The sequence below is a fragment of the Pseudomonas sp. NBRC 111132 genome (assembly GCF_001320565.1).
Classification (GTDB): domain Bacteria; phylum Pseudomonadota; class Gammaproteobacteria; order Pseudomonadales; family Pseudomonadaceae; genus Aquipseudomonas; species Aquipseudomonas putida_P.
The window spans coordinates 1-57,671 of sequence record NZ_BCBI01000028.1 but is presented as its reverse complement, the minus strand read 5'-3'; the positions used below and the strand labels follow the sequence as shown (position 1 = coordinate 57,671).

Genomic DNA, 57,671 nt, shown 5'->3' with positions numbered 1-57,671 from the left:
TCAACGGCTACCACGACCATAACTTCCTGACCATTCACGAGCGCCTCACCGACCACCTCGGCGACCGCGCCCCGATCGGCCAGGTTCGCCACCGCGTGCACCGTGTGCGTGCCAAGCGTGTGGTACTGGCGCCTGGCGCCCATGAGCGCCCGTTGGTGTATGGCAACAACGACGTGCCGGGCAACATGCTGGCCGGTGCCGTGTCCACCTACGTTCGCCGCTACGGTGTGGCCCCTGGCCGCAAGCTGGTGCTGTCGACCAACAACGACCATGCCTACCGCGCCGCGCTGGACTGGCACGACGCCGGCCTGCAGGTGGTCGCCATCGCTGATGCCCGCCACAACCCACGTGGCTCGCTGGTTGAAGAGGCCCGTGCAAAAGGCATTCGCATCCTCACTTCCAGCGCCGTGGTCGAGGCCAAAGGCAGCAAGCACGTCACCGGCGCCCGCGTGGCGGCCATCGATGTGCAGGCGCACAAAGTCACCAGCCCAGGCGAAACCCTCGAGTGTGACCTGATCGCGTCCTCGGGCGGTTACAGCCCGATCGTCCACCTCGCCTCGCACTTGGGCGGTCGCCCGGTATGGCGTGACGACATTCTCGGCTTCGTGCCGGGCGATGCACCGCAGAAACGCGAATGCGTCGGGGGCATCAACGGTGTCTACGCCCTTGGCGATGTGATTGCCGATGGTTTCGAAGGCGGTGTGCGCGCAGCTACCGAAGCGGGCTTCAAGGCAACCGTTGGCACCCTGCCAAAAACCGTAGCGCGCAAGGAAGAGGCCACCGTGGCATTGTTCCAGGTGCCGCACGACAAAGGCACCAAAGGGCCGAAGCAGTTCGTCGACCAGCAGAACGACGTGACTGCAGCGGGTATCGAGCTGGCCACCCGTGAAGGCTTCGAGTCGGTCGAGCACGTCAAGCGCTACACCGCGCTGGGCTTCGGTACCGACCAGGGCAAACTGGGCAACATCAACGGCCTGGCCATCGCCGCCCGTTCGATCGGCATCACCATCCCGGAAATGGGCACCACCATGTTCCGCCCCAACTACACGCCGGTCACCTTCGGCGCGGTAGCGGGCCGTCACTGTGGTCACCTGTTCGAGCCCGTGCGCTTCACTGCCTTGCATGCCTGGCACGTGAAGAACGGCGCCGAGTTCGAAGACGTCGGCCAGTGGAAGCGCCCGTGGTACTTCCCGAAAGCCGGCGAAGACATCCATGCCGCCGTGGCCCGTGAATGCAAGGCCGTACGCGACAGCGTGGGCCTGCTGGACGCCTCGACCCTGGGCAAGATCGACATCCAGGGCCCGGACGCCCGTGAGTTCCTCAACCGCATCTACACCAACGCCTGGACCAAGCTCGACGTGGGCAAGGCCCGCTACGGCCTGATGTGCAAGGAAGACGGTATGGTCTTCGACGACGGCGTAACCGCCTGCGTCGGCGACAACCACTTCATCATGACCACCACCACCGGCGGCGCCGCGCGCGTGCTGCAGTGGATGGAGCTGTACCACCAGACTGAATGGCCGGAGCTGAAGGTGTACTTCACCTCGGTCACCGACCACTGGGCCACCATGACCCTGTCCGGCCCCAACAGCCGCAAGCTGCTGAGCGAGCTGACCGACATCGACATGGACAAGGAAGCCTTCCCGTTCATGACCTGGAAGGAAGGCAACGTTGGCGGCGTACCGGCCCGTGTGTTCCGTATCTCGTTCACCGGCGAGCTGTCGTACGAAGTCAACGTGCAGGCCAACTACGCCATGGGCGTGCTGGAACAGATCATCGAGGCCGGCAAGAAGTACAACCTGACCCCGTATGGCACCGAGACCATGCACGTACTGCGTGCCGAGAAGGGCTTCATCATCGTTGGCCAGGACACCGACGGTTCGATGAACCCGGACGACCTGAACATGAGCTGGTGCGTTGGCCGCAACAAACCGTTCTCGTGGATCGGCCTGCGTGGCATGAACCGCGAAGACTGCGTGCGTGAGAACCGCAAGCAGCTGGTAGGCCTGAAGCCGGTCGACCCGACCAAGTGGCTGCCGGAAGGCGCTCAGTTGGTATTCGACCCGAAACAGCCGATCCCGATGGACATGGTTGGCCACGTCACCTCCAGCTATGCCTCCAACTCCCTGGGCTACTCGTTTGCCATGGGTGTGGTCAAAGGCGGCCTCAAGCGCATGGGCGAGCGAGTCTACTCGCCGCAGGCGGATGGCAGCGTGATCGAGGCGGAGATCGTGTCTTCGGTGTTCTTCGATCCGAAGGGTGAGCGGCAGAACGTCTAAAGGCCCCCGGATGGCAAACGGTGCCGGGCTGGTAATGAGGGCCCTGTGGGAGCGGGTTCACCCGCGAAGAGGGCGGTGAATCCACCCTCGCATTCGCGGGTAAACCCGCTCCCACAGGATGCACCACCCGCCATGGCACCGCATGCGACCTACAGAATTCAAGGCAGGTAAGAAATGAGCGCTATCAACGTCTTCCAGCAAAACCCCGGCGCCGAGGCCAAGGCCCAGTCGCCACTGCACCACGCCGACCTGGCCAGCCTGGTTGGCAAAGGCCGCAAGAACGCAGGCGTGACCCTGCGTGAACGCAAGTTCCTCGGCCACCTCACCCTTCGCGGTGATGGCCACAACCCGGAATTCGCCGCCGGCGTGCACAAGGCCCTGGGCCTGGAGCTGCCCGTGGCGCTGACCGTGGTCGCCAACAACGACATGTCGCTGCAATGGGTTGGCCCCGACGAGTGGCTGCTGATCGTGCCCGGCGGCCAGGAACTGGCGGTCGAGCAAAAGCTGCGCGCGGCCCTCGACGGCCAGCATATCCAGGTGGTCAACGTCAGCGGCGGGCAAAGCCTGCTGGAGCTGCGCGGCCCGAACGTGCGCGAAGTGCTGATGAAGTCCACCAGCTATGATGTTCACCCGAACAACTTCCCGGTGGGCAAGGCTGTCGGCACTGTGTTCGCCAAGTCGCAACTGGTGATCCGCCGCACCGCCGAAGACACCTGGGAGCTGGTGATTCGCCGCAGCTTCGCCGACTACTGGTGGCTGTGGCTGCAGGACGCTTCGGCCGAGTACGGCCTGAGCATCGAGGCTTAAGGAGAGCAGAACATGAGTCGGGCACCGGATACCTGGATTCTCACCGCCGACTGCCCGAGCATGCTCGGCACCGTCGACGTGGTGACGCGTTACCTCTTCGAGCAGCGCTGCTACGTGACGGAGCACCACTCCTTCGATGACCGGCAGTCTGGACGGTTCTTCATTCGCGTGGAGTTCCGTGCCCCTGATGGCTTCGACGAGGACGGCTTTCGCGCCGGCCTCGCCGAGCGCAGCGAAGCGTTCGGCATGGCTTTCGAGCTGACCGCCCCGAACCACCGCCCCAAGGTGGTGATCATGGTGTCCAAGGCCGACCACTGCCTGAACGACTTGCTGTATCGCCAGCGCATCGGCCAGCTGGGCATGGACGTGGTCGCGGTGGTGTCCAACCACCCCGACCTCGAACCCCTGGCCCAGTGGCACAAGATTCCCTACTACCACTTTGCCCTCGACCCCAAGGACAAGCCTGGGCAAGAGCGCAAAGTGCTGCAGGTGATTGAGGAGACCGGCGCCGAGCTGGTCATCCTTGCCCGCTACATGCAGGTGTTGTCGCCCGAGCTGTGCCGGCGCCTGGATGGCTGGGCGATCAACATTCACCATTCGTTGTTGCCTGGGTTCAAGGGTGCCAAACCTTATCACCAGGCGTACAACAAGGGCGTGAAGATGGTTGGGGCCACGGCGCACTACATCAATAACGACCTGGACGAAGGGCCGATCATTGCCCAGGGCGTGGAGGTGGTGGACCACAGCCACTACCCGGAAGACCTGATTGCCAAAGGGCGCGATATCGAATGCCTGACACTGGCGCGGGCGGTCGGTTACCACATTGAACGGCGGGTGTTCCTGAACGCTAATCGGACCGTGGTGCTTTGAGCAAATAAACAGAGTTAATGACCCCATGATATGGGGTAATGGCTGGCAGCCTGAGCGTTAGGGTAACTGTCCATCCATTTCCGTATCTCTGCATTTTTTATATCTATACGTTGTATGGTTTGCAAATATTCATCCACGTCATCAGTGTACCAAAGCTTCATATCAAGTTTCCGTACAAGGAATTCATCAAACTCAATAAATCCTTGTGCTTTAATATTTTTTCTCATGTCACGTACTGGTTCGGCTCTGCCAAAGTGGATATCTAAATCGGAGTAGGCATCGTAGCCCGAACTGGGGGCAGCACTGATTTTTCTTTGAAGAGAATACCTAGGACCGCCTATACTACTCACGCCGCTACTACTACGGCTCATCGCTGGTCTCATTGCAATAAAATTGGCACCAGCACCAGCACCAGCACCAGCACCAGCACCAGCACCAGCATTGCTCGAACTGCTCGAACTGCTCGAACTGCTCGAACTGCTCCAACTTCTATGGCGACTGTTTAGTTCCATGGAGGGTTGCTGTATGACATGAGAACTGTTCAGTCGCTTTGACACCCACCTATAGAGTTTGACAAAAGGCCGGAAAATTATTGGCGCGTGTCCTGATGGGTCGGTTTTGTTTACGGGGTCACCGGCACAATAACCGTAGGAATTTATCCCTCCGCCTCCAAAAGGGCTTGATCTGTCGCTACTCAAAAAGCGCATGAGCTGTGGGTAGTACAGTCTATATCCGTTACCCAGGAGGTAACCGGCGGGTAGAGGGCTCAATCGCTCGCCGTTAAAGCCGAGAGGGGGCTCAAGCCCTTGTTGTGATGTGCTGAATCCGTAGACGGTATACGCAATAGGTTTCTTGCTCTTTGATGTGGGGTTGAGCGTCGAGATGTGGCGGCTTTTATTAGGTGGTGGTGTATTGTTGCCTTTTTCGATCGACATTTTAATCTTCCCATTTGTAGTGTGCAAACAGCTGTTGCAAGCGTATTCCATAACATGTGGTTCCACACCTATCAAAAATGCTAGTTTTTGCGATTTCAGGCTAGTGCTTGCAATGGATTTCCGACGGCCACCTGAGCCGAAGAGCTTCTGTATGCGTCGGCGCAAACAGGTATCTCTCTGTCGCTTCCAGTCAGCGCATCTTGGCCCATCAGGCCCACAATTCCCCTCATTCCAGAAACACATGCCGCCCATGGATGGCGGCGCGTTCAACCACCGCTGCATAAATAAAAATCAAGCGAGGTAAGAGCATGTCTGGCAATCGTGGAGTGGTATATCTCGGCGCCGGCAAGGTCGAAGTGCAGAAGATCGACTACCCGAAAATGCAGGACCCGCGCGGCAAGAAGATCGAACACGGCGTCATCCTCAAGGTGGTCTCCACCAACATCTGCGGCTCCGACCAGCACATGGTCCGTGGCCGTACCACTGCCCAGGTCGGCCTGGTTCTGGGCCATGAAATCACTGGTGAAATCGTCGAGAAGGGCAGCGACGTCGAGCGCATGCAGATCGGCGACCTGGTATCGGTACCGTTCAACGTCGCCTGTGGCCGCTGCCGCTCGTGCAAAGAGATGCACACCGGTGTTTGCCTCACCGTTAACCCAGCCCGTGCTGGTGGTGCCTACGGCTATGTCGACATGGGCGACTGGACCGGCGGCCAGGCTGAATACGTGCTGGTGCCTTACGCCGACTTCAACCTGCTGAAACTGCCAGAGCGCGACAAGGCCATGGAAAAGATCCGTGACCTGACTTGCCTCTCCGACATCCTGCCAACCGGCTACCACGGTGCCGTGACTGCTGGCGTAGGCCCAGGCAGCACCGTTTACGTCGCGGGCGCTGGGCCAGTCGGCCTGGCCGCCGCTGCCTCGGCCCGCCTGCTGGGCGCTGCCTGCGTGATCGTGGGCGACCTGAACCCTGCCCGCCTGGCCCACGCCAAGTCCCAGGGCTTCGAGGTGGTCGACCTGTCCAAAGACACCCCGCTGCATGAGCAGATCGTCGACATCCTCGGTGAGCCGGAAGTGGACTGCGCCGTTGACGCCGTTGGCTTCGAAGCCCGTGGCCATGGTCACGAAGGTGCCAAGCATGAAGCCCCGGCCACTGTACTGAACTCGCTGATGCAAGTGACCCGCGTTGCCGGCAGCATCGGTATCCCAGGTCTGTACGTGACCGAAGACCCGGGTGCGGTGGATGCCGCTGCCAAAGTCGGCGCGCTGAGCATCCGCTTCGGCCTGGGCTGGGCGAAGTCGCACAGCTTCCACACTGGCCAGACCCCGACCATGAAGTACAACCGCCAGCTGATGCAGGCGATCATGTGGGACCGCATCAACATCGCTGAAGTGGTGGGTGTGCAGGTGATCAACCTGGATCAGGCGCCAGAAGGGTATGGCGAGTTTGATGCGGGTGTGCCGAAGAAGTTTGTAATTGACCCGCACAAGATGTGGGGTGCGGCTTAAGGCCAAATAAAGATGCCCTCTTTTGAGGGCATCTTTACACTATCAAGAGTTCGACTTTCTGATCTCGCGCCTGGCATCAGCAGGTAGTGTGGTAGTCGGCCAATTTGGCGTAATGCCTTTGCGCCAAAGCGCTTCGCCAATCTGGGACAATTTCTTATTTTTTGTTCATGAGCGCTGCGGCCCTAGCCAGATAATTCAAGGCTGGGGCTCTGTCGCCTTCGTCATGCAGTCTGGTTAACACGCCAATCTCCGCGCGATTGCGCTTGAATGTCTGCATATCCATTGCCCGGACGTGAGCTACTTCAGTACTGCTGCCTGGGTTTTGGAATAGCTCAAACACCCTGATGTGGGTACGCCCTTCAGTGACCGAGTTGTCGGCTTTTACCCTGCGAGGCATCTGCAATTTTGTGTCAATAAGTGCCTTTCGATGAGCTGTTCTGTTGAAATCTAACGGCTTCAACCAGGAACCAGCGGAAATCGCTGCATTCTTGCTAGTCCTCATTATCTGACCATTAGCTAGGTAAACACGCATGTGGCCGCTTTGGTCGCTGCTGTTTACTGGGTCGCCCTCACAATAGCAGTAAGCGTTCAGGCCCCCCTGACCAAAAGGGCTCCAGTTATCTGCAGCAACAAAGCGTCCGAGACGTGGTGAGTAGGCGCGGTATCCAAGCCCAAGCAGATAGCAGTTCGAACCAATGTCGAAAACCTCACCATTGAAGCCAGTCGTAGTCCTTAACGAGGGCAGAGATGGGTCGTGCCCATAGGCTGAGTAAGGGTGGTCCTCCTTATCACCTTCGCTCTCAACACTGAGAACCGAACCCTTATCGTTGGTGGCCAGCAATGCAATGCTGCGGTCTCCATTCGTCTGCTGCTCAGCCAGCGGTTGTTCCGCATTGCGGAAGATGGCGCGATGCTTATCGACTTGTTTCACGGTGATCAGCTTGTCGCCCTGGTAGAAGAAAAGCGAACAATTCGACGCTTTGCTCATGATTCAAGTCTCTGCCGTGCTGGATAAATGGAGGCTGCATGATGCCCATTCTGAACAGTCGCAGGGATTTTGATACTGGTAGAAATATCAGGTGTTGGCCGAATGCGGCGCGCTGAGCGTCTGCTTTGGCCAGGGTTGGGCGAAGTCGCACAGCTTCCACACTGGCCAGCCACTGACCATGAGGTACAACTGCCAGCTGATGCAGGCGATCATGTGGGGCCGGATCAATATTGCTTGAAGTGGTGGACGTGCAGGTGATCAACCTGGAACAGGCGCTGGAAGGGTATGGCGAGTTTGATGCGGGTGTGCCGAAGAAGTTTGTGATTGATCCGCATAAGATGTGGGGTGCGGCTTGATCTCGTGATCTAACATAAAGCCCCTCAAATCGAGGGGTTTTTTAAGGGGTATCCGGAAAGCTGAAAATATGATCAATGACAACTAGGCATTTCGAAGTTCGCTGTTCAGATTAATAGGCAGTGAGTCTGTCGGCGGCGCTTTAGCTACGCCTGATCTGCCTATTTGGCTGCGATGGGGGTGCGGCTTCGATTATCGCAGTTGAATAATGTGGCGAGAAACTGATCGGTTGCGTGAGATCGCTGGCTGATCGACTGCGTAGGCGCAACGATCGATTGGCGAGCTTTGCTAGTTCGCTCCTCATAAGCTCAGGGACCTCGTCGGGACGGTATTTCAGAGTTTTTATGTCGGCATAAATTATTCTTCTTCGTTCTCGGATTTCGCCAAGGCGTTGCTGTTGCCGTGGCAACAATTTGTCTTCAACGAGTTGATAGCTCGGAAGTAGTAAATTCTCCGAGTTGGCTTGATCATAGGATGGTGGGATTGTACCTTCTAGTCGAGCCGAGTGTAGCGCTTGGGCAGTGGGTGCTCTTTGAGGTACTGGAACTCGATCTCGACCTCTTTTCCGCCCGAATAAGTTGGCGATACCTTTAAATAAACTCATCCAGCTTCTTCCTGATGGATCCGTGCGATTGATGGGGTCTCCACCGCAGTAGGCATATGCATTGATACCGCCTGTGTCAAACGGGCTTAACATGTCAGCTGATTGAAATCGCTGTAGGACGGGGTTGTAACTGCGATGACCATTGCCAAGGGCATAGAGACCTGTCAATGCATCTCGGAGCTGACCATTAAATGCCAAAAAGCATTGCTCTTCGGGTGCATTAATTGCGTAGCCATATAACGTGTATGCAGAAAAATGAGGTGCGCGGTCGGAATCGGGGGGCTTCTTCATCACCTTGGCCTGTTTGATGTGACTTGTTGTTAGCAGTATTCCGATGTCCAGTGCATGGCGCTACTGGCAAAAATAACAGGCTGGTGCCACTGACCTGATCCGCTTGAAGTCTCGACAACCGGTCCGGAACAAACACCGGAGCGCTGAGTCAAATTTGTCGTTTCCCCGGCCATCCCGGCCCACGAGGTCCTCTCCAATGAAAGCATTCACCCTGGCAACCCTGATGACCCTGGCCGCAAGCCCGGTGTTCGCCTTCAATCTCAACGATGCCGCCAACGCTGTGTCGGCCATGCAAAACCCGAAGCAGAGCCAGCAAACCCAGGTGCAGGCGCCCGAGGCACAGGCCAATTTGCTCAACACCCTGGGCAGCGAATTGAAGATCACCCCCGAACAGGCTGTCGGCGGCGCAGGCGCAATGCTGGGCTTGGCGCGCAACAACCTGAGCAGCGATGACTATGGGCAACTGACCAAGGCCGTACCGGGGCTGGACCTGCTGGCCGGGGCCAATGCGCTGGGTGGCTTGAGTGGCCTGGGCGATTTGCTGGGCAAGAACAGCGAAAACCAGTCAGCCTTGAGCAATGCGCTGGGCAGCAACGTGGAAAACCGCAGCGACCTGGACACTGCGTTCAAGGCGCTGGGGATGGATACCGGGATGATCGGGCAGTTTGCGCCGTTGATTCTGCAGTACCTGGGGCAGCAGGGGATTGCTGGGTCGTTGTTGCAGAACCTGGGTAGCCTATGGACAACCCCGGCGCCGTTGACCCAGCCTTCGGTCTGAGGTTTTTGGGTTGCCAGCGGCGGCTCTATCGCCGGCAAGTTAACGCCCACAGGTTTTTCGCAGACTTCAAGCCTGGCGCTGTACCTGTGGGAGCGGCCTTGTGTTGCGAAAGGGCCGCAAAGCGGCCCCGGCAATCTTCGAGGTGAAGCGGAAATCCCTGGGGCCGCTGCGCGGCCCTTTCGCGACACAAGGCCGCTCCTACAAGAAAAAGCGGTTTTGCGTCGTCTCGGCAGGTCAGGCCGCTTCGGTGAAATCCACCAGGCGCACCGGGCGGCGGAAGCCTGCGGTCAGTACGGCAAGGTACACAAGGCCTAGCGCAAACCAGCACAGGCCAATCACCAGCGTCAGCGCCGACAGGCTGGTCCACAGCCACAAGGTCAGCCCCAACCCCACCAATGGCACCACACCGTAGCGCAGCAGGTTCTTGGCATTGCGCTGGCTGGTGTCGTCCATCAGATGAGTTTTCACCACCGCCAGGTTCACCGCCGAGAACGCCACCAGTGCGCCAAAGCTGATCAGCGAGGCGAGGGTGGACAGGTCGATCACCAGCGCCAGCAGCGAGAACGCCGACACCAACGCAATGGCGAACACCGGCGTGCCAAAGCGCGGCGACAGGTAACCGAAGCTACGCCGTGGCAGCACGTTGTCACGGCCCATGGTGAACAGAATGCGCGACACCGCTGCCTGCGAAGCCAGCGCCGAACCCAGGCTGCCCGCCACATAAGCGGCAGTGAAGAAGTTGGTGAGGAACTGCCCGCCCGCCTTGAACATCACTTCATTGGCCGCCGCATCGGCATTGGCGAAGCTGCTACCCGGCAACACCAGCTGGCTGACATAGGCCAGCACGGTGAACAGCAAACCGGCAAACAGGGTGGTGAGGATGATCGCCCGTGGCACGTCGCGGCGGGCGTCGCGGCATTCTTCGGCCAAGGTCGAGACGGCGTCGAAGCCCAAAAACGACAAGCACAACACCGCTGCGCCAGCCATCAGGTGGCCGAAGCCCGGTTTGCTGCCGTCACCCAGCAGCGGCGACAGCAGGTCGAGCGGCTGGCCAGCCAATGTCTGGCAGGACAGCGCGACAAACACGCCGATGAACACGATCTGCGCGCCAACGATCAGGTTGCTGGTCTTGGCCACCGAGTTGATGCCGACCACGTTCAGCACTGTCACTAGGGCAATGCAGGCGAGCACGAAGGCCCAGGCGGGCACTGCGGGGAACGCGATGTTGAGGAACAGCCCGATCAGCAAGTAGTTGATCATCGGCAGGAACAGGTAGTCGAGCAGCAGCGACCAACCGGCGAGGAAGCCGACGTTGGGCCCGAACGCCATGTTGGTGTAGGAGTACGCCGAGCCCGCGACCGGGAAGCGCTTGACCATGAAGCTGTAGGACGCGGCGGTGAACAGCATGGCCAGCAGGGTGACCAGGTAGGCGCCGGCAGTGCGGCCCCCCGTGAGTTCGGTGACGATGCCGTAGGTGGTGAAGATGGTCAGTGGGACCATATAGACCAGGCCGAAAAATACCAGGGCGGGCAGGCCGAGGACACGGCGAAGCTGGGCGGGGGCGGAGCGGGGTGGGTTGGCCATTGATCGATCCAAGCTTTTTTGTAGTTGTGCTTTGATCGATTTTTATCCACTTAGGTAGGGTGTGACAAAGAAGTAATCCTAATGCTGATTATTAGCCAGGGTTTTAATTGGATATTTGCACTGCCTGTTCCGGCCAATTCGCGGGTAAACCCGCTCCTACAGGGACCGCACAGTTTTCAAAGGCAATGCAGTACCTGTGGGAGCGGGTTTACCCGCGAATTGGCCGGTCCAGAAAACAAAAATCTCAACGCATTTCCTGGCGCAGTTGCTCAATCCGCTGGTCCTTCTCCACCCAAAGCTGATTCACCCAAGCCTGTACCGTCTGCCGAAACTCCGGGTCATTCTCGTAATCACCCGCCCACAATGCCGGGTCCAGTTCGCGCACCTGAATGTCGATAATCACCCGGCTAATGCTGCCATTGAGCAACGCCCAGAACCCCGGTGCCTTGTTGCCGGGGTAGACGATGGTCACGTCCAGCAAGGCATCCAGTTGCTCGCCCAGTGCCGCCAGCACGAACGCTACGCCACCGGCCTTGGGCTTGAGCAGGTAACGATACGGCGACTGCTGTTCCTGGCGTTTGGCTTCGGTAAAGCGCGTGCCTTCCAGATAGTTCACCACCGTCACTGGCTGGCGCTTGAACAGCTCACAGGCCGCCTTGGTGATCTCCAGGTCCTTGCCCTTGAGCTCGGGGTGCTTTTCCAGAAACGCCTTGCTGTAGCGCTTCATGAATGGGTAATCCAGCCCCCACCAGGCCAGACCCAGCAGCGGGACCCAGATCAGCTCTTTTTTCAGGAAGAACTTGAAGAACGGTGTGCGGCGGTTGAGGCTTTCGATCAGCGCGGGGATATCGACCCAGGTCTGGTGGTTGCTCACGGCCAGGTACGAGGTGTCCTTGCGCAGGTTCTCGACGCCGCGAATGTCCCACTGGGTCGGGATGCACAGGGCGAAGATGGCCTTGTCGATCTCCGACCAGGTTTCCGCCACCCACATCACCGCCCATGATGCGTAATCACGCCCACGGCCCGGCAACACCAGTTTGAGCAGGGCGAAGACCAGCAGCGGGCAGATCAACACCACAGTATTGAGCAGCAGCAGGGTGGTTGTGAGAATGCCGGTCAGCAGGCGACGCATAAAGAAACTCTTGTTGTGGGAGATGAACGATTGGCAATGATAAGCAGCGCAATGGCCTACGCCAAATGTCCAATGCCCGTCGGCAGGGACAAATGTTTCACATTATGTTGGTTAGGCTTGTCACAGCGAACCTATTCAGCCATTGCAGTCTAAGCACTGACCCTTCTCAAGGAAGCCTGCCTGTGAAACCTCTGCTTGCTCTGTTGTCATTGTTGGCCATGCCGGTAATGGCTGCCGAGCCCACGATCTACGGCCGTTACGAGAACATCGCCCTGCCTGAGCTTGGCGAAACCCTGAAAGCCAAGATGGACACCGGTGCGTTCACCGCCTCGTTGTCGGCCAAGGATATCGAACTGTTCAACCGCGATGGCGAGGAGTGGGTGCGCTTCCGCCTGGCGACCAAGGACTCGGACGGCAAGGTGTACGAGCACAAGGTCTCGCGCATCAGCAAGATCAAGGGCCGTGCCGATGAAGAGGAGGAGGGCGATGCGCCGGAAATCTCCAAGCGCCCGGTGGTCGACCTGGAGCTGTGTCTGGGTGATGTGAAGCGCACCGTGGAAGTGAACCTGGTGGATCGCAGCAGCTTCAACTACCCGCTGCTGGTGGGTTCCAAGGCATTGCGCGAGTTCAAGGCCGCAGTCAACCCGGCCAAGAAATTCACCGCTGGCAAGCCTGACTGCTGACCTGAAGCCAGACCGGTCCCCTTGTAGGAGCGGCCTTGTGTCGCGATAGGGCCGCAAAGCGGCCCCTCGATCCAAGCGTTGATGCAGATATTGCCGGGGCCGCTCTGCGGCCCTTTCGCGACACAAGGCCGCTCCTACACAATAGTGCGTCGCCATCGACATTTACACAGGCCGCGCACTATGCCCCATATCCTCATTGTCGAAGACGAAGCCGCCATCGCCGACACCCTGCTCTACGCCCTGCAGGCCGATGGCCACAGCACCGAATGGGTGACCCTCGGTAGTGCCGCCCTCGACCAGCAACGCCAGCGCCCGGCCGACCTGATCATCCTCGACATCGGCCTGCCCGACATCAGTGGCTTTGAAACCTGCCGCCAATTGCGCCGCTTCAGCGAAGTGCCGGTGATGTTCCTCAGCGCCCGCGACGGCGAGATCGACCGGGTGGTAGGCCTGGAAATCGGTGCCGACGACTATGTGGTCAAACCCTTCAGCCCGCGTGAAGTGGCCGCACGGGTGCGGGCGATTCTCAAGCGCATGGCCCCCAGGGCCGAGCCCGCGACCGATGCCGCGCTGTTCCAGCTCGACACCCTGCGCATGCAGATCACCTACCGCAGCCAGCCCCTCACACTGACGCGCCACGAATTCCGACTGCTGCAATGCCTGTTGGAGCAACCACAGCGCGTATTCAGCCGCGAACAACTGCTCGATGCCCTGGGCGTGGCCAGCGACGTGGGCTACGAGCGCACCATCGACAGCCATATCAAGAGCCTGCGCGCCAAGCTGCGCCAGGTGGCCAGTGGCGGCGAGCCAATCCAGACCCACCGTGGCCTCGGCTACAGCTACAGCCCGGAACATGCCTGATGCGCCTGGGCATCCGGATCTTCCTGGTGTACTTCCTGTTCGTGGGGTTGGCGGGCTATTTCTTGCTCAACACCGTACGCGAACAGATACGCCCGGTCGTGCGTCAGTCTTCCGAAGAAACCTTGGTAGACACCGCCAACCTGCTGGCGGAGATCCTGCGTGATGACGTCAAGGCCGGCACCCTGAACCAGGGGCGTCTGCCCGAGGTGCTCAAAGCCTACGGCTCGCGCAGCCCGGGTGCGCAGATTTGGGGCCTGGCCAAAAACCAGGTCAGCCACCGCATCTACGTCACTGACGCCAAGGGCATCGTGTTGCTGGACTCCAGCGGTGAGGCATTGGGCAAGGACTACTCGCAGTGGAATGACGTGTTGCTGACCTTGCGTGGCCAGTACGGCGCCCGCTCCACCCGCAGCGACCCCAGTGATGAAAGCACCTCGGTGATGCACGTTGGCGCACCGATCATCGACGACGGCAGGATCATCGGCGTTGTCACGGTGGCCAAACCCAATAGCTCGCTGCAACCGTACATCGACCGATCCGAGCGGCGCTTGCTTACGTTGGGCTTGGGGCTGATCGGCCTGGGCTTGCTGATCGGCGCTGCGCTGTCGTGGTGGCTGGCGCGTTCGCTGCGGCGGCTGGCGCGTTATGCCCAGGCGGTCAGCGAGGGTGAACGGGCCGCATTGCCGCACTACAAGGGGGGCGAGCTGGCGCACCTGGCACAGGCGGTGGAACGCATGCGCACCCAGCTGGAGGGCAAGGCCTATGTCGAGCGCTACGTACACACCCTGACCCACGAGCTGAAAAGCCCGCTGGCGGCCATTCGGGGGGCTTCCGAGCTGTTGCAGGGCGACGATATGCCTGCCGAGCAACGGGCACGCTTTGCCGGCAATATCGAGCGCGAAAGCGAACGCTTGCAGCAGATGATCGAGCGCCTGCTCAACTTGGCCAGGGTCGAGCAGATGCAGGCGCTGGAGGATGAACAGCAGGTGGCGCTGGCGGCGCTTGTCGATGAATTGCTGCTGGCCCATGCGGCGCGAATCGAAGGTGCCAACCTGCACGTGCGCCAGCGTGTGCCTGCCGGGTTGCGTTTGCTGTGCGATCCGTTCCTGATGCGCCAGGCGCTGGCCAACCTGCTCGACAACGCGCTGGATTTCACCCCCGAAGGTGGCGCGCTGCTGTTCGACCTGGAGCGCGATGGTGAGCGGGTCGCATTGAGCCTGTTCAACCAGGGGCACGCGATACCGGCGTATGCCATTGGGCGGGTCAGCGAGCGGTTCTACTCGCTGCCGCGGCCGGGGAGCGGGCGCAAGAGCACCGGGCTGGGGCTGAATTTTGTGGCCGAGGTGATGCAACTGCATGGCGGAGCGTTGGCGGTGGATAACGTTGATGGCGGGGTGCGGGTGCGGTTGTGGTTGCCGGTGCGGCGTATTAGTTGAGATAGCCGGGGCTGCTGCGCAGCCCATCGCGACGCAAGGCCGCTCCTACAGGGACCGCGCAAACTTCGAATAATGCGCGGACCCAAAAACACACAATCTCCACACAAGCTCCCCAAGGCCTCCACGCAAGGCGCAGACACTGCGCCCACTGCCACAGGAGGCCCCATGAACAAGACCCTCGGTTACAAGCTCGGCATGATCGCCGTGCTCATCTTGCTGCTGCTCATTCCGCTGTTGCTGATCAACGGCCTGATCGATGAACGCCAGGCCCTGCGCGACAACGTACTGCGCGACATCGCCCAGAGTGCCAGCTTCGACCAGCAACTCAGTGGCCCGCTGCTGGTGGTGCCTTATCGCAAGTACCAGCGCCGTTGGATCGAGAAGGACGGCGAACGCACCCAGGAAACCAGCACCATTGCCGGCCACTTGTACTTTCTGCCGGAAACCTTCGACGCCGACCTGGGTGTGGACACCGAACTGCGTGCCCGCGGTATCTACCAGGCGCGGCTGTTCCATGCCAAGGGGCGTATCAGTGGCCGCTTCAAGCTCCCGGAGCGTTGGGGCATCGACAAGGACTTCGACGACTACCGCTTCGACAAACCTTTCCTGGTGGTGGGCATCAGCGATATCCGCGGCATCGAGAATGGCCTGGAACTGAGCATCGACGAGCAGAAGCTGCCGTTCGAGGCCGGCACCCAGCTCGACTGGATGCGCGGTGGCGTGCATGCCAGCCTGCCGATGCTGGATGGCCTGCAAGCACGGGAATTCAGCTACGGCTTCGACCTTGCATTACAAGGCACCGGGCAGTTGCACGTCGTGCCGGTGGGCCGCACCAGCAGCGTGGCCATGCGTGCAAACTGGCCGCACCCGAGCTTCGTCGGCAGCTATCTGCCCAACCGCCGCGACATCGATGCCCAGGGCTTCAGCGCTCACTGGCAGACGTCGTTCTTCGCCACCAACCTTGAAGATGCCCTGCGCCAATGCGCCACCGCCGGCCAGTGCGAAGACTTCAGCGAGCGCAGCTTTGGCGTGAGCTTTATCGACCCGGTGGACCAGTACCTGAAAAGCGAGCGGGCGATCAAATACGCGTTGTTATTCATCGCGCTGACCTTTGCCGGCTTCTTCCTGTTCGAGGTGCTGAAAAACCTGAGTGTGCACCCGGTGCAGTACATCCTGGTGGGTGTGGCGCTGGCGTTCTTCTACCTGTTGTTGCTGTCGTTGTCCGAGCACATCGGCTTTGGCCTGGCGTATGGGCTGTCGGCTTCGGCGTGTGTGCTGTTGATCGGCTTCTACCTCAGCCATGTGTTGCGCAGCCTGGGGCGAGGGGTGGGGTTTGCGGCAGGGTTGGCGGCGCTGTACGCGCTGCTTTACGGGCTGTTGAGTGCCGAAGATTATGCGCTGCTGATGGGGTCGCTGCTGTGCTTTGGCTTGCTGGGGGTGTTCATGGTGCTGACCCGGCGGCTGGACTGGGCGCGGGTGGGGAGAGCGGCATGAGGGAGGACAGAGAAATAGGGCGGTGGTTGGCCTTCAGGATTGGGCAGCTGTTTCCTGTGATACCGAAGTGAGGCATTCGCGGGTAAACCCGCTCCTACAGGTATGCCGCACAATTTGAAATTGGCGCTGTACCCTGTGGGAGCGGGTTTACCCGCGAAGAGGCCCTTCAGGCCACTGGGGATGTGGCGACCATCGACGGCCGCTTGGCCACTTCGGCATACCACGCAGCCAACCCAGGTTGGCGCTCACGCCAGCCAAACTCGGGCTGACGCAAGTCCAGATACCCCAGCGCACAGGCCACGCCAATCGCCGCCAGGTCGAAACCGGACATCAGCTCGGGCAAATGCTCCTGCTCAAGGTTAGCCAGGCTACGGCGGATCTTGTCGCCCTGCGCCTGCAGCCAGCCGTCCCAGCGTTTTTCCTCGGGCCGCAGGAAGCTTTCATAGCGCGACGACACCGCCGCATCCATGATTGCATCGGCCTGCGATACCAGCGTCATGCGCCGCCAACGCGCCGAACCCTCACGCGGCAGCAGCGGCAGGCCGACGTGTTGCAGGTCGAGGTACTCGCAGATCACCCGGCTGTCATGCAGCACAGTGCCATCGTCCAGGCGCAGGGCTGGGATTTTGCCGATCGGGTTGTCCTGGTTGAGCTGCGGGTCGCCGCTCACCGGGCTGATGTTCACCGGCTGCAGCTGCACGCGCTCGAGCTGGCCGGTTTCGTGCAATACCACCATGACCTTGCGCACGAAGGGCGACAACGGCGAGTGGAACAGTGTCATCGTGGCCATTGTTCAGTTGCCCTGCAGGCTGGGTGGCAGGCAAACGCCGGTGCCGCCAATGCCGCAGTAGCCCTGCGGGTTCTTGGCCAGGTACTGCTGGTGGTAGGCCTCGGCGAAGTACACGGTGGGTGCCTGGTCGATTTCGGTGGTGATCTCGCCGAAGCCGGCCTTGCTCAGCTCGGCCTGGAACGCGTCGCGGCTGGCTTTGGCCTGTTCCAGCTGTTCTGGGCTGGTGCAGTAGATGGCCGAGCGGTACTGGGTGCCGACGTCGTTACCCTGGCGCATGCCCTGGGTCGGGTTGTGCAGCTCCCAGAACATTGCCAGTAGCTCGCGGTAGCTGACTTTGTCCTTGTCGAACACCACCAGCACCACTTCGGTGTGGCCGGTCAGGCCTGAGCAGACTTCTTCGTAGGTGGGGTGTGGGGTGAAGCCGCCGGCGTAACCGACCACCGTGCTGACCACGCCTTCACGCTGCCAGAAGCGGCGCTCGGCGCCCCAGAAGCAACCCAGGCCGAAGATGGCGAAGTCGATGGCGCCTTCGAAGAATGGACCGAGCAGTGGGGTGCCTTCGAACACGTAGTGGAACTCGGGCAGGCTCATTGGCGTTTCGCGGCCAGGCAGGGCCTGTTCCGCAGTTGGCATGACGTTTTTGTTCACCAGGATTTCCGAACGCAGGACCATGGCCGTTCCTCTGTATGGCTTTGAGATAGGGGCTGGGGCATTCGCGGGTAAACCCGCTCCCACAGGCAACCCACAGATTTCGAATACTGTGGCGTACCTGTGGGAGCGGGTTTACCCGCGAAAGGGCCCGTATGGGCTCTATAGTGCCCGAGGTTTGCGTGGCTGTCAGGCCACCGGGCCACGCGGATAGCGCTTCAACCGCTCAGCCAGCTCGCGCCCCGGAATTGGCCGGTCGAACAGGTAACCCTGGCCCACGTCGCAGCGGTGCCGACGCAGGAACGCCAGTTGCTCCGGCGTCTCGATCCCTTCGGCCACCACCTTCAACTTCAGGTTGTGGGCCATGGCCACCACCGCCGAGGTGATTTCCATGTCGTCCTGGTTGTCGGGGATTTCGTTGATGAAGCTGCGGTCGATCTTGAGGATGTCGATCGGAAACTTCTTCAGGTAGCTCAGCGACGAATAACCGGTACCGAAGTCGTCCATGGCCAGGGTCAGGCCCAGGGCTTTCAGCTCGTCCAGCTGGCGGTGGGTGTCTTCGCTGGCCTCCAGCAGCAGGCCTTCGGTCAGCTCCAGCTCAAGCAGGTGTGGGGGCAGGGCTTCATCCTTGAGGATGGTGCTGATCGACGCCACCAGGTCCGGGTCGGAGAACTGCTTGGGTGACAGGTTGATGGCCACGTGCAGGTTGCCCATGCCAGCCTCGCGCAGTTGCTGGCTCATGCGGCACGCCTGGCGTACCACCCATTTACCAATGGGAATGATCAGGCCGGTCTCTTCCGCCACGCTGATGAACTGGTCCGGGCGGATCATGCCGCGCTCTGGGTGGTTCCAGCGCAGCAAGGCTTCCAGCCCCAGCAGGCGGCCGCTGCGCAGGCAGATCTTGGGCTGGTAGAACACTTCCAGCTCGTTCTGGGTCAGGGCGCGGCGCAGGTTGTTCTCGACGAAAAGCTTGTAGCTGGCTTCGGCATTGAGCACTTCGGTGAACACCTGCACCTGGTGTTTGCCGTTGGCCTTGGCCTTGTGCAGCGCCAGGCCGGCGTTTTTCATCAGGCTGGCCGGGTCGACGCCGTGCAACGGTGCACAGGCCAGGCCTACCGAGGCGGTGACGTTGATCAGCTGGTTGTCGACGAACATCGGCTTGTCGAGGGTGCGCAGCAACTGCAGAGCAACGCCCTGGCCATCTTCCAGGCTGGTGTTGTCGAGCAGCACGGCGAATTCGTTACTGGCAAAACGGGCCAGGATGCCACCGGCGTGAAGGCTGTTGCGCAGGCGCCGGGCCAAGCTGATCAGCAGCTTGTCACCGGTTTGGTGGCCAAGGCTGTCGTTGATCCGCTTGAAGTTGTCGATGTCCACCAGCAGCAGGCACATCGCGCTTTCGCCATCACGGGCAAAGCGTTCGTCGAGGCTGCGGATGAACGCCGGGCGGTTGCCCAGGTTGGTCAGGTTGTCGGTGTAGGCCAGGCGCTCGATACGCTGCTGGGCCAGCTTGGTCTGGGTGACGTCTTCGTAGATGCCGATGTAGTGGGTCAGCTCACGGTTGTCACCGTACACCTTGGAAATCGACAATTGCCCCCAGTACGGCTCCAGGTTCTTGCGCCGGCTCTTGAACTCGCCCTGCCAGCTGTTGCCCATGGCCAGGCTCGACGGCGAGTCGAACAGCAGTTCGCTGAGGTTTTCCAGCGCCGGCAGCTCAGCCAGCTGGCGCCCCTGCACTTCGTCGGTGCTGTACTGGGTGATGGCGGTGAAGCTTGGGTTGACGTACTCCACCCGGCCGTCGCGGTTGACCAGCAGGAAGGCGCTGGCGCTTTGCTCGACCGCACGTTGGAACAGGTGCAGGGCGTTGGTGGCGGCGCGGCGGTTGTGGTTGGTGATGACCTGGGCGAACTGGTCGGCCAGCTCGCCGGCAAAGGCAATTTCGTCCGACTGCCAGGCCCGTGCCTGGCCGGTCTGCTCCAGGCACAGCACGCCGACCACCTGGCCATCGACGCGGATACTGGCGTCGAGCATGGCCTTGTTTTCCGGGCGCATGCTTTGCGCCAGGGCGCGGGTGCGTGGGTCGTGGCCGGCGTTGTGGGCGTCGATGGCGCGGCTGGCGTGCAGCGCGTCGAGGTAGTCGGGGAAGCGGCTGGCATCGATGGCTTCGGGCTGGCGATGCTCCTGCGCATCGCGGTACCAGGCGATGATCGGTTCCAGGCGCTGGTCTTCCAGGTGCCAGATACTGGCGCTGTCGACCTTGTAGATTTCGCAGGCACTCTGGGTAATCAGCTGGGCCGCTTCCAGCAGCGAGTTGCCGGCGCTGTAGCGCTGGCGGGCCAGGCGCAGGATAAGGTCCTGCTGGCCACGCACACGCTCCAGGTGTTCCAGTTGTTCTTGCTGGGCGCGCTGGTTCAGTTGCAGGGCCAGTTGCAGGCGGTTGTTGCGTGATTCCAGGTCGCTGGCGCCGGGTTCGCCGGTGTCGTCCTGTTGGTCGTCGAGCACGCTCAGGTAGCCGCGCAGCAACTGGCGGTTGTGCTGCTTGTAGGCTTCACCGGCCTCCAGCAAGCGCATCGACGCACTTGGGGTGTGCAGGGTATAGCGCACGCGGTAGTAGCCGCGCTGGGCCAGTTGCAGCTGGATCTCGTCGTGCAGCCGGTAGCGTGCTTCGGGCTCCATCAGGCTGGCGTACGGGGCGTCTACCAGGGCGCACAGGTCGCCGGCCTGCAGGCCGAACTGACGCTCGCAGGCCGGGTCCAGGTAGAGCATGGCCCAAGTGGCTTCGTTGAGCCTTTCGAAACGCAGCATGCCCAGCCGCGAAGGCACGGGTAACTGCGTCACGACCTCGGCCGCCACACGGCTGGCGGCATCGGGTTGGCTTTTCATCGAAGACTCGCTTGAAGAGGGAACGCGGCCCTTGGGCGGCGTTGGATCTGGCAAGGTTGCATCATGTCCCGAGGGCTGGCAAGCGGCCATGTGCGATGCTGTGGACGGGTTATCGGCTGATGTGGCTGATTCTGTAGTTTGGCTGGAGATTTTGGGGCCGCGTTGCGGCCCATCGCGACACAAGGCCGCTCCTACAGGGAGCCGCGATCGCCTTGTGGGAGCGGCCTTGTGTCGCGATGGAGGGCGAAGCCCTCCCAGCTTTTTCCAGACAAAAAAAGCCCCGCCAATTGACGGGGTTGAGGTACGAGCGTGGCAGCTCGAAAAGGGTACTGCCCCTGCACGCAGGGGCAGTGGGCAGCTTTACAGCAGCATGGTGCGGATATCGCCCAGCACGTCGCCCAGGCGCTTGGTGAAGCGCGCAGCGGCAGCGCCGTTGATCACACGGTGATCGTAGGACAGCGACAGCGGCAGCATCAGCTTCGGCTGGAACGCCTTGCCATCCCAGACCGGCTGCATGGTCGCCTTGGAGACGCCCAGGATAGCCACTTCCGGCGCGTTGACGATCGGCGTGAAGCCGGTGCCGCCAATGTGGCCGAGGCTGGAGATGGTGAAGCAAGCGCCTTGCATCTCGTCGGCCGACAGCTTCTTGGTGCGGGCTTTTTCAGCCAGCGCCGCGGCTTCGGCGGCCAGTTGCAGCAGGCTCTTCTGGTCGACGTTCTTGATCACAGGGACCAGCAGACCATCCGGGGTGTCCACGGCGAAGCCGATGTTCACGTACTTCTTGCGGATGATGGCCTTGCCGCTTGGCGCCAGCGAGCTGTTGAAGTCCGGCAGTTCCTTGAGCAGGAAGGCGCAGGCCTTGAGCAGCAGTGGCAGCACGGTCAGCTTCACGCCAGCCTTCTCGGCCACGGCCTTCTGCGCAACGCGGAAGGCTTCCAGCTCGGTGATGTCGGCGGAGTCGAACTGGGTCACGTGCGGCACGTTCAGCCAGCTGCGGTGCAGGTTGGCGGCACCGACCTGCATCAGGCGGGTCAGGGCCACTTCTTCCACTTCACCGAACTTGCTGAAGTCCACGGCAGGGATCGGCGGGATGCCAGCGCCGCCGGTTGCACCAGCAGCTGCCGGCGCTTCCTTGGCCTTCTGCATCATCGCCTTGACGTAGACCTGCACGTCTTCTTTCAGGATGCGGCCGTGCGGGCCAGTGGCCGCGACTGCGCCCAGGTCGACACCGAATTCACGGGCCAGCTGACGAACAGCCGGGCCTGCGTGAACCTTGGCGTTGCTGCCTGCGGCCGGTGCGGTAGCAGCCGGTGCAGGGGCTGCAGCCGGGGCGGCAGCGGCAGGTGCGGCGGCCGGAGCAGCCTCAGCCTTGGCCGGGGCAGCAGCTGCGGCAGGTGCCGGAGCGGCAGCAGGTGCAGCGCCAGCAACCTTGAGCTTGAAGATCAGGTCGCCAGTGCCGACTTCGTCTTCCAGCTTGCACAGGACTTCTTCGACCACGCCGGCAGCCGGCGACGGGATTTCCATGGAGGCCTTGTCGGACTCCAGGGTAATCAGCGACTGGTCGGCTTCGACGGTGTCGCCGACCTTGACCAGCACTTCGATGATCTTGGCCTTGCCCGACGAGCCGATGTCCGGCACGTGGATGTCCTGCACGCTGGCGGCAGCCGGAGCTGCGGCGGGAGCAGGGGCGGCTTCGGCAGCAGGCGCTGGAGCAGCAGCCGGCGCAGCGGCAGCGGCCGGAGCCTCAGGGGCCGCAGCAGCGGCGCCCTCGGCTTCCAGAACCAGCAGCTCGTCGCCTTCTTTCAGGCGATCGCCCAGCTTGACCTTCAGTTCCTTGATGACGCCGGCCTTGGGGGCCGGGATTTCCATGGAGGCCTTGTCGGACTCCAGGGTCAGCAGGCTCTGGTCAGCCTCGATACGGTCACCGACCTTGACGAACAGCTCGATGATTTCACCTTCACCGCTGCCGATGTCAGGTACGCGAATGAGTTCGCTCACTTAAAAATACTCCTCAGCAGTCCAGTGGGTTGCGCTTGTCCGGGTCGATACCGAACTTGACGATAGCGTCTGCAACAACCTTTGGTTCGATCTCGCCACGGTCAGCCAGGGCTTCCAGGGCAGCCAGCACCACGAAGTGGCGGTCGACTTCGAAGAAGTGACGCAGCTTCTTGCGGCTGTCGCTGCGACCGTAACCGTCGGTACCCAGGACTTTGAACTCTTTGCTCGGTACCCACTGGCGAATCTGCTCGGCGAACAGCTTCATGTAGTCGGTAGAGGCAATGACCGGGCCTTTGCGGCCGTTCAGGCATTCTTCGACGTAAGTCTGCTGTGGCTTCTGGCCAGGCTTCAGGCGGTTGGCGCGTTCCACGGCCAGGCCGTCGCGACGCAGTTCGTTGAAGCTGGTGACGCTCCACACGTCGGCACCGACGTTGAACTCTTCACGCAGGATCTTCGCCGCTTCGCGGACTTCGCGCAGGATGGTGCCGGAGCCCATCAGCTGTACGTGGTGCGCGGCTTCGCGGGTGTCTTCTTCGAGCAGGTACATGCCCTTGATGATGCCTTCCTCGACACCGGCCGGCATGGCTGGCTGCTGGTAGGATTCGTTCATCACGGTGATGTAGTAGAAGATGTCCTGTTGCTCTTCGGTCATCTTCTTCATGCCGTCCTGGATGATCACCGCCAGCTCGTAGCCGTAGGTTGGATCGTAGGTGCGGCAGTTCGGGATGGTGCCCGCCATCATGTGGCTGTGACCGTCTTCGTGCTGCAGGCCTTCACCGTTGAGGGTGGTACGGCCGGCGGTACCGCCGATCAGGAAGCCACGGGTGCGGCTGTCGCCAGCGGCCCAGGCCAGGTCGCCGATACGCTGGAAGCCGAACATCGAGTAGAAGATGTAGAACGGCAGCATCGGCTGGTTGTGGCAGCTGTACGAGGTACCGGCAGCGATGAACGACGACATGGCGCCGGCTTCGTTGATGCCTTCCTCGAGGATCTGGCCCTTCTTGTCTTCGCGGTAGAACATCACCTGGTCTTTATCGACTGGCTCGTAGAGCTGGCCGACCGAGGAGTAGATGCCCAACTGACGGAACATGCCTTCCATACCGAAGGTACGGGCTTCGTCCGGGATGATCGGGACGATGCGCTGGCCGATTTCCTTGTCCTTGACCAGCTGCGCCAGAATACGCACGAAGGCCATGGTGGTGGAGATTTCGCGGTCGCCCGAGCCGTCCAGGATCGCTTTCAGCGTTTCCAGGGATGGGGTCGGTACGCTGAAGCTCTTGGCACGGCGCTGCGGCACGAAGCCACCCAGGGCTGCGCGGCGCTCGGCCAGGTACTTGGCTTCGGCGGAACCTTCTTCCGGCTTGAAGAACGGCAGGTTCTCGAGGTCGGCATCCTTGACCGGGATGTCGAAGCGGTCACGGAAGTGACGCAGGCTGTCGACGTCGACCTTCTTGGTGTTGTGCGCGGTGTTCTTGGCTTCGCCAGCACCGGTGCCGTAACCCTTGATGGTCTTGGCCAGGATGACGGTCGGCTGCTCTTTGTGGTTAACAGCCTGGTGGTAGGCCGCGTAGACCTTGTACGGGTCGTGGCCGCCACGGTTGAGCTTCCAGATCTCTTCGTCGGACAGGTCTTCGACCATGGCCTTGAGCTCTGGGGTGTTGAAGAAGTTCTCACGAACGTACGCGCCGTCTTTGGCTTTGTAGTTCTGGTACTCGCCGTCGATGACTTCGTCCATGCGGCGCTGCAGGGCACCGTTGGTGTCCTTGGCCAGCAGTGGGTCCCAGAAACGGCCCCAGACGACTTTGTTGACGTTCCAGCCACCGCCACGGAACACGCCTTCGAGTTCCTGGATGATCTTGCCGTTGCCGCGAACCGGGCCGTCGAGGCGCTGCAGGTTGCAGTTGATGACGAAGATCAGGTTGTCCAGCTTCTCGCGGCCGGCCAGGGCGATTGCGCCCAGGGATTCCGGCTCGTCGCACTCGCCGTCGCCCATGAAGCACCAGACCTTCTGCTTGCCGGCCGGGATGAAGCCACGGGCTTCCAGGTACTTCATGAAGCGTGCCTGGTAGATAGCCTGGATCGGGCCCAGACCCATCGATACGGTCGGGAACTGCCAGAAGTCAGGCATCAGCCATGGGTGCGGGTACGAAGACAGGCCGTTGCCGTCCACTTCCTGACGGAAGTTGTTCATCTGGTCTTCGTTGATGCGGCCTTCCATGAAGGCACGGGCGTAGACGCCTGGCGAAGCGTGGCCCTGGAAGAAGATCAGGTCGCCACCGTGTTCTTCGGTCGGGGCCTGGAAGAAGTAGTTGAAGCCGATGTCGTACAGGGTGGCACTGGAGGCGAAGCTGGAGATGTGTCCGCCCAGGTCCGAGTCTTTCAGGTTGGTGCGCATGACCATGGCCAAGGCGTTCCAACGCACCATCGAGCGAATGCGGCGTTCCATGAACAGGTCGCCAGGCATGCGTGCTTCGTGGGTGACAGGGATGGTGTTGCGGTATGGCGTGGTGATCGCATACGGCAGCTGGGAGCCACTGCGGGTGGCCAGCTCGCCCATACGGGTCATCAGGTAATGAGCGCGGTCTTCGCCTTCTTTGTCGAGGACCGACTCCAGGGCATCCAGCCATTCCTGGGTTTCGATTGGATCGAGGTCTTGCATGGCTTGCTCCAGGGCGGAAAGGCAACCAGAATCGATTGCCTGAGATTGCGACTGGCCTTATGGGCAGACGTCGTGAATTCTTGGATTACCGGGGTGTCTTCCGGCGCGTTGTAGTTTTACTACATTTGCGTTCGCATTTCATGCTTTTGCACGACGCGAGTAGTAGTAAAACTACATTTGTGCGACGTTTGGTCGCACCTTGGCTTGTGAGGAAAAACGTTCATGTTGGTTGGCATTGTGTCGCGAACGGGTGGTTCTTGATGTTTGTTGCCAAGTTTTCGTTTTTTTCAGCTATTTCCAACTTTTGTACGACAGTCCAACCGTGGTCCGGCTTCCCCTTGGCCGCTTTTCCCCCTCTATTTCACGCCGATCAAGGATAGACCATGCGCCTACCTTTGCCCTCCGATCTGCCCGTCACCCTGCAACCACTGGTCGTTCGCAACCGGCAATTCATCAGCGATGCCGTGGCTGCCCACCCCGATCTTGACCTGAACGGTTGGAGCCCAGCCCATCGGCAACAGTTCGATCAGGTTGCCGCCGCCAGCGATTATGTCCTGGGGGTGGCCCAGCGCGACCCGGCCATGCTGTTTGCCCTGCTGGCCAGTGGCGAGTTGGAGCGGCGTTACGCCCCGGGTGAGTTGCGCGGGCAAATTGCCGAGGCTGCCCAGGCGGCGCAGAGCGAAGACGAACTGGCGCGTAACCTGCGCCGCGCGCGCAACCGCCAGCAACTGCGCATCATCTGGCGCGACATCACCCGCCAAGCCGAGCTGGGCGAAACCTGCCGCGACCTGTCGGACCTGGCCGATGCGGCCATCGACGAAGCCTACCAATGGCTGTATCCGCGCCATTGCCAGCAGTTCGGCACGCCCATCGGCAACCGCAGCGGCCAGCCGCAGCACATGGTGGTGCTGGGCATGGGCAAGCTTGGGGCGGTGGAGCTGAACCTGTCGTCGGACATCGACCTGATCTTCGGCTTCCCCGAAGGCGGCGAAACCGAAGGGGTGAAGCGCTCGCTGGATAACCAGGAGTTCTTTACCCGCCTTGGCCAACGGCTGATCAAGGCACTGGACCCGGTGACCGTCGACGGCTTCGTGTTCCGCGTCGACATGCGCCTGCGCCCGTATGGCTCGGCTGGCGCGCTGGTGCTCAGCTTCAACGCACTGGAGCAGTACTACCAGGACCAGGGCCGCGACTGGGAGCGCTACGCGATGATCAAGGCGCGGGTCGTGGCGGGCGACCAGGCCGCCGGCGCGCAGTTGCAGGAAGTACTGCGCCCGTTCGTGTACCGCCGATACCTGGACTTTTCCGCGATCGAAGCGCTGCGCACCATGAAGCAACTGATCCAGCAGGAAGTGCGGCGCAAGGGCATGGCCGACAACATCAAGCTGGGTGCCGGTGGCATCCGAGAGGTGGAATTCATCGCCCAGGCCTTCCAGCTGATCCACGGCGGGCGCGACCTCAGCCTGCAGCAGCGGCCGTTGCTCAAAGTGCTGGCCACGCTGGAAGGCCAGGGCTATCTGCCGCCGGCAGTGGTCGCCGAGCTGCGCGAGGGCTATGAATTCCTGCGCTACACCGAACACGCCATCCAGGCCATCGCCGACCGCCAGACGCAGATGTTGCCCGAGGGCGAGACCGACCAGGCGCGGGTGGCGTATATCCTTGGCTTTGCCGACTGGCAGAGCTTCCACGACCAGCTGATGTACTGGCGTGGCCGTATCGACTGGCACTTCCGCCAGGTCATCGCCGACCCGGATGATGAGGACGGCGAAGGCGAGCTGGTGGTCGGTGGCGAGTGGTCGCCGCTGTGGGAGCAGGCGCAGGATGAAGAAGCCGCTGGCCGGCAGCTGCAGGAAGCCGGCTTCAAACAGCCCGTCGAGGCCTTGCGGCGCCTGGCCGGGTTGCGCTCCAGCCCACAGCTGCGCTCGATGCAGCGCATTGGCCGTGAGCGCCTGGACGCATTTATTCCACGGTTGCTGGCCCAGGCGGTGGAACATGACAACCCCGACCTGGTGCTGGAGCGGGTGTTGCCGCTGGTCGAGGCCGTGGCGCGGCGCTCGGCCTACCTGGTGCTGCTGACCGAAAACCCAGGTGCCTTGCGCCGCCTGCTGACCCTGTGCGCTGCCAGCCCATGGATTGCCGAGCAGATCGCGCTCTACCCGCTGCTGCTTGATGAGCTGCTCAATGAAGGCCGCTTGTTCAGCCCGCCCTTGGCGCCAGAGCTGGCCAGTGAGCTGCGCGAACGCCTGACGCGTATCCCCGAGGACGACCTCGAGCAGCAGATGGAAGCGCTGCGCCACTTCAAACTGGCCCATAGCCTGCGCGTAGCTGCTTCGGAAATCAGCGGCAACCTGCCGCTGATGAAAGTCAGCGACTACCTGACCTGGCTGGCCGAAGCCATTCTCGACCAGGTGCTGGCCCTGGCCTGGCGCCAGACCGTGGCCCGCCACGGCCAGCCCAAGCGCAGCGACGGCAGCCTGTGCGACCCCGGGTTCATCATCATTGGTTACGGCAAGGTCGGCGGCCTGGAGCTTGGCCACGGTTCGGACCTGGACCTGGTGTTTATCCATGACGGCGACCCGCAGGCCGAAACCGACGGCGCCAAGCCGATCGACAGCGCGCAGTTCTTCACGCGCCTGGGCCAGCGCATCATTCACTTGCTGACCACCCAGACCAACTCGGGCCAGCTGTATGACGTGGACATGCGTTTGCGCCCGTCCGGTGCCTCGGGGCTGCTGGTCAGCTCGCTGGGCGCGTTCGAGCGTTACCAGCAGAACGAGGCCTGGACCTGGGAACACCAGGCGCTGGTACGGGCGCGGGTGCTGGTGGGCTGCAAGCAGGTCGGCACGGCGTTCGAAGGTGTGCGCGCCAAGGTGCTCGGCCAGGCCCGCGACCTGGAAAAACTGCGCGGCGAAGTGAGTGACATGCGCGCCAAGATGCGTGACAACCTGGGTACCAAGGCGACGGCTGCCGGTACTGCGGCCAACGCCTTTGAGGCCGGTGTGCCCTTCGATATCAAGCAGGATGCAGGCGGTATCGTCGATATCGAATTTATGGTGCAATACGCCGCTTTGGCCTGGTCCCACGACCACCCGGCCATACTCCGATGGACCGATAACATCCGCATTCTGGAAGAGCTGGAGCAGGCGAACTTGATGCCGGCCAGTGACGCGGTGCTGTTGCGTGAAGTGTACAAGGCGTTCCGTTCGGCTTCGCACCGCCAGGCTTTGCAGAAGCAGGCCGGGGTGATCGATGCGGCGCAGTTTGCCGACGAGCGCCGCGAAGTGCGGCGGATCTGGGGTGAATTGGGGTTGGCTTGAAGGCCCCGCAGGGGCCGCGATCAGCCATGGACCTGCCTGAGTGGTACACTGTCCGCCACATAGCCTGAATATAAAGAGGGGAGGCCAGGCTGTACCACAGCCTGTAGCCTCCCCGAGCGTTTCTGGACTAAGCATGAGAATACTGATCATTGGCCCCAGCTGGGTCGGCGACATGGTGATGGCGCAGACCCTGTTCCAGTGCCTGAAACAGCAGCACCCCGACTGCGTGATCGACGTACTGGCCCCCGAGTGGAGCCGGCCGATCCTGGAGCGCATGCCTGAAGTGCGCCAGGCCTTGAGCTTCCCGCTCGGCCACGGCGCGCTGGAGCTGGCCACGCGCCGGCGCATCGGCAAGTCCCTGGCCGGCCAGTACGACCAGGCCATTTTGCTGCCCAACTCGCTGAAGTCGGCATTGGTGCCGTTCTTTGCCGGCATCCCCAAACGCACCGGCTGGCGCGGCGAAATGCGCTTCGGCCTGTTGAACGATGTGCGCAAACTGGACAAGGCCCGCTACCCGCTGATGATCGAGCGCTTCATGGCCCTGGCCTACGCCCCCGGCGCTGAGCTGCCGCAGCCGTACCCGCGCCCCAGCCTGCAGATCGAAGCGCAAAGCCGTGACGCCGCCCTGGCCAAGTTCGGCCTGGAGCTGGACCGCCCGGTGCTGGCGCTGTGCCCTGGCGCCGAGTTTGGCGAGGCCAAGCGCTGGCCCGCCGAGCACTATGCCGCCGTGGCCGACGCGATGATCCGCCAGGGCTGGCAGGTGTGGCTGTTCGGCTCGAAGAACGATCACCCGGTCGGCGAGCAGATCCGTGACCGGCTGATCCCGGGGTTCCGTGAAGAATCGTCCAACCTGGCCGGTGAAACTTCGCTGGCCGAAGCCATCGACCTGATGTCCTGCGCCCATGCCGTGGTGTCCAACGACTCCGGCCTGATGCACGTGGCCGCAGCCCTGAATCGCCCATTGGTGGCGGTGTACGGCTCGACCTCGCCCGGCTTCACCCCGCCGCTGGCCGAACAGGTAGAAGTAGTGCGCACGGGCATCGAGTGCAGCCCATGCTTTGACCGCACCTGCCGCTTCGGCCACTACAACTGCCTGCGCCTGCTGGAACCGGGCAAAGTCATCGCCGCCCTGCACAGCCTGAGCGGGCCGGACCTGATCGATACCGTGGCCGAGGTCGACTAAGTGCGGGTACTGATCATCAAGACCTCGTCGCTGGGTGATGTGATCCACACCCTGCCGGCACTCACCGATGCCGCTCATGCCATTCCGGGTATCCGTTTCGACTGGGTAGTTGAAGAAGGCTTCGCCGAAATCCCCAGCTGGCACCCGGCGGTCGACCAAGTGATCCCGGTGGCCATCCGCCGCTGGCGCAAGAACGTGTGGCAAACCATCAAGAGTGGTGAGTGGAAGGCGTTCAAGCAACGGGTGCGCGAGCGCAAGTACGATCTGGTGATCGATGCCCAGGGCTTGGTCAAGTCGGCCTGGCTGACCCGCTACGTGAAGGCCACGGTCGCCGGCCTGGACCGTTATTCGGCACGCGAAGGCTGGGCAAGCCGCTTCTACGACCGACGCCTTTCGGTTGCCACCGGCCAACACGCCGTGGAACGGGTTCGCCAGCTGTTCGCCATGGCCCTGGCCTACGACCTGCCGGAGGGCATTGGCAACTACGGCCTGGACCTCGACCGCCTGCAGTTGCCGCCGGCTGCGCCTTATGTGGTGTTCCTGCACGGTACCACCTGGGCGACCAAACATTGGCCCGAAGCCTACTGGCGCGAACTGGCCGAGCGCATGGGCCGGCGTAAGCTGGAAGTGCGTCTGCCCTGGGGCAACCCGGCCGAGAAGGCGCGGGCCGAGCGTATCGCTCAGGGCTTGAACAACTGCCAGGTGCTCCCCAAATTGAACCTTGCCGGCGTCGCTCGCGTACTGGCGGCGGCAAAAGCCTGCGTGGCGGTCGACACCGGCCTTGGCCACCTGGCGGCGGCACTCGATGTGCCCACCATTTCGCTGTTCGGCCCGACCAACCCGGGCCTGACTGGCGCCTACGGACGGACCCAGATTCACCAGGCCAGTGACTGGCCTTGCGCTCCCTGCCTGCAGAAGAAGTGCACCTACAAACCGAGCGCCGACGACCTGCGCCGGTTCGATCTGAAACGCGAGTGGCCGCTGTGCTTCACTCGCCTGAATCCCGAGCATGTGGCGGGCCGCTTGAGCGCGTTGCTGCTGGCTGAGGATGTCCGTTGATGCAACTGGCTTTCGTGCTTTACAAATATTTCCCCTTCGGCGGGCTGCAGCGCGATTTCATGCGCATTGCCCTGGAATGCCAGAAGCGGGGCCACCAGATCCGTGTGTACACGTTGATCTGGGAGGGTGACATTCCGCCGGGCTTCGAAGTGCTGGTGGCGCCGGTGAAAGCGATTTTCAACCACCGCCGCAATGAGAAACTCAGTGCCTGGATGGCCGCCGACCTGGCCAAGCGCCCGGTCGACCGCCTGATCGGCTTCAACAAAATGCCGGGCCTGGATGTGTACTACGCTGCCGACGGCTGCTTCGAGGACAAGGCGCAGACCTTGCGCGGTGGCTTGTACCGCCGCTGGGGCCGCTACCGGCACTTTGCCGAGTATGAGCGCGCGGTGTTCGCCAAGGACGCCCATACCGAAGTGTTGATGATTTCCGAAGTGCAGCAGCCGCTGTTCATCAAGCACTATGGCACCCCGGTGGAACGCTTCCACCTGCTGCCACCGGGTATTTCCCAGGACCGCCGTGCGCCGGCCAATGCCGCCGAGATTCGCGCCGAGTTCCGCAAGGAATTCAACCTGGGCGAGGATGACCTGCTGCTGGTTCAGATTGGTTCGGGCTTCAAGACCAAGGGTGTGGACCGCAGCCTCAAGGCCCTGGCCGCGCTGCCGTCGGCCCTGCGCAAACGCACGAAGCTGATGGTGATCGGCCAGGACGACCCCAAGGTGTTCCAGCTGCAAAGCGCCACCCTGGGCCTGGGCGACCAGGTGCAGTTCCTCAAGGGCCGCAGCGACATTCCGCGCTTCCTGCTGGGTGCCGACCTGCTGATTCACCCGGCGTACAACGAGAACACCGGTACAGTGCTGCTCGAAGCGCTGGTGGCCGGTCTGCCGGTGCTGGTGTCCAAGGTGTGCGGCTACGCCCACTACATCGCCGAGGCCGACAGTGGCCTGGTGCTGGACGAGCCGTTCGAGCAGGAACAGCTCAACGGTTACTTGCAGCGCATGCTCGAAGACCCGCAGGCCCGCGCCAGCTGGTCGCGCAACGGCCTGGCATATGCAGAAACCGCCGATCTGTACAGCATGCCGCAGCATGCTGCCGACGTGATCCTGGGGCAGAAAACCGCATGAAGCTGATAGTGGCCGAACCCTTCAAACGCCTGTGGGCCGGGCGTGATGCCTTCGACGCCGTAGAAGCGCTGCAAGGCGAGGTCTATCGCGAACTGGAAGGGCGCCGCACGCTGCGTACCGAGGTGGAGGGCGAGGGGTTCTTCGTCAAGATCCACCGCGGCATTGGCTGGGGCGAAATCTTCAAGAACTTGTTCACGGCCAAGCTGCCAGTGCTCGGCGCCGGCCAGGAGTGGCGGGCCATCCAGCGCCTGCATGAGGTGGGTGTGCCGACCATGACCGCCGTCGCCTACGGCGAGCGCGGCAGCAACCCGGCCACGCAGCACTCGTTCATCATCACCGAAGAACTGGCGCCAACCATCAGCCTTGAAGACTACAGCATCGACTGGGTCAAGCAGCCGCCCGAGCCGCGCCTGAAGCGCGCGCTGATCGCCGAAGTGGCGAAGATGACTGGCGGTATGCACCGCGCTGGGGTCAACCACCGCGACTGCTATATCTGCCATTTCCTGCTGCACACCGACCGACCGGTGACGGCGGATGACTTCAAACTGTCGGTGATCGACCTGCACCGCGCGCAAACCCGGGCGACAATCAGCCGCCGCTGGCGTGACAAGGACCTGGCCGCGCTGTACTTCTCGGCGCTGGACATCGGCCTGACCCAGCGCGACAAGCTGCGTTTCCTGCGCGGTTACTTCCAGCGCCCGCTGCGCCAAGTCCTCAAGGACGAAGCCGCGTTGCTCGCCTGGTTGGAGCGCAAGGCGCAGAAACTCTACGATCGCAAGCAACGCTATGGGGATGCACTCTGATGGCGAGTTGGACACTGGCGCCGGGTTACGAACACCTGGCGACGGACTTCGGCAGCCTCGATGCGGTATTTGCCATCCAGGGCGAACGCCTGACCCGCGACCCGCTCAGCGAAGTGGTCCGTATCGAACGCAGCGGGGTCAACTACTACGTCAAGCGCTACACCGGGGCCGGCAAGCACATGCGTCGCTACCTGGGCCGGCCGCGCATCAAGGCCGAATGGCAGAACCTCAAACAGTTCGCCAAGTGGGGCATCCCCACTGCTGAGGTGGTGGCCTGGGGCCTGGAGCGCAACGGCCTGGCCTTTGGCCGTGGGGCGATGATCACCCGTGAACTGCCGCGCACCGAAGACCTGTCGGCACTGGCCGAGCGCCACGATGCGCGCCTGGCCGACCGTGCCTGGGTCGACCATGTCAGCCGTCAGCTGGCGCGCCATACCCGGGTAATGCACGAGCACCGTTTCGCCCACAACGACCTGAAGTGGCGCAACCTGCTGGTCGATGACCAGGGCACGCTATTCTTCATCGACTGCCCCACCGGCGACTTCTGGCGCGGTTTCATGTGGCGACACCGGATGATCAAGGACCTGGCATGCCTGGACAAGGTGGCCAAATACCACCTGTCCGCCACCCAACGCCTGCGCTTCTACCTGCAATACCGTGGCCGCGACCGGCTGAATGTGCGCGACAAGAAGCGCATTCGCCAGGTATTGGGCTTTTTCGAGGGAAGGGAATGACCGATTACCTGGCCAGCGCGGACCTCGCGCTGCTCAAACGCCATGGCCTGGACGACTTCGAGGCGCTGTGGGCGCTGCAACTCGAGGCTGTGGACGAACCCAACACCGGCCGTGGCGGCTGGAGCAGCGTGTTTCGCCTGGAACTCGAAGGCAAGGGCTACTACCTCAAGCGCCAGAGCGACTACCTGACCCGCACCCTGCACCGGCCGTTCGGCGAGCCGACCTTTGCCCGTGAGTTTCGCAACATCAGCCGCTACCAGAAGCTGCACATTCCTGCGTTGCAGGCAGTGTTCTATGGTGAGCGCAAGCAGGGCGGCAAGCACCGGGCCATCCTGATGACCCGCGCTTTGGACGAGTGGGCCGACCTCGACGGCCTGCTGGCCCAATGGCCACAGCTGGGCGACGCCGAACGCAACGGTATCCTGCAGGCCTGCGGCCAGCTGGCGCGCACACTGCACAGCGCCGGCCAGGTGCATGGCTGCTTCTACCCCAAGCACATCTTCCTGCGCCAACGCCGCGACGGTTGGGACGCGCAGTTGATCGACCTGGAAAAGACCCGGCCATTGCTGTTCGGCATGCGCGACCGCCTCAAGGACCTGGAGCCGCTGCTGCGCCGCGCCCAGGCCTGGAGCGAGCAGGATGTGCGTACCTTGCTGGCCACGTACCTGGCACAGCCGGCCGATGGTTCGCTGGTGAATACCTGGCTGCAACGCCTGACGCAACGCCGTCGTGAAAAAGAGGCCCGCTGATGCGTTTGTCTGAATTGAAAGATGCCGGCCGCAACCCGTCGTTGCCGCTGAGCATCACCCTGGCCGATGCCGCTGGCAGCGCTGACCTGCAACTGCTCAGCTTGCTGCGCGTGTTGCCAGGCCAGCGTTATGTGGGCGCTGGTGTGTGGCGCGGCACCCCGGTGCTGGCCAAGTTGCTGGTAGGCGGCAACGCGGCTAGGCATTTCCAGCGCGAGCTGCAAGGTGTGAAGTTGCTGGCCGAGCAGGGCCTGACCACGCCCAAGCTGCTGGCCGACGGCCTCAAGGAAGGCGAAGGCGGCTGGCTGCTGTTCGAATTCCTCGACGGTGCCGAAAGCCTGGCCGATGCCTGGGCCGCAGTTGAAAACCTGCCCGTGCTGGCTGACGAACAGCACCTGGTGCTAGGCGAAGCGCTCACCGCCGTTGCGCACATGCACGCCCAAGGCCTGTGGCAGGAAGACTTGCACCTGGACAACCTGCTGCGCCATGGCGGCAAGTTGTACTTGATCGACGGCGCTGGCATCAAGGCCGAAACACCTGGCCAACAGTTGTCGCGTCCGCGTGTGCTGGAAAACCTCGGCGTGTTCTTCGCCCAATTGCCCAAGCGCCTGGAGCCGTTCATCGAAGAGCTGCTGGTGCACTACCTGCTGGCCAATGCCGAGCATGCGCTACCGCTGGAAGCCCTGCAGAAACAGGTAGACAAGGTGCGCAACTGGCGGCAGAAGGACTACCTGGAAAAGGCCGGCCGCGAGTGCAGCTTGTTCAGCGTCCAGCGCAGCCTCTCGGGGTTGCAGGCGATCCGCCGCAGTGAAGTCAGCGCCATGCAGCCGGTGCTGGCGCAGGCCGATACGCTGATCGACAAGGGCCATCTGTACAAGACCGGTGGCGCCGCCAGTGTGGCACGCATCGAAGTGAACGGTCGTCAGCTGGTGCTCAAGCGCTACAACATCAAGAACACCGCGCATTGGTTCAAACGCTTTTGGCGCCCGAGCCGTGCCTGGCATTCGTGGATCGAGGGCCATCGTCTGGAATTCCTCGACATTGCCACACCCAAACCGTTGGCGGTGCTGGAGCAACGGGTCATGGGGCTGCGCAGCCGTGCTTACCTGGTGACCGAGTACGTCGATGGCCCGGACCTCACCGCGTGTTTCGCACCGTTCGTGGAGAACGGCGATGCACCGGAGGAGCAGGTAGACGCCCTGGTGCATGTGATGCAGCAGCTGATCCGCGAACGCATCAGCCATGGCGACTTCAAGGGCCATAACCTGTTCTGGGACAACGGCCGGTGGTCGCTGATCGACCTCGACGCCATGTGCCAGCACGCTACCCAGCTCAGCTTCGCCCCGGCCTACGCCCGTGACCGGGCGCGGCTGCTGCGTAACTGGCCGAGCGGCAGTGCCTTGCATCAGCGGCTAGACCGGCTGCTGCCCAAGCTGGCCGAATGATCCGCGGGTAATCGTTCGGCAACACCCGGTTTCAGCGGGCTACCTCAGCGGCGCCACAGGCCGCGTATCGAGAACCACGCAGGTAGCCCAAGGCCAAGCCAGGACAGCCCGTCCCACCCGCCGTCACCGAGCAAGGCGGCGAACAGCCCCAGGGCCCCCAACAAGGCGATCAGCGCCGGCCAGGCGAAAATGCGCGCAGTGGTTTGCGACTTGTGGCTCATGCACGCGCCTCCCTGGGTTTGCGCTGCTTGCCCCACCACAGGTACAGGCCGCTGCAGAGCACGATGATGGTCAGCACGTCGAGCACAGCCCAGAGGATTTGCATCGGCCGCCCGCCGTAGTCGCCGAAATGCAAGGGTTGCGACAGGCCCATGGCGTCCATGTACCAGGGGCGCTCGCCGACTGCTGTAACCTCAAGGGTGCGCGCATCGATCAGTACCGGCGTGAACAGATGCGAGCTCAGGTGCGTGGCACCGTTCATGAACACCGCATAGTGGTGCTCGCTGGAGAAGCGCGTGCCGGGGAAGGCGATGAAATCCGGGCGCATGCCGGGGGCGGCCTGTTCGGCAATTTCCAGCAGGCGTGTGGCGGGTGCGCGCTCGGTGAGCGGCGGGGCGTCGCGGTAGGGGGCAACCATGGCGGCCAGGCTGTCGTTGCGCCAAGCCGCGATGACCAGGTCGGACAGGGCGCTGATCACACCGGTCACGCCTACCGTCAATGCCCAGGCCAGGGTGACCACGCCGATCAGGTTGTGCAGGTCCAGCCAGCGCAGGCGGCGGGACTTTTCGTGGCGCACGGTGCCGAAGTCCAGGCGGCGCATGAACGGCGCATAGAGCACGGTGCCAGAAACGATCGCGACGATGAACAATACACCCATGAAGGCCAGCAGCAGTTTGCCGGGCAAGCCGGCGAACATGTCCACGTGCAGGCGCAGCATCACCATCATGAAGCCGCCATTGGCGGCGGGCATGGCCACCGCTTCACCGGTACGGGCATCGAGCATGAAGGTGTGCGACAGGTTGGGGTCGGTGCCAGCGGTGGCGGCGGTGATGGCCACCACGCCGTTGGGTTCGTCCTCTTCGTAGCCAAAGTACTGCATGACCTCGCCGGGTCGGTGCTGCTGCGCTTTGAGTACGAGCTGCTGCAAATCGAGGTGTGGGGTGCCTGCTGGCATTTCACGCAGTTCGGGGGCGTCGCCGAGCAGGTGTTCGAGTTCGTGGTGGAAGATCAGCGGCAGGCCGGTGATTGCCAGTAACAGCAGGAACAGGGTACAGACCAAGCTGCTCCAGGTGTGGATCACGGACCAGCGGCGGATGGTTGGGCTTTTCATCACGGTACCGATTGTTGTCTGTTGGAGCCTGGGGCCGCAAAGCGGCCCCAGCTCACTCAGAACTTGTAAGTGGCGCTGGCGACAACGCTGCGCTCATCGCCGTAGTAGCAGTAGTACGAGTCACAGGTAGAGAGGTAATCCTTGTTCAACAGGTTGGTGGCAGTGACCGCCACCGACGCGCCCTTCAGGCTGGTGTCCAGGCGACCCAGATCGTAGTGCACGGATGCATCGAACACCGTGTAGGCCTTGGCCTTGCCCAGGTAGGTATTGCCTTGGTCGCCATAGGTATTGCCGGTGTAACGCGCGCCTAGGCCAATGCCAAAGCCGTCGAGCACGCCGGAGTGCCAGGTGTAGTCACCCCATACCGAGGCTTGCTGGTTCGGCATCAGCTGGAGGCGGTTGCCTTTGTACAGGCCGTCCTGTACTTCAGATTTTGCCAGGGTGTAAGCGGCAATCACTTTCAGGTTTTCGGTAACGTCGGAAACCGCTTCAAGCTCCAGGCCGTGAACTTTCACTTCGCCGGTCTGGCTGGTGACGGTTACGCCACCGACGTTGTTGGTGACCGAGACGTTCTTCTGGGTCAGGTCATACACGGCTGCCGACAGCAGGGTGTTGGAGCCCGGTGGTTGGTACTTGATGCCCAGCTCCCACTGCTGGCCTTCGGTCGGCTTGAGCGACTCGGTCGCTGAAGCGCTGGCATTGCTGGTAGGTTGGAACGACTCGGCATACGACAGGTACGGCACGAAGCCCGAATCGAAGACATAGCTGATGGCCGCGTTGCCGCTGAACTTCTTGTCGCGCTGGGTATTGGTGGCATCGCCCTGGTTGAAGTACTTGGTACCGGTATGCACCCAGTCCTCACGACCGCCCAAGGTCAGGCGCCAGTTGCCAAGCGCCATCTGGTCCTGGACATACAAGCCGGTCTGACGGGATTTCTGGTTGTAGTCGTAGAACGCCGTGGAGCGGTCCGGGCGAGTGATCGGCACCCCGTAGACCGGGTTGATGACATTGCTGTCCGGCACGTTGAAGCCGAAGATCGACAGGTAATTGGTGTTGATGCGCTGGTGGTCCAGGCCGAGCAGCAGGGTGTGGCTGATGTCGCCAGTGGTGAAGTCGGCCTGGAAGTTGTTGTCCACGGCGAACTGGCTGATGTCTTCGTCCGTGTTGGTGGACATGCGGCTGACCGTGCCATCGTCTTTCACCGGGCCACCGGGCTCGTAATAGCTGCCGGGCGTGATGGTCTGGAACGACAAGTCCGTCTTGGTGTAGCGCAGGTTCTGACGGAACTGCCAGACGTCGTTGATACGGTGCTCGAAGGCATAGCCCAGCGCGTAATAGGTGCGGTCGTAGAACTCGTAGTCCGGGTCACCGAGGTTCTTGTGGTGCGAGATTTTGCCGAATGGCATGTCGATCTTGGTGCCCTGGATAGGGCGGAACTGGCTGGTGGCACCGGTATCGTCGCGGGTGAACTGGGTGAGCAAGGTCAGCGTCGTGTCCTCGTCGATGTTCCAGGTCAGGCTCGGGGCAATGTTGTAGCGCTTGTCGTCGATGTGGTCGATCTGCGTGCCGCCGTCGCGGATTACCCCACTGACGCCATACAGAAAGCGGCCTTCATCGTCGATTTTGCCGGTGCTGGCGAAGTTGATCTGGCGATGGTTGTCGCTGCCGTACTGCAGTTCGATCTCATGCTCGCTTTCTGCTTGTGGGCGACGGCTGACCATGTCCAGCAGGCCGCCGGGTGGGGTCTGGCCATACAGCGAGGACGCCGGGCCGCGCAACAGGGCAAGGCGGTCGAGGTTCCAGGTTTCGGCTTTCGGGTTGGCGTACACACCGCGTGGCAGTGGCAGGCCGTCGAGGAACTGAGTGGGCTCGAAACCGCGCACGCGCATCCAGTCGTAGCGCGTGTCGCTGCCGAAGCTGGCGGACACGATGCCAGGCATGTAGCGCACGGCATCATCCAGGCTGTGCACGCCGCGGTCTTTCATCTGCTCGCGAGTGGCGACGGAAATGGAGCGAGGGACTTCGACCAGCGCGGTATCGGTCTTGGTGCCAGCGGCGGTGCGCTTGGCCAGGTATCCGTCTACCGGGCCCCAGGCGCTTTCAGAAACGCTCGCCGCGTCTACTGTGGTTTCTGGTAGCGCCAGGGTGCCATCCGGGACGGCCACCAGGCTGTAGCTGCCCGCGCTGCTCTGTTGCAACTGCAGGCCAGTACCGCGCAGGGCGGCTTGCAGGGCGCCGAGGCCGTCGTACTGGCCGCTTACCGGGGCCGAGGAGCGGCCGCTGACCAGTGCCGGGTCGATGGCCAAGGCAATACCGGCCTGGCTGGCGATCTGGTTGAGGGTGGTGGCCAGTGGCGCGCTGGGCAGGTTGTAGGCGCGCGGAGCGGACTGCTCGGCGGCGAACAAGGCAGTGCTGGCCAGCGGTGCGGCCACGGCGATGGCCAGGGCCATCAGGCTGGGGCGCAGGATACGATCTACGGCACGGGACATGCGGCGGTTCCTCGACGGGTAAGTGCTTGCTGCTTCCTTGCCGAGCGAGATTTGAAAAGTGACAGGGTGAATCTGAAAAAAAGTGAGAATTATTTGAAATTGGTTTTTGCCTGCATTGGCCGCTTCGCGGTTAACCCGCTCCCACAGGTGTTTCACACGGCCTGAAACCGGTGGGGGTCTGTGGGAAAGGGGTCACCCGCGATGAGGGCGGTGCGGGTTTATTTGGGAACGACGTTGACCCACCACTGGGTATGCCGCTCGATCTTCACCGGTAATGCCGGCACTAGCGATGCCAGCGCCAGATCGGTGTCGGTCAGCGGGAAGCTGCCGGTCACGCGCAGGTTGGCGACCCTGGCGTCCACCCCGAGGTAGCCGCTGCGGTACTGGCCCAGTGCTGCCAGCAGGTCGCCCAGGCGCACGTTGTCGACCACCAGCATGCCGCGGGTCCAGGCATCGGCACCGGCTGGCACCGTGCCGACCTGGCCGAGGCCGTTGGCATTCATCAGCACTTGCTGGCCTTCACGCAGCACGTGTTCGTCGCCGCTGTTATGCGGCATGGCGGCGACCGAGGCTTGCAGCACTTCCAGGCGTGTACCTTCAGCTTCGCGGCGTACCAGGAAGCGTGTGCCCAATGGCCGCAGGCGACCGTCGTCGGTGCGCACCAGCAGCGGGCGCGGGTCCTGGTGGCCGGTTTCGACCGAGATTTCGCCCTGGTGCAGCACAATCACCCGTTGTTCGCCGGCATAGTCGATATCCACGGCGGTGTGGGTGTTCAGGCTCAGCAGTGTGCCGTCTTCCAGGCGCAAGGTACGCAGTTCGCCCGTGGCGGTGCGCTGGTCGGCCAGCCAGTAGCTGGGCGCCAGCGACGGGGCACCGACCCAGGCCAGCAGCGAACCGAGCAGGAACATACCGGCCAGCCCGCCGCCAACCTTGCCGATGCGTCGCCGCAGGCCGACACGCGATTGCAGCAGGGCCTGGCGTGCCGGGCCGGCCGCAGCACTGACACGTTGGTCCATGGCGCCCAGCTGGCGCCAGGCACGCGCGTGTTCTTCGCTGGCGGCATGCCAACGCATGAACGCGTTGCGCTCATCCGGTGTGCCGCTGGCGTCGTCGAGGCTGAGTTTCCAGGCGATGGCGGCTTCCAGTACCCGGGACGAAACCGGTGCGTTGCTCACGTCGGCTCCCCGTACAGGGCCACGTAGCACTGGCGCATGCCTTGGGCGATGTACTGGCGCACACGCGATACCGAAACGCCCAGGCGCTCGGCGATTTCGGCATGGCCCATGCCGTCCAGCCGGTTATGCAGGAACGCCGCGCGGGCCTTGCTCGACAGCTTGCCGAGCAGGCGGTCGATGGCCTTGAGGTCTTCGAGGATCAGGTGCTGCACTTCTGGCGAGGGGTGTTCGGCTTCCGGGATCAGCGCCAGCTCGGCCAGGTAGGCCTGTTCCAGCGCGGCGCGGCGAAAGTGGTCGAACATCAGCCCCTTGGCCACGGCGGCGAGAAAGGCGCGGGGTTCGCGGGGTGTGTCCAGTCGCTCGCGACCCAGCAGGCGCACGAAGGTGTCCTGGCTCAGGTCTTCGGCACGTTGGCGGCAGGCCATGCTGCGTTGCAGCCAGGCGAGCAGCCAGCCGCGATGGTCGCGGTACAGCGAATCGACCAGATCGGCGTGTGGGCTCTGTGCAGAAGACAAGCAGCGTCCCCCCGGAACGAATGTATTAACTAACGATAATTATTCGCGATTGTTGCAGAGGGGAGGGGGTGGGTGCAATGGACGCTTATCGGATTGCCATCATGGGGAAGGGTGATGGGATTGGCTTGAGTGTTTTAGCGCCTGTGAAATCGAGCGCCCCCGGGCGGCGCTCGATTTCACAGGCCCTGCCGCACTCAAACCCTACAAACCGTGACTTTGCACGTTGCGCCGCCGCCACCTGCGCAGTCGCTGTTCCAGCTGCAACGGGCTGTCCAACTGCTGGCGCCGGGCCTGGCTGAACAGGATCAGTGCCAGCTCTGCAGTCACCTGGGCATCGGCGCTGGCGTGGTGGCGCTCTTCCACTTGCAAGCCAAAGCGCGCCACCCAGTCATCCAGCCCGGCTTCGCGCAACACCGTGTCGGGGTTGAGCATCGGCGCAAGCTCGGCAACGTCGAGAAAAACAGATTGCAAGCGATGACCAAGGCTTTCCTTCAACGCCCGTGCCAGCATGCGCTGGTCGAATGGTGCGTGAAACGCCAGCACCGGGCTGTCGCCCATGAAATCGAGCAAATCCAGCAAGGCCTCGGCTGGGTCGCAACCGGCAGCCAGAGCGCTGGGGCCCAAGCCGTGGATCAGCACGCTGGCGTTGGTTTTCTGCAACGGCCGGTGCAAGGTGCGCTCGAACTGCTGGGCAAAGTCGATGGCACCGTCCTCGATGGCCACCGCCCCGATCGACAGCACCTGGTCACGGTTGGGGTTGAGCCCGCTGGTTTCCAGGTCCAGCACCACCCAGCGCTGCTCGCGCAAACTGCACACACCCAGGGGCGCCGGCTTGGCGTGTCGGGCCAGGCGCTGGCGCGTGATGGAGTCCAGCTCGGGCGCACTGGGGCGCAGCCAGGCGAACAGGCTCATAGCTGATACCGCAAGGCCAGGCTGCTTTGCAGGCGCTGGGCCTGGCGCAGGGATTCGCGCAGGATGCGCCGGTCCAGGTGGTTGAGGCTGTCCGGGTCAAGCCGGTTGGAGTACGGCAGGTTGTCGCGGGTCTGACGCTGGTGCTGCTGCATGCGGGTTTGCTGGATGAAGTGGTAGGCCTCTTCATAGGCGGCGCCGTCCAGCGGCTCGATCACGCCCTTGGCCACCAACTGGCGCAGGCGTTCCAAGGTATTGCAAGCGCCAATGCCATTGGCCAGGGCCAGCAAGCGGGCGCCATCGACGAAGGGCGTCAGGCCCTGGACCTTGAGGTCGAGTGTGGCGGCCTTGTCATTACCTTGGCGGGTCAGCACGAACTCGCGCAGGCGGCCTACCGGCGGGCGCTGGCGCAGAGCGTTATCGGCCAGCATGCGTTGGAAGATACGGTTGTCGGCGACCTGCTGAAGCAGGCCCTGGCGCAGTTGCTCGCAGCCTTGTTCGTCGCCCCACACCACCCGCAGGTCGAAGTAGATGCTCGAACCCAGCAGGTTTTCCGGGCTGGCTTCACGGACGAAACCGGCAAAGCGCCGCGCCCATTCGTTGCGCGACAGGCACAAGTCAGGGTTGCCGGCCATGACGTTGCCCTTGCACAGGGTAAAGCCGCACTGGGCCAGACACTGGTTGATGTATTGCGCCAGTGGCAGCAGGCGGGCGCGGATGGCGTCGGCCTCGGCATTGTCGGCGGCTTCGAAGAGGATGCCGTTGTCCTGGTCGGTATGCAGGGTCTGTTCGCGTCGCCCTTCGCTGCCAAAGCACAGCCAGCTGAATGGCACGCCCGGGTCGCCACGCTCGGCCAGGGCCAGTTCGATTACCCGGCACACGGTGTGGTCGTTGAGCAAGGTGATGATCTGGGTGATCTGCGTCGACGATGCGCCATGGGCCAGCATGCGCTCGACCAGTTGGCTGATTTCACCGCGCAGCGAGACCAAGGTATCCAACCGAGGCGCATGGCGAATAGTGCGGGCCAGGTGTACCAGGTCGACCCGTTGCAGGGAGAACAGGTCGCGCTCGGAAACCACCCCGCACAGACGCCGGTTTTCCACCAGGCAGACATGGGCGATATGCCGCTCGGTCATGGCCATGGCCGCGTCGAAGGCGCTGGCCTGGGGGCTGAGGTAGAACGGCTTGGCGGTCATGTGACGGTCGATGGGCGCTCCCAGGTCGGCATCCTCCGCAGCCACCACCTGGCGCAGGTCGCGCAGGGTGAATATGCCGATGGGGTAGCGCTGCGGGTCGACCACCACGATGCTGCCAACCTGTTGCTCGTGCATCAGCCGCACGGCTTCGCGCAGGGACGTGTCGCCGCTGCACACCACCGGGTGACGCATGGCCAGTTCGCCCAAGGGCGTGTTCAACGAGTACTGGGTACCGAGGGTTTCCACCGCACGCTGGCGTACCTGTTGGTTGACCTGGTCAAGCAGGCTGCTGACCCCGCGCAGTGCAAAATCCCGAAACACTTCAGACATCGAGAACACGCGGATGAACGCGGCCTTGTTCAACTGCAGGCAGAAGGTGTCCTCACCGGCCAGGTGCTCGGTGCGGGTCGCCCGCTCGCCCAGCAGGGCGGCCAGCGGGAAGCATTCGCCACTGGTGATTTCGAAGGTGGTCTCCACGCCAGGCTTGACCAGGTGCTGGCGCTCGCCAACCACGCGGCCCTGCTTGACGACGTAGAAGTGCTCGACCGGCCCATCGGCAGGTTTGACGATGCTTTCGCCACCGGCGTAGAAGCGCAGCTGGCACTGCTCGACCAGGTAGGCCAGGTGGCTGTGCTCCATCTGGTTGAACGGCGGAAAGCGCTGCAGAAACTGCAGGGTGCCTTGAATGTTCTGCAGTACTGCTGTCCTGCCCGCCTGGCTGTAGGCGTCCTTTTTGCTCATGAAACTGACCGTATCGCTACGCCGAACTATATATATCTATATATAGGTGCCGGCCCTGTTGTTTTCTGCCTCCATGGTCGGCTTGCGGCGGGGTGGTGCCCATTGGACGTAAGTCTATGAGTGCCCCTGTCAGAGACCCGACGAAAGGCGAAACGGGTTACGCAAGTAATGCGGTCCTAATGCTGAAGCGGAATTTTTTTGACGAGATGGCCATGCCTGAGCAAACCGACATCCTGAGCGACGCCGAACGCGAGGCATTGGCCGTGGTGAGTGCGCCTGTCGCGCCCAGGCCGTTGGTGCTGGTGGTGGATGACAACGCGGTGAACCGCGAGGCGTTGATCCTGTATCTGAAAAGCCGGGGCATCGATGCGGTCGGGGCGGACGGGGCGGAGGAAGCCAGGTTGTACCTGCATTACCAGCAGCGCATCAGTTTGATGATCACCGATTTACGCATGCAGCCCGAAGATGGCCTGGGCTTGATCCGCACGATTCGTGAGTCGGAGCGGGCGGCGTTGTCGATCATCGTGGTGTCGGGCGATACCGATGTGGAGGAGGCGGTGGACGTGATGCACCTGGGGGTGGTGGACTTCCTGCTCAAGCCGGTAGACCTGGGCAAGCTGTTGGAACTGGTGAAGAAAGAACTGAAAATGTAGAGATGTAAAAAGGGGCCGCAATGCGGCCCCTTGTGGTTTACAACCCGTTACGCGCCTTGAACTCGCGGCGACGGCGGTGCAGCACCGGCTCGGTATAGCCGTTCGGCTGCTTGCCACCTTCCACTACCAGCTCCACGGCCGCCTGGAACGCGACGTTGTCGTCGAAGTTCGGCGCCATCGGACGGTACAGGGCGTCGCCAGCGTTCTGCTGGTCAACCACCACGGCCATGCGCTTGAGGCTTTCCAGCACCTGCTCCTGGCTGACCACGCCGTGGCGCAGCCAGTTGGCCAGCAGCTGGGCGGAGATGCGCAGGGTGGCACGGTCTTCCATCAGGCCGACGTTGTTGATGTCCGGCACCTTCGAGCAACCCACGCCCTGGTCGATCCAGCGCACCACGTAGCCGAGGATGCCCTGGGCGTTGTTGTCCAGCTCGTTGCGGATTTCTTCGGCCGACCAGTTGGTGTCGGCGGCCAGCGGGATGGCCAGAATGTCGTCCACCGAGGCCGGGGTACGCGAAGCCAGTTCACGCTGACGCGCCTGCACGTCCACCTTGTGGTAGTGCAGGGCGTGCAGGGTGGCGGCAGTCGGCGACGGCACCCAGGCGGTGTTGGCACCGGCCAGTGGGTGGGCGATTTTCTGCTCGAGCATGGCTGCCATCAGGTCAGGCATGGCCCACATGCCCTTGCCGATTTGCGCACGGCCTTGCAGGCCGGTGGCCAGGCCAACGTCGACGTTGTTGTTCTCGTAGGCGCCGATCCATTTCTCGTTCTTCATGGCGCCCTTGCGCACCACGGCGCCGGCTTCCATCGAGGTGTGGATTTCATCGCCAGTGCGGTCGAGGAAACCGGTGTTGATGAACGCCACGCGCTCGGCGGCCGCCTTGATGCAGGACTTGAGGTTGACCGTGGTACGGCGCTCCTCGTCCATGATGCCGACCTTGACGGTGTTGCGCGGCATGCCCAGCAGGTCTTCGACCTGGCTGAAGATTTCGGCGGCGAAGGCCACTTCTTCCGGGCCGTGCATTTTCGGCTTGACGATGTACACGCTGCCGCTGCGGGTGTTCTTGCGGCTGGTGTTGCCGTTGAGGTTGTGCAGGGCGATCAGGTTGGTGAACAGGCCGTCCTGGATACCTTCGGGGATTTCGTTGCCTTGGGCATCGAGTACCGCCGGGTTGGTCATCAAGTGGCCAACGTTGCGCACGAACAGCAGCGAACGGCCGTGCAGCGTCACGCTGCCACCGTTGGGCGCGGCGTACTCGCGGTCCGGGTTCATGGTGCGGGTGAAGGTTTTGCCACCCTTGCTCACGGTTTCGGCCAGGTCACCTTTCATCAGGCCCAGCCAGTTGCGGTAGACGACTACCTTGTCGTCGGCGTCGACGGCGGCAACCGAGTCTTCGCAGTCCATGATGGTGGTCAGTGCCGACTCCATCAGGATGTCTTTCACGCTGGCGGCGTCGGTGCTGCCGACCGGGGTGTTGGCATCGACCTGGATTTCGAAGTGCAGGCCGTTGTGCTTGAGCAGCACGGCGGTCGGTGCGGCGGCGTCACCGTGGAAGCCGATCAGCTGGGCATCGTCGCGCAGGCCGCTGTTGCTGCCGCCTTTGAGGGCAACGACCAGCTTGCCGCCTTCGATGCGGTAGCCGGTGGAGTCGACGTGCGAGCCGGCAGCCAGTGGCGCGGCTTCATCGAGGAAGGCGCGGGCAAAGGCGATGACCTTGTCGCCACGCACCTTGTTGTAACCCTGGCCTTTTTCGGCGCCGCCTTCATCGCTGATGGCGTCGGTGCCGTACAGGGCGTCGTACAGCGAACCCCAGCGGGCGTTGGCGGCGTTCAGGGCGAAGCGGGCGTTCATCACCGGAACGACCAGCTGCGGGCCGGCCATGTGGGCGATTTCTTCGTCCACGTTCTGGGTGGTGGCCTGGAAATCGTCAGCTTGTGGCAGCAGATAGCCGATTTCCTGGAGGAATGCTTTGTAGGCTACGGCGTCGTGGGCCTGGCCTTGGCGTGCCTGGTGCCAGGCGTCGATCTTGGCTTGCAGCTCGTCGCGCTTGGCGAGCAGGGCTTTGTTCTTTGGAGCGAGGTCATTGATGATCTTCTCTGCACCCGCCCAGAACTGCTCGGCGACGATGCCGGTCCCTGGGATGGCTTCGTTGTTCACGAAGTCGTACAGGACCTTGGCGACCTGAAGGCCACCGACTTGAACGTATCCAGTCATTGCTTGCCTCACTCTGCTCAGCTATTTCGCTCTTCTGTATTAAGCCTGTAGCGCTTCTCTAAACACGGCACCCGTGCGTGCTCCCCGGTTGTGCCGGGCGCGGCTGGGTGCGGCCGGCCAGACGGGCTGGCGGGCAGTGTGCGTATTTTCACAGGCGCCTTGGCAGACATCCAAACGACGTTTTGTAGTCCGCGCCACGGGATACTACATGAAGCAGTAGGCGGGGCAAAATCAGACTAAAAGCGCCGTTCTGCGACCCGTTGGTCGCGTATGGTCACGCTGGGAGTGGGTATGTTCGCAAAAAACAGGTGGATTGTTCCAGATAAATCTTGAAACAGTACACGATTCGTTGTGCGGATTGCCCTGCGGCAGGTTGCCGCGCCTTGCCTATACTGAGTCGATCCCCCGATTTTCTGCCGCCCGGCGCGGTTCGACACGAGGAAGGGCTTGTGGATCATCTTGTACTGACTGTTATTGCCCCTGACAAGGCCGGCCAGGTCGAACGCATTGCCCAGTGCATCGCCGACCACAGTGGCAATTGGCTGGAAAGCCGCATGTCGCGCATGGCCGGGCAGTTTGCCGGCATCTTGCGGGTGGCGGTGCCGGCCGAAAACTACGCAGAACTGGTGGCCTCACTGCAGGGGCTGGCCCGGTATGACATTCGCGTGCTGATTGCCGAAAGCGGGATCGAGCCGTCGTGTACCTGGAAGCCGATTGCCATGGAGCTGGTGGGTAATGACCGGCCGGGGATCGTGCGAGACATTACGCGGTTGCTGGCGGATCTGGGGGTGAACCTTGAGCGGTTCAGCACTGAGGTGCGGCCTGCGCCGATGAGCAGCGAGCCTCTTTTCCATGCCGATGCGTTGCTGGCGCTGCCGTTGACCCTGTCGCTGGATGAACTGCAGCAAAAGTTGGAGAGCCTGGCGGATGACTTGATGGTGGAGTTGCAGTTGCGGGCGGAGGATTGATCCGAGATTGCCGGGGCCGCTGCGCGCCCCATCGCGACACAAGGCCGCTCCTACAGGGGTTACGCGGTCCCCTGTAGGAGCGGCCTTGTGTCGCGATGGGCTGCAAAGCAGCCCCCTGCGGTTATCCCGATATCACGGGGAAGGCCCTGTGGATAACCTGGGGGTGTACCTCTCCAGCCCAAGCACTGTGCGCCTTACACGGTTTTGATCAAAAAACACCCAGAAATCAGCAGCTTGTGCACAAAGCACGGGGAAGAGGGTGTGGATAACCTTTGGAGATGTTGCCGCAGGCCACGAGCCACGTGGCCTGCGCAGATTTGATTATTTTTTGATCAGCTGCGCTTGCGCAAATTCCACCAGGCATCGACGCTGTAAATCGCCAATCCCGCCCAAATGAACATGAACGCCACCAAGGTGCTCGACGACAAATGCTCATCGAACAGCAGCACAGCTTGCAGCAGCACCAAGGTCGGCGCCAGGTACTGCAAGAAGCCCAGGGTGGTATACGGCAGGTGCCGCGCCGCAGCGTTGAAGCACACCAGCGGCACCAGCGTTACTGGCCCGGCAGCCATCAACCACAGTGCTTCGCTGCTGGTGTAGAACGCCCCCTGGGCACTCATCGCCGCCGGGTGCAGCAGCAGCCAGCCCAGGGCCAGCGGCACCAGCATCCAGGTTTCCACCACCAGCCCCGGCAGTGCGGCCACCGGTGCCTGCTTGCGGATCAGCCCATAAAAGCCAAAGCTCAGTGCCAGCACCAGCGACACCCAAGGCAGGCTGCCCACTTGCCACACCTGCTGGGCCACACCCACGGCGGCCATGCCCACCGCCAGCCATTGCAGGCGGCGCAGGCGCTCGCCAAGAATCAGCATGCCCAGCAACACATTGATCAGCGGGTTGATGTAGTAACCCAGGCTGGCCTCAAGCATGCGCCCGTTGTTCACCGACCACACGTAAGTCAGCCAGTTACCGGCGATCAGTGCCCCGCTCAACGCCAGGATGCCCAGCCGGCGTGGGTTGTCGCGCAGCTCACGCCACCAGCCGGGGTGTTTCCACACCAGTAGCAGCAGCGAGCCGAACAGTGCTGACCAGAGCACCCGGTGGACGATGATCTCCACCGCCGGGACGCTCTGTATCGCCTTGAAGTAAATGGGGAACAGGCCCCAGATGATGTAGGCGCTCAGGCCCAAAGTGTACCCGCGACGCGGGTTTGCGGCGTGCATGCAGAATCCTTGCTCAGCTAGCTAAATATAGCGCGGGGTATTTCAGCACAGGTTGGCCGGTTGTGCTGCGACGAATTAAATGTGGGAACGAGGGCTTGGCCCTGGTTTTTGGAGGTCGTGACATTGATACCTGAACCGGCAATGATCGCTGCATCGATCATTGCCGGTTGTTGAACGACTGGCGTTAAACCGCCTTGGCTTCATCAGGCGCATGAAGCGCCATGAACTGTTCAACGTCGATGAAGGGCAGTGGCAGGATCATGCTGGCGTAATCTTCTGTTACGTCGTTTGTTGCCACAATAACGGCGTACTCTTCCGCCTTTGATGGGTCTGGTGTGTAAACACCGTCGATGCAGGTGCCGCTACCGACGCGAACGTGCCACGACGTATTTTCTGGGTCCACCAGCTCTGCGGGTCTGCTTTTCGGCTTCCACCAAAACTCAAACCTCACACCTTCGCCAGCCCGCGTGGCCTCCAGCCAGTGATTGTCTTGAATAGCTATCGGCAGGAGTACATCAACGTACTTGCTGGTGGCCCCACTGCTGACCTTGATGCGGCTGTGGCGTATGTACATATCGAGCAATGGCATGCTGTCGTCCCAGTCTGGGACTTCGCCTACAGTGGGGGCTAGATACCTTTTCGACGCTTGTGCCAAAGGGTCGCCGTTGTCGATGTCCTCAAGCTTGCCAAACCCTTCGACGGCCCAGTTGATCGCGCCTTTGTTCATCTCGCCCGCCAGGATATCGTTGTAGGCACCGAGATTCAGCGTCATGACGGACGGATAGACACTCACGGTAGTTCGCAGCACGCTTACCAGGGCATGGGCAACATTATCGCCAGACTTGGCAGTTACGATGACCTTGATGAAGCTGTCGTCGAACGTATCGGCAGCGGGTGCAGTGTACACACCCGTTCCAGGGTCGATCTCACCTTTCAGGTCGTCACCGGTGTAATCAGGGAGGTGCTGTACGCTCCAGACTACGCCTGGGGTAGCGGGCTCGGTCGTGAAGGCAATGCGGCCACCGGTCAGTACGCTTGTTTCACCTTGATCGATCGCGGTGTTGTCACTTGTGGAAATGCTGAACTTGGTGCGATCAGGGGCCAATTGACCTACCGTGAGCAAATCATTTGGCCAATGCACGGAGTCAAGGGCAACCTGGGAGTTTCGGAATAGCAGTGATGATAGGATGAACGTGTCAATCTCCACGTCAAGCGTTGTAAATCCAGACATGATGCTATCCAGAAACTCTTTAAACTTGGGTTCGGACCGTTCGTAGCAAAGGCGGTATACTCTTTCGCCATAATGCACGTGTTTCCCAAGGTCTCCGGTGGCCATCAAGTTATAGGTGTAGTCCTGTTTGGTTTTTTCGAGTGCCAGCGAATGCTTGCCTTCAATTGTTTCAATGGTGAACTTGTATTCAAGGCGTATGCTCCAGCTGTTTACAAATTCGCCGTCCTCTATAATCGGATCGAGACCCGAGCGCGGTGTATATGCCCTTCCAGCTGCGCGATGTTCGTCGTTCCAATCGACGATCATTAGGTCGTTTTTGAAAGTTATTCTAAAATTTTTGGCTGTGTCATGTTCGGGGGGGCAGGTGTAGGTGGCGTTGTATTTGGTGAATGTTGTGACGTTTGGCCCAGCGTTGTCATAAAATTCAAAGCCATCAATAGAGAGTTCTCCCGTTGCCCTGTAGCCTAAGCCGCCTGTAAGTAGGGGTGCCCAGTCAAGTAGACTGATACCCGAAGCAGATTCCTTCAGTTGTTTGATTATCAGATTTTTCGTTATGAAATCAGAGTTGATCAGCACGTTTGCACTGTAACCGTCTGGCAAGAGGTATGGCAGCTTGTCGTTTCGATCGGGTGGGATGGCATTCGAACTGTCGAACCCTTCGAGCTCTACAAATAAAACAACGGCCCCGTCACCAAAGGACGCCTGGTTTCTAAGCCGTGTGCCGGGTGCGCCGTGGGTGCGAATCTTGAAATCCTTTGGCTTGAGTATAAGGTCTGCTAGATTAGCCAGTTCACCCAGTGTGTACTCGATGATTTCTCGCTGTCCGGGTTGTACCGTGTAGGCTTCAAAGTATTCTTTGAAATGCAACCCCAGTTTGTCTAGTTCGAATTGTGTTGTGCCACCGTAGAAGGCATAGTTAGTACCTGCAGCATAGCTGAAGTAAACTCTGCCATTCTCCGATACTGCATTCCTAGTGTTTTTCAACTCGATATCGAATACAAGCGATGGCCCATTGATAGGGGAAGCCGTCGCCAAGCGTGTGACCTGCCGGCGCGTGCTGCCTACCGCTTGACTTAGCTGAAGCTGCTTGCCTCTGACCGTTCGCATCATCAGCGTAGCTTTAGAATCGCTGAGGTCTGCATTCTCAAATGTCAGCCTTGGCTGGTCCAGGCAGAAGTCACTCAACTGATGATAAGAAACGCCTGATTCGATATCGACCTCACTGTTCATCGGGTCCAGGAATAGCTCTCCCGTGTAGCGCTCAATAAACTCCTGTTTCAGTACATTGTTTGCTGTTTTTCTATCGAATGCCACGATCACGGGGTAGCCAAAATTTTTCCGTGCTTTGGCTATCTCGTTCAGAAAATCTTCAAGTGACTGGCGTACAAAATTATTCATCGTCTTCTCTCTTTAATTAAGCTGCCTGCAAGGCGCCCCGTTCCAGCCTGGTTATGAGGCGGCCAGTGGTAGCCGACAGGGGGCGCTAGTTGGCTTGCCAACATTAATTTGAGTGGTCCGCTTAATATTTTCTACGCCTGCTTTAATTATTTGCCTACTGGCAAAAATGCTAGGTGTTCAGCCCATAGAGAAGTTTCAGGTGGGGTGCCGGCATCTCGCCTGCCGGCTGGCGTGTCAGGGTATTGCTAGCTAAATCATTTCTGATGCAAGCACTAGAACAACTTCAGCGGTGGTTCGTCCAACGCGGCCATCTGCTCGCGCAGGGCAAGAATCTGGTCGCCCCAGTAACGTGGCTGGCCGAACCACGGGAAGCTGGGTGGGAATGCCGGGTCGTCCCAGCGCCTTGCCAACCAAGCGCTGTAGTGCAACTGACGCAGGGCGCGCAGGGGCTCGATCAAGGCCAGTTCGCGCGGGTCGAAGTCGTGGAACTCGTTGTAGCCGTCGATCAGCTCGGCCAGCTGCCCAAGGCGCTCCTCGCGGTTGCCGGCCAGCATCATCCACAGATCTTGTACCGCCGGGCCCATGCGGCAATCGTCGAGGTCGACCACGTGGTACACCTCGTCGCGGTGCATCAGGTTGCCGGGGTGCAGGTCGCCGTGCAGGCGGATGAGCTGATGCGGTGTACGGGCGTAGATGTCCTCCACCCGCTTGAGCAGGTCGCGTGCCACGGACTCGAAGGCCGGCAACAGTTCGCGAGGGACAAAACCACCTTCCAGCAGGGTGTTCAGCGAGGCGTGGCCGAAGTTGTCCACAGCCAGGGCTTCACGGTGCTCGAATGGCCTGCTGGCACCCACGGCATGCAGACGGCCGAGCAACTGGCCAAGGCGGTAAAGCTGATCGAGGTTGCCTGGCTCCGGGGCATGGCCGCCGCGGCGGGGGAACAGTGTGAAACGGAAGCCCTGGTGTTCGAACAGGGTGCGGCCGTCGTGCTGCATCGGCGCAACCACCGGCACTTCACAGTCGGCCAGTTCAGCGGTGAAGCTGTGTTCCTCAAGAATGGCCGCATCGCTCCAGCGGCCTGGGCGGTAGAACTTGGCGATCAGCGGCTGCGCGTCTTCGATGCCCACCTGGTAGACGCGGTTCTCGTAGCTGTTCAGCGCCAACACGCGGGCATCGCTGAGGAAGCCCAGGCTTTCCACGGCGTCCAGGACCAGGTCGGGGGTGAGGGTGTCGAAGGGGTGGGACATGATGGCTCCGGGGATAGGCGGCATGGAGCCCATGGTACAGCGTTATACCTGTACCGGCCTCTTCGCGGCTAAAGCCGCTCCCACAGGTTTTGTGAGCATCCTTCAGGCGACGCGGTCCCTGTGGGAGCGGCTTTAGCCGCGAAGAGGCCCGCCCAGGCTATGCAGGTACCCCGATCAGCACAACGGACGGATTAAACTGCACCCGCACCGAACTACCAGCCGCCACTTGTAGCCCGGCCAACCAATCCGCTTCGGCAATGGCACACAGCGTCTGCCCATTACCCAATGCCAGTCGGACCTCGCTGGGCCCGTCATCCGCTGCCAACACTTCTTCCACCGTAGCACTCAAGCAGTTGCTGCCGACCTCGGCTTGCTCCCCCTGCGCCAACAACCGCACCCACCCGGCCTTGAGCAGCGCTACTACCATCGTCCCCAGCGTCAGCTCCAGCCGCGCGGTGCTGTCGTGCGTGATCAGCGCGTCGATTTCCAGCCCGCCGCCCAACGCCAGGCTGACGCGGTCATACCGGCCCTCGCGGCGCAGGCCGCTGACCTGGCCCTGCAGCTGGTTGCGCGCACTGGTGCGCAGCATCAGGCGCCCGAGCAGGTCGAGGTCGCTGGACTCTTCGGCGGCTTCGAGGATTTGCGCCTGCAGGGCCTGCAACCTTTGATACAGGCGCAGCACCCGCTCGCCTTCCGGCGACAAGCGCGCACCGCCACCACCTCGACCACCGGTGCTGCGCTCGACCAGGGGTTGGCTGGCCAGGTTGTTGAGCTCGTCGATGGCATCCCAGGCCGCCTTGTAGCTGATGCCCGCTGCCTTGGCGGCGCGGGTGATCGAGCCTTGTTCGGCAATGTGCTGCAGCAGCGCGATGCGCTGGGGGCGGCGGGCGATGTGCTGGGTAAGCAGAGTAGGCAGCGGCATGAGCATTGAGTCGTTGTAGGTGATGGGCCTGAAGGTGAATTGTGTAGGACTGCACAGGTCATGCATACCCTGGTTTGGGCGTGCGTGCCAGGCAATACACATCTACCTGTCGCGCTCCGGCCTTGCGCAGCACCTGAGCAATGGCCTGCGCGGTGGCACCGGTGGTCAACACATCGTCGACAACAGCGACATGCTTACCTGTCAGCTTGCCAGTGACCGCAAACGCCTGACGCAAGTTGCGTCGCCTTGCCTTGGCAGTCAGCTGTTGCTGCGCAGTCGTTTCGCGCGTGCGCATCAGCAATCGCTCATCGCAAGGTAGCCGCAGTTGCGAAGACAACCAACGCCCAAGCATCCCCGCCTGGTTGAACCCTCGCTCGCGCAGTCGACGGCTTGCCAAGGGCACAGGCAACAGCAGGTCTGGGCGCGGTAGCCCTTCGGCAAAGCGGTGCAGCAGCCCATGCCCGAGTAACTCGGCCATCAAGCGCCCCAATGGCCATTGACGATTGTGCTTGAAGCGGCTGATCAACGTGTCCACCGGAAAGCCGTAGTGCCACAGGGAAATGACCTGATCGAAGGCCGGCAAGCGGCGGCAGCACTGGGCGCAAGTCAGCCCGGCCATGGGCAAGGGCAGGGCGCAATGCTGGCAGTGATCACCCAGCCAGGGCAGTTCCTGCTCGCAGGCGGTGCACAATGGGTAGCGCTGCTCGGCAGGCTCATCGCACAGTAAACAGATTTGATTAATAAGTGAGCACTTGTAAACCAGCCTTTTCCAGTGTGGTTGACAGTTCATAGGCCTTCCATGACTATGCGAGCTATCCGTGATGCGCTGGCGGGCTTTCCTGTCCCGGCGCCAGCTACAGCCTAAACAAGGAAACGCCGATGAGCGCCAGCACAACTGCAACAACACGTCACGACTGGTCCCTGGCCGAGGTCAAGGCGCTGTTCCAGCAACCGTTCAATGACTTGCTGTTCCAGGCGCAGACCGTACACCGCGCGCATTTCGACCCAAACCGCGTGCAGGTTTCGACTTTGCTGTCGATCAAGACCGGTGCCTGCCCGGAAGATTGCAAATATTGTCCCCAGTCCGGCCACTACAACACCGGGCTGGAAAAACAGAAACTGATGGAAGTGCAGAAGGTGCTGGAAGAGGCCGCCCGGGCCAAAGCCATCGGTTCTACCCGCTTCTGCATGGGAGCGGCCTGGAAGCACCCGTCGGCCAAAGACATGCCCTACGTGTTGGAGATGGTCAAAGGTGTGAAGGCCATGGGCCTGGAAACCTGCATGACCCTCGGCAAGCTCGACCAGGATCAGACCCTGGCCCTGGCCCAGGCTGGCCTGGACTACTACAACCACAACCTCGACACCTCGCCGGAGTTCTACGGCAGCATCATCACCACCCGCACCTATGGCGAGCGCCTGCAGACCCTGGCCTACGTGCGCGATGCCGGAATGAAGATCTGCTCCGGTGGCATCCTGGGCATGGGCGAGTCGCTGGACGACCGCGCCGGCCTGCTGATCCAGCTGGCCAACCTGCCCGAGCACCCGGAATCGGTACCGATCAACATGCTGGTCAAGGTGGCCGGCACACCGCTGGCCGAGGAAGAAGACGTCGACCCGTTCGACTTCATTCGCATGCTGGCCGTGGCCCGTATCCTCATGCCCAAGTCGCACGTGCGCCTGTCCGCAGGCCGCGAGCAGATGAACGAGCAGATGCAGGCCTTGGCCTTCATGGCTGGCGCCAACTCGATTTTCTACGGCGAAAAACTGCTGACCACCGCCAACCCGCAGGCCGACAAGGACATGCAACTGTTCGCACGCCTGGGCATCAAGCCCGAAGCGCGGGAAGAGCACGCCGATGAAGTGCATCAGGCGGCCATCGAGCAGGCGCTGGTCGAACAGCGCAGCAGCGAGATGTTCTACAACGCTGCATCGGCCTGATATGGCCTTCGACCTGGCAGCGCGCCTGGCCGAACGGCGCGCCGCAGACCTGTATCGGCAGCGGCCACTATTGGAAAGCCCGCAGGGGCCGGAAGTAGTGGTCGATGGCCAACGCTTGCTGGCCTTCTGTAGCAATGACTACCTGGGTTTGGCCAACCACCCCGAGGTTATCTCTGCCTGGCAGGCCGGCGCCGAGCGCTGGGGTGTGGGCGGCGGTGCCTCGCACCTGGTGGTCGGCCACAGCACGCCGCACCACCAGGTTGAAGAGGCGCTGGCCGAACTGACCGGGCGTCCGCGCGCGCTGTTGTTCTCTACCGGCTACATGGCCAACCTGGGCGCCATCACCGCGCTGGTGGGGCAGGGTGACACGGTGCTGCAAGACCGACTGAATCATGCCTCGCTGTTGGATGGCGGGTTGCTCAGCGGTGCGCGCTTCAACCGCTACTTGCACAACGACTCAGCGAGCCTGGCCAGCCGCCTGGACAAGGCCGTCGGCAATACCCTGGTGGTGACTGATGGTGTGTTCAGCATGGACGGCGACCTGACCGACCTGCCGGCGCTGGCCGATGTCGCCCGTGGCCGTGGCGCCTGGTTGATGGTCGACGATGCCCATGGCCTGGGTACCTTGGGCGCACAAGGCGGCGGTATCGTCGAGCACTTCGGCCTGGGCGTGGCTGATGTACCGGTCTTGATCGGCACGCTGGGCAAGGCCTGCGGTACCGCAGGTGCCTTTGTTGCCGGCAGCGAAGAGTTGATCGAGGCACTGGTGCAGTTCGCCCGGCCCTACATCTACACCACCAGCCAGCCACCGGCGCTGGCCTGCGCTACGCTCAAAAGCCTGGAGCTGCTGCGCCGCGAAACCTGGCGCCGTGAGCACCTGGCCGCGTTGATTCGCCAGTTCCGCGAAGGCGCGCAGCAGATCGGGCTGCAACTGATGGACAGCCCGACGCCGATCCAGCCCATCGTGATCGGCGACAGTGCGCAGGCCTTGCGCCTGTCACGCATGCTGCGCGAGCGCGGCTTGCTGGTGACGGCTATCCGTCCGCCTACCGTGCCGGCGGGTAGCGCCCGTCTGCGGGTAACCTTGAGCGCCGCGCACAGCGAGGCGCAGGTGCAGCTATTGTTGAATGCATTGGCCGAGTGTTATCCACAACTGGAGAACGCCGATGCGTAATCGACTTGTTCTGCTGCCTGGTTGGGGCCTGGGCATTGCTGCCCTTGAGCCGCTGGCAGCCAGCCTGCGCGCCCAGGACGCCCGCCTGCAGGTAGAGCTGATGCCCTTGCCGGAATTGCCTCACAGCGATGTGGAGGGCTGGCTTGACCACCTCGACCGCAAGTTGCCGGCGGATGTCTGGCTGGGCGGCTGGTCGTTAGGCGGCATGCTCGCCAGCGCCCTCGCGCACAAGCGTGGCGACCACTGCTGCGGCCTGCTGACCCTGGCCAGCAACCCCTGTTTCGTGGCCCGCGCGGACTGGCCGCATGGCATGGCCGAAGACACCTTCGGCACCTTCCTCGACGGCTGCCGCAGCCATAC

44 protein-coding genes and 3 pseudogenes (1 of these 47 running past the window's edge) are annotated in these 57,671 nt (G+C 62.0%); 23 read left to right on the top strand and 24 right to left on the bottom strand.

The features are described from left to right. From APH35_RS15040 to purU, 3 genes are all read left to right on the top strand, one after another. A protein-coding gene (locus APH35_RS15040) for a sarcosine oxidase subunit alpha (protein ID WP_060494181.1) crosses the window boundary here: on the top strand, positions 1-2,279 show its 3' portion. It extends 736 nt beyond the left edge of the window; the window shows 2,279 of its 3,015 coding nt (coding positions 737-3,015); the start codon falls outside the window, past its left edge; the stop codon is at positions 2,277-2,279. Positions 2,280-2,453: 174 nt separating this feature from the next. Further along, positions 2,454-3,086 carry a sarcosine oxidase subunit gamma gene (locus APH35_RS15035; protein WP_012270121.1) on the top strand — a complete coding sequence of 211 codons (633 nt, stop codon included), beginning with the start codon at positions 2,454-2,456 and terminating at the stop codon, positions 3,084-3,086. A gap of 12 nt (positions 3,087-3,098) precedes the next feature. Next, positions 3,099-3,956: a formyltetrahydrofolate deformylase gene (purU, locus tag APH35_RS15030; protein WP_012270122.1), complete on the top strand. Its 858-nt coding sequence runs from the start codon at positions 3,099-3,101 to the stop codon at positions 3,954-3,956. 14 nt (positions 3,957-3,970) lie between these two features. Here the strand turns inward: purU and APH35_RS29405 are convergent, their stop codons facing one another. Together APH35_RS29405 and APH35_RS29400 are read right to left on the bottom strand one after the other, a co-directional pair. After that, positions 3,971-4,468 (bottom strand): hypothetical protein, encoded by a 498-nt coding sequence (locus tag APH35_RS29405; RefSeq protein ID WP_256213770.1) that lies wholly within the window; start codon positions 4,466-4,468, stop codon positions 3,971-3,973. Between the two features lie 99 nt (positions 4,469-4,567). After that, positions 4,568-4,891, bottom strand: a pseudogene (locus APH35_RS29400) (RHS repeat-associated core domain-containing protein); the annotation flags it as partial. Positions 4,892-5,199: 308 nt separating this feature from the next. Between APH35_RS29400 and fdhA the strand changes: the two are divergent. After that, on the top strand, positions 5,200-6,399 hold the full coding sequence (gene fdhA, locus APH35_RS15020) for a formaldehyde dehydrogenase, glutathione-independent (RefSeq protein ID WP_060515051.1): 1,200 nt from the start codon (positions 5,200-5,202) through the stop codon (positions 6,397-6,399). 154 nt (positions 6,400-6,553) lie between these two features. Here the strand turns inward: fdhA and APH35_RS15015 are convergent, their stop codons facing one another. Continuing rightward, positions 6,554-7,387 (bottom strand): RHS repeat-associated core domain-containing protein, encoded by an 834-nt coding sequence (locus APH35_RS15015; RefSeq protein WP_060515050.1) that lies wholly within the window; start codon positions 7,385-7,387, stop codon positions 6,554-6,556. A gap of 97 nt (positions 7,388-7,484) precedes the next feature. Here APH35_RS15015 and APH35_RS28380 point away from each other — a divergent pair. Continuing rightward, a pseudogene (locus APH35_RS28380) lies at positions 7,485-7,743 on the top strand (formaldehyde dehydrogenase, glutathione-independent); the annotation flags it as partial. Between the two features lie 140 nt (positions 7,744-7,883). Here APH35_RS28380 and APH35_RS29755 read toward each other — a convergent pair. Then, positions 7,884-8,636 carry an RHS repeat-associated core domain-containing protein gene (locus APH35_RS29755; protein ID WP_082425806.1) on the bottom strand — a complete coding sequence of 251 codons (753 nt, stop codon included), beginning with the start codon at positions 8,634-8,636 and terminating at the stop codon, positions 7,884-7,886. Between the two features lie 196 nt (positions 8,637-8,832). On the opposite strand from APH35_RS29755, the gene APH35_RS15010 reads away from it, so the two are divergent. Continuing rightward, positions 8,833-9,414, top strand: coding sequence for a DUF2780 domain-containing protein (locus tag APH35_RS15010; RefSeq protein WP_060515049.1), 582 nt, complete (start codon positions 8,833-8,835; stop codon positions 9,412-9,414). A 234-nt stretch (positions 9,415-9,648) separates the two neighbouring features. Here the strand turns inward: APH35_RS15010 and APH35_RS15005 are convergent, their stop codons facing one another. Further along, positions 9,649-10,998, bottom strand: coding sequence for an APC family permease (locus APH35_RS15005; protein ID WP_060515048.1), 1,350 nt, complete (start codon positions 10,996-10,998; stop codon positions 9,649-9,651). Positions 10,999-11,242: 244 nt separating this feature from the next. Then, positions 11,243-12,130, bottom strand: coding sequence for an acyltransferase (locus APH35_RS15000; protein ID WP_060493166.1), 888 nt, complete (start codon positions 12,128-12,130; stop codon positions 11,243-11,245). A gap of 182 nt (positions 12,131-12,312) precedes the next feature. On the opposite strand from APH35_RS15000, the gene rloA2 reads away from it, so the two are divergent. From rloA2 to creD, 4 genes are all read left to right on the top strand, one after another. Continuing rightward, positions 12,313-12,813, top strand: a complete 501-nt coding sequence (rloA2, locus tag APH35_RS14995; RefSeq protein ID WP_012270129.1) for a retropepsin-like aspartic peptidase RloA2 — start codon at positions 12,313-12,315, stop codon at positions 12,811-12,813. A gap of 180 nt (positions 12,814-12,993) precedes the next feature. Further along, a complete protein-coding gene (creB, locus tag APH35_RS14990; protein WP_060515047.1) occupies positions 12,994-13,674 on the top strand; it encodes a two-component system response regulator CreB in 681 nt (226 codons plus the stop codon). Next, positions 13,674-15,110 carry a two-component system sensor histidine kinase CreC gene (gene creC / locus APH35_RS14985; protein ID WP_060515046.1) on the top strand — a complete coding sequence of 479 codons (1,437 nt, stop codon included), beginning with the start codon at positions 13,674-13,676 and terminating at the stop codon, positions 15,108-15,110. Before creB ends, creC begins: the two co-directional genes overlap by 1 nt. Positions 15,111-15,275: 165 nt before the next feature. Next, a complete protein-coding gene (gene creD, locus APH35_RS14980; protein WP_060515045.1) occupies positions 15,276-16,604 on the top strand; it encodes a cell envelope integrity protein CreD in 1,329 nt (442 codons plus the stop codon). 166 nt (positions 16,605-16,770) lie between these two features. Here the strand turns inward: creD and APH35_RS14975 are convergent, their stop codons facing one another. The 5 genes from APH35_RS14975 to aceE all read right to left on the bottom strand — a co-directional run bounded on the left by APH35_RS14975 (position 16,771) and on the right by aceE (position 25,579). Further along, the gene (locus tag APH35_RS14975) at positions 16,771-17,394 is read right to left on the bottom strand and encodes a glutathione S-transferase (protein ID WP_012270133.1); all 624 of its coding nucleotides are present in this window, start codon (positions 17,392-17,394) and stop codon (positions 16,771-16,773) included. 3 nt (positions 17,395-17,397) lie between these two features. Beyond that, positions 17,398-18,066 carry a peptide-methionine (S)-S-oxide reductase MsrA gene (msrA, locus tag APH35_RS14970; protein WP_060493162.1) on the bottom strand — a complete coding sequence of 223 codons (669 nt, stop codon included), beginning with the start codon at positions 18,064-18,066 and terminating at the stop codon, positions 17,398-17,400. 165 nt (positions 18,067-18,231) lie between these two features. Next, entirely contained in the window at positions 18,232-20,922 is a 2,691-nt protein-coding gene (locus tag APH35_RS14965) for a putative bifunctional diguanylate cyclase/phosphodiesterase (RefSeq protein WP_012270135.1), read from the bottom strand. A gap of 360 nt (positions 20,923-21,282) precedes the next feature. Continuing rightward, positions 21,283-22,920, bottom strand: coding sequence for a dihydrolipoyllysine-residue acetyltransferase (gene aceF / locus APH35_RS14960; RefSeq protein WP_012270136.1), 1,638 nt, complete (start codon positions 22,918-22,920; stop codon positions 21,283-21,285). 13 nt (positions 22,921-22,933) lie between these two features. Then, positions 22,934-25,579 carry a pyruvate dehydrogenase (acetyl-transferring), homodimeric type gene (gene aceE, locus APH35_RS14955; RefSeq protein ID WP_060493161.1) on the bottom strand — a complete coding sequence of 882 codons (2,646 nt, stop codon included), beginning with the start codon at positions 25,577-25,579 and terminating at the stop codon, positions 22,934-22,936. A 383-nt stretch (positions 25,580-25,962) separates the two neighbouring features. Between aceE and glnE the strand changes: the two genes are divergently transcribed. The 8 genes from glnE to APH35_RS14915 all read left to right on the top strand — a co-directional run bounded on the left by glnE (position 25,963) and on the right by APH35_RS14915 (position 35,990). Continuing rightward, positions 25,963-28,896, top strand: a complete 2,934-nt coding sequence (gene glnE / locus APH35_RS14950; RefSeq protein WP_060515044.1) for a bifunctional [glutamate--ammonia ligase]-adenylyl-L-tyrosine phosphorylase/[glutamate--ammonia-ligase] adenylyltransferase — start codon at positions 25,963-25,965, stop codon at positions 28,894-28,896. Positions 28,897-29,029: 133 nt separating this feature from the next. Beyond that, positions 29,030-30,079 carry a lipopolysaccharide heptosyltransferase II gene (waaF, locus tag APH35_RS14945; protein ID WP_012270139.1) on the top strand — a complete coding sequence of 350 codons (1,050 nt, stop codon included), beginning with the start codon at positions 29,030-29,032 and terminating at the stop codon, positions 30,077-30,079. Beyond that, positions 30,080-31,138, top strand: a complete 1,059-nt coding sequence (waaC, locus tag APH35_RS14940) for a lipopolysaccharide heptosyltransferase I (protein ID WP_012270140.1) — start codon at positions 30,080-30,082, stop codon at positions 31,136-31,138. After that, a complete protein-coding gene (locus APH35_RS14935) occupies positions 31,138-32,262 on the top strand; it encodes a glycosyltransferase family 4 protein (protein WP_012270141.1) in 1,125 nt (374 codons plus the stop codon). The genes waaC and APH35_RS14935 overlap by 1 nt, the downstream gene beginning before the upstream one ends. Further along, positions 32,259-33,065 (top strand): lipopolysaccharide core heptose(I) kinase RfaP, encoded by an 807-nt coding sequence (rfaP, locus tag APH35_RS14930; protein WP_060493159.1) that lies wholly within the window; start codon positions 32,259-32,261, stop codon positions 33,063-33,065. The genes APH35_RS14935 and rfaP overlap by 4 nt, the downstream gene beginning before the upstream one ends. Continuing rightward, entirely contained in the window at positions 33,065-33,799 is a 735-nt protein-coding gene (locus APH35_RS14925; RefSeq protein ID WP_012270143.1) for a lipopolysaccharide kinase InaA family protein, read from the top strand. The genes rfaP and APH35_RS14925 overlap by 1 nt, the downstream gene beginning before the upstream one ends. Continuing rightward, positions 33,796-34,548, top strand: coding sequence for a lipopolysaccharide kinase InaA family protein (locus APH35_RS14920; protein WP_012270144.1), 753 nt, complete (start codon positions 33,796-33,798; stop codon positions 34,546-34,548). Before APH35_RS14925 ends, APH35_RS14920 begins: the two co-directional genes overlap by 4 nt. Next, positions 34,548-35,990 carry a lipopolysaccharide kinase InaA family protein gene (locus APH35_RS14915; RefSeq protein WP_012270145.1) on the top strand — a complete coding sequence of 481 codons (1,443 nt, stop codon included), beginning with the start codon at positions 34,548-34,550 and terminating at the stop codon, positions 35,988-35,990. Before APH35_RS14920 ends, APH35_RS14915 begins: the two co-directional genes overlap by 1 nt. Positions 35,991-36,034: 44 nt before the next feature. Here APH35_RS14915 and APH35_RS29055 read toward each other — a convergent pair whose 3' ends face one another. The 7 genes from APH35_RS29055 to APH35_RS14885 form a co-directional block, all read right to left on the bottom strand. Further along, entirely contained in the window at positions 36,035-36,211 is a 177-nt protein-coding gene (locus APH35_RS29055) for a hypothetical protein (RefSeq protein WP_012270146.1), read from the bottom strand. Continuing rightward, complete coding sequence (locus APH35_RS14910) at positions 36,208-37,320, bottom strand: PepSY-associated TM helix domain-containing protein (protein WP_012270147.1); 1,113 nt, start codon at positions 37,318-37,320, stop codon at positions 36,208-36,210. Before APH35_RS14910 ends, APH35_RS29055 begins: the two co-directional genes overlap by 4 nt. A gap of 56 nt (positions 37,321-37,376) precedes the next feature. Continuing rightward, the gene (locus tag APH35_RS14905) at positions 37,377-39,809 is read right to left on the bottom strand and encodes a TonB-dependent siderophore receptor (RefSeq protein WP_060493157.1); all 2,433 of its coding nucleotides are present in this window, start codon (positions 39,807-39,809) and stop codon (positions 37,377-37,379) included. A 218-nt stretch (positions 39,810-40,027) separates the two neighbouring features. After that, positions 40,028-40,984, bottom strand: coding sequence for a FecR domain-containing protein (locus APH35_RS14900; RefSeq protein ID WP_012270149.1), 957 nt, complete (start codon positions 40,982-40,984; stop codon positions 40,028-40,030). Then, on the bottom strand, positions 40,981-41,499 hold the full coding sequence (locus APH35_RS14895; RefSeq protein WP_012270150.1) for an RNA polymerase sigma factor: 519 nt from the start codon (positions 41,497-41,499) through the stop codon (positions 40,981-40,983). Before APH35_RS14895 ends, APH35_RS14900 begins: the two co-directional genes overlap by 4 nt. Before the next feature lie 201 nt (positions 41,500-41,700). Continuing rightward, a complete protein-coding gene (locus APH35_RS14890; protein WP_012270151.1) occupies positions 41,701-42,411 on the bottom strand; it encodes a 3'-5' exonuclease in 711 nt (236 codons plus the stop codon). Then, positions 42,408-44,345 (bottom strand): DUF294 nucleotidyltransferase-like domain-containing protein, encoded by a 1,938-nt coding sequence (locus APH35_RS14885; RefSeq protein ID WP_060515043.1) that lies wholly within the window; start codon positions 44,343-44,345, stop codon positions 42,408-42,410. Before APH35_RS14885 ends, APH35_RS14890 begins: the two co-directional genes overlap by 4 nt. Positions 44,346-44,461: 116 nt before the next feature. Here APH35_RS14885 and APH35_RS14880 point away from each other — a divergent pair, with 116 nt between their 5' ends. Then, positions 44,462-44,998, top strand: a complete 537-nt coding sequence (locus tag APH35_RS14880) for a response regulator (protein ID WP_060515042.1) — start codon at positions 44,462-44,464, stop codon at positions 44,996-44,998. A gap of 37 nt (positions 44,999-45,035) precedes the next feature. On the opposite strand, the gene APH35_RS14875 is transcribed toward APH35_RS14880, so the two are convergent. Continuing rightward, positions 45,036-47,213 (bottom strand): malate synthase G, encoded by a 2,178-nt coding sequence (locus APH35_RS14875; protein ID WP_060493153.1) that lies wholly within the window; start codon positions 47,211-47,213, stop codon positions 45,036-45,038. 449 nt (positions 47,214-47,662) lie between these two features. On the opposite strand from APH35_RS14875, the gene APH35_RS14870 reads away from it, so the two are divergent. Then, the gene (locus APH35_RS14870) at positions 47,663-48,181 is read left to right on the top strand and encodes a glycine cleavage system protein R (protein WP_060515041.1); all 519 of its coding nucleotides are present in this window, start codon (positions 47,663-47,665) and stop codon (positions 48,179-48,181) included. A gap of 332 nt (positions 48,182-48,513) precedes the next feature. Here APH35_RS14870 and rarD read toward each other — a convergent pair whose 3' ends face one another. From rarD to APH35_RS14845, 5 genes are all read right to left on the bottom strand, one after another. After that, entirely contained in the window at positions 48,514-49,401 is an 888-nt protein-coding gene (gene rarD / locus APH35_RS14865; RefSeq protein ID WP_012270156.1) for an EamA family transporter RarD, read from the bottom strand. Positions 49,402-49,585: 184 nt separating this feature from the next. Then, positions 49,586-52,030: a hypothetical protein gene (locus APH35_RS14860; protein WP_060515040.1), complete on the bottom strand. Its 2,445-nt coding sequence runs from the start codon at positions 52,028-52,030 to the stop codon at positions 49,586-49,588. 272 nt (positions 52,031-52,302) lie between these two features. Beyond that, a complete protein-coding gene (locus tag APH35_RS14855) occupies positions 52,303-53,277 on the bottom strand; it encodes a serine/threonine protein kinase (protein WP_012270159.1) in 975 nt (324 codons plus the stop codon). A 157-nt stretch (positions 53,278-53,434) separates the two neighbouring features. Continuing rightward, complete coding sequence (locus tag APH35_RS14850; protein ID WP_060493150.1) at positions 53,435-54,199, bottom strand: TOBE domain-containing protein; 765 nt, start codon at positions 54,197-54,199, stop codon at positions 53,435-53,437. Positions 54,200-54,257: 58 nt separating this feature from the next. Next, positions 54,258-54,989: a ComF family protein gene (locus APH35_RS14845; RefSeq protein WP_060515039.1), complete on the bottom strand. Its 732-nt coding sequence runs from the start codon at positions 54,987-54,989 to the stop codon at positions 54,258-54,260. 89 nt (positions 54,990-55,078) lie between these two features. Between APH35_RS14845 and bioB the strand changes: the two genes are divergently transcribed. The 3 genes and pseudogenes from bioB to APH35_RS14830 form a co-directional block, all read left to right on the top strand. Next, entirely contained in the window at positions 55,079-56,137 is a 1,059-nt protein-coding gene (gene bioB, locus APH35_RS14840; protein WP_012270162.1) for a biotin synthase BioB, read from the top strand. 1 nt (position 56,138) lies between these two features. Beyond that, positions 56,139-57,311, top strand: coding sequence for an 8-amino-7-oxononanoate synthase (gene bioF, locus APH35_RS14835; RefSeq protein WP_060515038.1), 1,173 nt, complete (start codon positions 56,139-56,141; stop codon positions 57,309-57,311). Beyond that, a pseudogene (locus APH35_RS14830) lies at positions 57,304-57,671 on the top strand (alpha/beta fold hydrolase); the annotation flags it as partial. The gene bioF and the pseudogene APH35_RS14830, both read left to right, overlap by 8 nt.

Bases quoted from the DNA above. Each gene is read 5' to 3' on its own strand.
- aceE (WP_060493161.1), bottom strand. From the start codon at position 25,579: ATGCAAGACCTCGATCCAATCGAAACCCAGGAATGGCTGGATGCCCTG.
- APH35_RS29755 (WP_082425806.1), bottom strand. From the start codon at position 8,636: ATGAAGAAGCCCCCCGATTCCGACCGCGCACCTCATTTTTCTGCATAC.
- creB (WP_060515047.1), top strand. From the start codon at position 12,994: ATGCCCCATATCCTCATTGTCGAAGACGAAGCCGCCATCGCCGACACC.
- APH35_RS14890 (WP_012270151.1), bottom strand. From the start codon at position 42,411: ATGAGCCTGTTCGCCTGGCTGCGCCCCAGTGCGCCCGAGCTGGACTCC.
- msrA (WP_060493162.1), bottom strand. From the start codon at position 18,066: ATGGTCCTGCGTTCGGAAATCCTGGTGAACAAAAACGTCATGCCAACT.
- APH35_RS29405 (WP_256213770.1), bottom strand. From the start codon at position 4,468: ATGGAACTAAACAGTCGCCATAGAAGTTGGAGCAGTTCGAGCAGTTCG.
- APH35_RS14935 (WP_012270141.1), top strand. From the start codon at position 31,138: ATGCAACTGGCTTTCGTGCTTTACAAATATTTCCCCTTCGGCGGGCTG.
- APH35_RS14975 (WP_012270133.1), bottom strand. From the start codon at position 17,394: ATGGCCACGATGACACTGTTCCACTCGCCGTTGTCGCCCTTCGTGCGC.
- creD (WP_060515045.1), top strand. From the start codon at position 15,276: ATGAACAAGACCCTCGGTTACAAGCTCGGCATGATCGCCGTGCTCATC.
- APH35_RS15005 (WP_060515048.1), bottom strand. From the start codon at position 10,998: ATGGCCAACCCACCCCGCTCCGCCCCCGCCCAGCTTCGCCGTGTCCTC.
- APH35_RS15035 (WP_012270121.1), top strand. From the start codon at position 2,454: ATGAGCGCTATCAACGTCTTCCAGCAAAACCCCGGCGCCGAGGCCAAG.
- APH35_RS15015 (WP_060515050.1), bottom strand. From the start codon at position 7,387: ATGAGCAAAGCGTCGAATTGTTCGCTTTTCTTCTACCAGGGCGACAAG.
- APH35_RS14845 (WP_060515039.1), bottom strand. From the start codon at position 54,989: ATGAACTGTCAACCACACTGGAAAAGGCTGGTTTACAAGTGCTCACTT.
- bioF (WP_060515038.1), top strand. From the start codon at position 56,139: ATGGCCTTCGACCTGGCAGCGCGCCTGGCCGAACGGCGCGCCGCAGAC.
- rarD (WP_012270156.1), bottom strand. From the start codon at position 49,401: ATGCACGCCGCAAACCCGCGTCGCGGGTACACTTTGGGCCTGAGCGCC.
- APH35_RS14855 (WP_012270159.1), bottom strand. From the start codon at position 53,277: ATGTCCCACCCCTTCGACACCCTCACCCCCGACCTGGTCCTGGACGCC.
- APH35_RS14885 (WP_060515043.1), bottom strand. From the start codon at position 44,345: ATGAGCAAAAAGGACGCCTACAGCCAGGCGGGCAGGACAGCAGTACTG.
- APH35_RS14965 (WP_012270135.1), bottom strand. From the start codon at position 20,922: ATGAAAAGCCAACCCGATGCCGCCAGCCGTGTGGCGGCCGAGGTCGTG.
- APH35_RS14860 (WP_060515040.1), bottom strand. From the start codon at position 52,030: ATGAATAATTTTGTACGCCAGTCACTTGAAGATTTTCTGAACGAGATA.
- APH35_RS14850 (WP_060493150.1), bottom strand. From the start codon at position 54,199: ATGCCGCTGCCTACTCTGCTTACCCAGCACATCGCCCGCCGCCCCCAG.
- fdhA (WP_060515051.1), top strand. From the start codon at position 5,200: ATGTCTGGCAATCGTGGAGTGGTATATCTCGGCGCCGGCAAGGTCGAA.
- APH35_RS14920 (WP_012270144.1), top strand. From the start codon at position 33,796: ATGACCGATTACCTGGCCAGCGCGGACCTCGCGCTGCTCAAACGCCAT.
- purU (WP_012270122.1), top strand. From the start codon at position 3,099: ATGAGTCGGGCACCGGATACCTGGATTCTCACCGCCGACTGCCCGAGC.
- APH35_RS14910 (WP_012270147.1), bottom strand. From the start codon at position 37,320: ATGAAAAGCCCAACCATCCGCCGCTGGTCCGTGATCCACACCTGGAGC.
- APH35_RS15000 (WP_060493166.1), bottom strand. From the start codon at position 12,130: ATGCGTCGCCTGCTGACCGGCATTCTCACAACCACCCTGCTGCTGCTC.
- APH35_RS14915 (WP_012270145.1), top strand. From the start codon at position 34,548: ATGCGTTTGTCTGAATTGAAAGATGCCGGCCGCAACCCGTCGTTGCCG.
- APH35_RS29055 (WP_012270146.1), bottom strand. From the start codon at position 36,211: ATGAGCCACAAGTCGCAAACCACTGCGCGCATTTTCGCCTGGCCGGCG.
- APH35_RS14875 (WP_060493153.1), bottom strand. From the start codon at position 47,213: ATGACTGGATACGTTCAAGTCGGTGGCCTTCAGGTCGCCAAGGTCCTG.
- rfaP (WP_060493159.1), top strand. From the start codon at position 32,259: ATGAAGCTGATAGTGGCCGAACCCTTCAAACGCCTGTGGGCCGGGCGT.
- APH35_RS14905 (WP_060493157.1), bottom strand. From the start codon at position 39,809: ATGTCCCGTGCCGTAGATCGTATCCTGCGCCCCAGCCTGATGGCCCTG.
- APH35_RS14880 (WP_060515042.1), top strand. From the start codon at position 44,462: ATGAGTGCCCCTGTCAGAGACCCGACGAAAGGCGAAACGGGTTACGCA.
- waaF (WP_012270139.1), top strand. From the start codon at position 29,030: ATGAGAATACTGATCATTGGCCCCAGCTGGGTCGGCGACATGGTGATG.
- creC (WP_060515046.1), top strand. From the start codon at position 13,674: ATGCGCCTGGGCATCCGGATCTTCCTGGTGTACTTCCTGTTCGTGGGG.
- APH35_RS14925 (WP_012270143.1), top strand. From the start codon at position 33,065: ATGGCGAGTTGGACACTGGCGCCGGGTTACGAACACCTGGCGACGGAC.
- APH35_RS15010 (WP_060515049.1), top strand. From the start codon at position 8,833: ATGAAAGCATTCACCCTGGCAACCCTGATGACCCTGGCCGCAAGCCCG.
- bioB (WP_012270162.1), top strand. From the start codon at position 55,079: ATGAGCGCCAGCACAACTGCAACAACACGTCACGACTGGTCCCTGGCC.
- glnE (WP_060515044.1), top strand. From the start codon at position 25,963: ATGCGCCTACCTTTGCCCTCCGATCTGCCCGTCACCCTGCAACCACTG.